General features: G+C 71.7%; 54 protein-coding genes, 12 tRNA genes and 1 riboswitch (1 of these 67 running past the window's edge). Of the genes, 49 read left to right on the top strand and 17 right to left on the bottom strand.

Annotation, left to right across the window (positions count from 1 at the left end):
- Window positions 1–590 carry the 5' portion of a CbtA family protein gene (locus tag ACGWYJ_RS24610; protein WP_395108686.1) on the bottom strand. It extends 205 nt beyond the left edge of the window, so only the first 590 of its 795 coding nucleotides appear in the window; it begins with the start codon at window positions 588–590; its stop codon lies beyond the left edge, outside the window.
- Window positions 590–811, bottom strand: coding sequence for a CbtB domain-containing protein (locus ACGWYJ_RS24605; protein WP_395108685.1), 222 nt, complete (start codon window positions 809–811; stop codon window positions 590–592). Before ACGWYJ_RS24605 ends, ACGWYJ_RS24610 begins: the two co-directional genes overlap by 1 nt.
- A gap of 30 nt (window positions 812–841) precedes the next feature.
- Window positions 842–1,033: riboswitch (cobalamin riboswitch) on the bottom strand.
- Window positions 1,034–1,662: 629 nt separating this feature from the next.
- Here ACGWYJ_RS24605 and ACGWYJ_RS24600 point away from each other — a divergent pair.
- Window positions 1,663–4,311, top strand: coding sequence for a LuxR C-terminal-related transcriptional regulator (locus ACGWYJ_RS24600; protein WP_395108684.1), 2,649 nt, complete (start codon window positions 1,663–1,665; stop codon window positions 4,309–4,311).
- On the opposite strand, the gene ACGWYJ_RS24595 is transcribed toward ACGWYJ_RS24600, so the two are convergent.
- Together ACGWYJ_RS24595 and ACGWYJ_RS24590 are read right to left on the bottom strand one after the other, a co-directional pair.
- Window positions 4,301–6,991: a LuxR C-terminal-related transcriptional regulator gene (locus tag ACGWYJ_RS24595; protein ID WP_395108683.1), complete on the bottom strand. Its 2,691-nt coding sequence runs from the start codon at window positions 6,989–6,991 to the stop codon at window positions 4,301–4,303. The two genes, ACGWYJ_RS24600 and ACGWYJ_RS24595, sit on opposite strands and share 11 nt — an antisense overlap.
- A 39-nt stretch (window positions 6,992–7,030) precedes the next feature.
- Window positions 7,031–7,651 (bottom strand): hypothetical protein, encoded by a 621-nt coding sequence (locus ACGWYJ_RS24590; protein WP_395108682.1) that lies wholly within the window; start codon window positions 7,649–7,651, stop codon window positions 7,031–7,033.
- Window positions 7,652–7,821: 170 nt separating this feature from the next.
- Between ACGWYJ_RS24590 and ACGWYJ_RS24585 the strand changes: the two genes are divergently transcribed.
- The 9 genes from ACGWYJ_RS24585 (at window position 7,822) to ACGWYJ_RS24545 (ending at window position 16,835) form a co-directional block, all read left to right on the top strand.
- Window positions 7,822–8,877: a 3-isopropylmalate dehydrogenase gene (locus tag ACGWYJ_RS24585; RefSeq protein ID WP_395108681.1), complete on the top strand. Its 1,056-nt coding sequence runs from the start codon at window positions 7,822–7,824 to the stop codon at window positions 8,875–8,877.
- Between the two features lie 167 nt (window positions 8,878–9,044).
- Complete coding sequence (locus ACGWYJ_RS24580) at window positions 9,045–10,160, top strand: branched-chain amino acid aminotransferase (RefSeq protein WP_395108680.1); 1,116 nt, start codon at window positions 9,045–9,047, stop codon at window positions 10,158–10,160.
- A 296-nt stretch (window positions 10,161–10,456) separates the two neighbouring features.
- Window positions 10,457–12,034 (top strand): citramalate synthase, encoded by a 1,578-nt coding sequence (gene cimA, locus ACGWYJ_RS24575; RefSeq protein ID WP_395108679.1) that lies wholly within the window; start codon window positions 10,457–10,459, stop codon window positions 12,032–12,034.
- Window positions 12,035–12,095: 61 nt separating this feature from the next.
- Window positions 12,096–12,377, top strand: coding sequence for a GNAT family N-acetyltransferase (locus ACGWYJ_RS24570; protein WP_395108678.1), 282 nt, complete (start codon window positions 12,096–12,098; stop codon window positions 12,375–12,377).
- Between the two features lie 168 nt (window positions 12,378–12,545).
- Window positions 12,546–12,917 carry a hypothetical protein gene (locus ACGWYJ_RS24565; protein WP_395108677.1) on the top strand — a complete coding sequence of 124 codons (372 nt, stop codon included), beginning with the start codon at window positions 12,546–12,548 and terminating at the stop codon, window positions 12,915–12,917.
- Between the two features lie 75 nt (window positions 12,918–12,992).
- Window positions 12,993–14,468, top strand: coding sequence for a cellulose binding domain-containing protein (locus tag ACGWYJ_RS24560; protein WP_395108676.1), 1,476 nt, complete (start codon window positions 12,993–12,995; stop codon window positions 14,466–14,468).
- A 93-nt stretch (window positions 14,469–14,561) separates the two neighbouring features.
- Window positions 14,562–15,326 carry a fumarylacetoacetate hydrolase family protein gene (locus ACGWYJ_RS24555; RefSeq protein ID WP_395108675.1) on the top strand — a complete coding sequence of 255 codons (765 nt, stop codon included), beginning with the start codon at window positions 14,562–14,564 and terminating at the stop codon, window positions 15,324–15,326.
- A gap of 149 nt (window positions 15,327–15,475) precedes the next feature.
- A tRNA-Gln gene (locus ACGWYJ_RS24550) sits at window positions 15,476–15,550 on the top strand.
- 355 nt (window positions 15,551–15,905) lie between these two features.
- Window positions 15,906–16,835, top strand: a complete 930-nt coding sequence (locus tag ACGWYJ_RS24545; protein WP_285696038.1) for a phosphotransferase enzyme family protein — start codon at window positions 15,906–15,908, stop codon at window positions 16,833–16,835.
- Window positions 16,836–16,838: 3 nt separating this feature from the next.
- On the opposite strand, the gene ACGWYJ_RS24540 is transcribed toward ACGWYJ_RS24545, so the two are convergent.
- Complete coding sequence (locus tag ACGWYJ_RS24540; protein ID WP_395108674.1) at window positions 16,839–18,053, bottom strand: hypothetical protein; 1,215 nt, start codon at window positions 18,051–18,053, stop codon at window positions 16,839–16,841.
- 319 nt (window positions 18,054–18,372) lie between these two features.
- Window positions 18,373–18,750, bottom strand: a complete 378-nt coding sequence (locus tag ACGWYJ_RS24535) for a GntR family transcriptional regulator (protein ID WP_285696036.1) — start codon at window positions 18,748–18,750, stop codon at window positions 18,373–18,375.
- Between the two features lie 114 nt (window positions 18,751–18,864).
- On the opposite strand from ACGWYJ_RS24535, the gene ACGWYJ_RS24530 reads away from it, so the two are divergent.
- The 20 genes from ACGWYJ_RS24530 (at window position 18,865) to ACGWYJ_RS24435 (ending at window position 31,707) form a co-directional block, all read left to right on the top strand.
- Entirely contained in the window at window positions 18,865–19,014 is a 150-nt protein-coding gene (locus tag ACGWYJ_RS24530) for a hypothetical protein (RefSeq protein ID WP_285696035.1), read from the top strand.
- Between the two features lie 105 nt (window positions 19,015–19,119).
- Window positions 19,120–19,431, top strand: a complete 312-nt coding sequence (locus tag ACGWYJ_RS24525; RefSeq protein ID WP_395108673.1) for a WhiB family transcriptional regulator — start codon at window positions 19,120–19,122, stop codon at window positions 19,429–19,431.
- 239 nt (window positions 19,432–19,670) lie between these two features.
- On the top strand, window positions 19,671–20,231 hold the full coding sequence (locus tag ACGWYJ_RS24520) for a hypothetical protein (RefSeq protein WP_395108672.1): 561 nt from the start codon (window positions 19,671–19,673) through the stop codon (window positions 20,229–20,231).
- Between the two features lie 7 nt (window positions 20,232–20,238).
- Window positions 20,239–20,376: a hypothetical protein gene (locus ACGWYJ_RS24515; RefSeq protein WP_285696031.1), complete on the top strand. Its 138-nt coding sequence runs from the start codon at window positions 20,239–20,241 to the stop codon at window positions 20,374–20,376.
- Entirely contained in the window at window positions 20,376–20,774 is a 399-nt protein-coding gene (locus ACGWYJ_RS24510; RefSeq protein ID WP_395108671.1) for an RRQRL motif-containing zinc-binding protein, read from the top strand. The genes ACGWYJ_RS24515 and ACGWYJ_RS24510 overlap by 1 nt, the downstream gene beginning before the upstream one ends.
- On the top strand, window positions 20,771–22,021 hold the full coding sequence (locus tag ACGWYJ_RS24505; RefSeq protein ID WP_395108670.1) for a hypothetical protein: 1,251 nt from the start codon (window positions 20,771–20,773) through the stop codon (window positions 22,019–22,021). The genes ACGWYJ_RS24510 and ACGWYJ_RS24505 overlap by 4 nt, the downstream gene beginning before the upstream one ends.
- On the top strand, window positions 22,018–22,302 hold the full coding sequence (locus tag ACGWYJ_RS24500; protein ID WP_285696028.1) for a hypothetical protein: 285 nt from the start codon (window positions 22,018–22,020) through the stop codon (window positions 22,300–22,302). Before ACGWYJ_RS24505 ends, ACGWYJ_RS24500 begins: the two co-directional genes overlap by 4 nt.
- The gene (locus ACGWYJ_RS24495; protein ID WP_285696026.1) at window positions 22,302–22,610 is read left to right on the top strand and encodes a hypothetical protein; all 309 of its coding nucleotides are present in this window, start codon (window positions 22,302–22,304) and stop codon (window positions 22,608–22,610) included. The genes ACGWYJ_RS24500 and ACGWYJ_RS24495 overlap by 1 nt, the downstream gene beginning before the upstream one ends.
- Entirely contained in the window at window positions 22,607–22,969 is a 363-nt protein-coding gene (locus tag ACGWYJ_RS24490; RefSeq protein WP_285696025.1) for a hypothetical protein, read from the top strand. Before ACGWYJ_RS24495 ends, ACGWYJ_RS24490 begins: the two co-directional genes overlap by 4 nt.
- Window positions 22,970–22,981: 12 nt before the next feature.
- Window positions 22,982–24,964 (top strand): hypothetical protein, encoded by a 1,983-nt coding sequence (locus tag ACGWYJ_RS24485; RefSeq protein ID WP_395108669.1) that lies wholly within the window; start codon window positions 22,982–22,984, stop codon window positions 24,962–24,964.
- Between the two features lie 441 nt (window positions 24,965–25,405).
- A complete protein-coding gene (locus ACGWYJ_RS24480; RefSeq protein ID WP_395108668.1) occupies window positions 25,406–25,762 on the top strand; it encodes a hypothetical protein in 357 nt (118 codons plus the stop codon).
- Complete coding sequence (locus ACGWYJ_RS24475; RefSeq protein ID WP_395108667.1) at window positions 25,759–25,884, top strand: hypothetical protein; 126 nt, start codon at window positions 25,759–25,761, stop codon at window positions 25,882–25,884. The genes ACGWYJ_RS24480 and ACGWYJ_RS24475 overlap by 4 nt, the downstream gene beginning before the upstream one ends.
- A gap of 92 nt (window positions 25,885–25,976) precedes the next feature.
- A complete protein-coding gene (locus ACGWYJ_RS24470; protein ID WP_395108666.1) occupies window positions 25,977–26,690 on the top strand; it encodes a hypothetical protein in 714 nt (237 codons plus the stop codon).
- Window positions 26,687–26,905 carry a hypothetical protein gene (locus ACGWYJ_RS24465; protein WP_395108665.1) on the top strand — a complete coding sequence of 73 codons (219 nt, stop codon included), beginning with the start codon at window positions 26,687–26,689 and terminating at the stop codon, window positions 26,903–26,905. The genes ACGWYJ_RS24470 and ACGWYJ_RS24465 overlap by 4 nt, the downstream gene beginning before the upstream one ends.
- Entirely contained in the window at window positions 26,902–28,071 is a 1,170-nt protein-coding gene (locus ACGWYJ_RS24460; protein ID WP_395108664.1) for a bifunctional DNA primase/polymerase, read from the top strand. The genes ACGWYJ_RS24465 and ACGWYJ_RS24460 overlap by 4 nt, the downstream gene beginning before the upstream one ends.
- A complete protein-coding gene (locus ACGWYJ_RS24455) occupies window positions 28,068–29,276 on the top strand; it encodes a DUF3631 domain-containing protein (protein WP_395108663.1) in 1,209 nt (402 codons plus the stop codon). Before ACGWYJ_RS24460 ends, ACGWYJ_RS24455 begins: the two co-directional genes overlap by 4 nt.
- Window positions 29,277–29,484: 208 nt before the next feature.
- Window positions 29,485–29,685, top strand: a complete 201-nt coding sequence (locus ACGWYJ_RS24450; RefSeq protein ID WP_285696016.1) for an AlpA family transcriptional regulator — start codon at window positions 29,485–29,487, stop codon at window positions 29,683–29,685.
- Window positions 29,685–31,106, top strand: coding sequence for a tyrosine-type recombinase/integrase (locus ACGWYJ_RS24445; RefSeq protein ID WP_395108662.1), 1,422 nt, complete (start codon window positions 29,685–29,687; stop codon window positions 31,104–31,106). Before ACGWYJ_RS24450 ends, ACGWYJ_RS24445 begins: the two co-directional genes overlap by 1 nt.
- A 268-nt stretch (window positions 31,107–31,374) precedes the next feature.
- Window positions 31,375–31,447, top strand: a tRNA-Glu gene (locus tag ACGWYJ_RS24440).
- Between the two features lie 187 nt (window positions 31,448–31,634).
- Window positions 31,635–31,707, top strand: a tRNA-Glu gene (locus ACGWYJ_RS24435).
- A 20-nt stretch (window positions 31,708–31,727) separates the two neighbouring features.
- Here ACGWYJ_RS24435 and ACGWYJ_RS24430 read toward each other — a convergent pair.
- From ACGWYJ_RS24430 to ACGWYJ_RS24405, 6 genes are all read right to left on the bottom strand, one after another.
- Entirely contained in the window at window positions 31,728–32,135 is a 408-nt protein-coding gene (locus tag ACGWYJ_RS24430; RefSeq protein ID WP_395108661.1) for an NUDIX domain-containing protein, read from the bottom strand.
- The gene (locus ACGWYJ_RS24425; protein WP_395108660.1) at window positions 32,132–32,920 is read right to left on the bottom strand and encodes an S-adenosyl-l-methionine hydroxide adenosyltransferase family protein; all 789 of its coding nucleotides are present in this window, start codon (window positions 32,918–32,920) and stop codon (window positions 32,132–32,134) included. Before ACGWYJ_RS24425 ends, ACGWYJ_RS24430 begins: the two co-directional genes overlap by 4 nt.
- A gap of 17 nt (window positions 32,921–32,937) precedes the next feature.
- Complete coding sequence (locus ACGWYJ_RS24420; protein WP_395108659.1) at window positions 32,938–33,237, bottom strand: DUF202 domain-containing protein; 300 nt, start codon at window positions 33,235–33,237, stop codon at window positions 32,938–32,940.
- Window positions 33,234–33,593: a YidH family protein gene (locus tag ACGWYJ_RS24415; protein ID WP_395108658.1), complete on the bottom strand. Its 360-nt coding sequence runs from the start codon at window positions 33,591–33,593 to the stop codon at window positions 33,234–33,236. Before ACGWYJ_RS24415 ends, ACGWYJ_RS24420 begins: the two co-directional genes overlap by 4 nt.
- Window positions 33,594–33,598: 5 nt before the next feature.
- Window positions 33,599–36,004, bottom strand: coding sequence for a glycoside hydrolase family 3 C-terminal domain-containing protein (locus tag ACGWYJ_RS24410; RefSeq protein ID WP_395108657.1), 2,406 nt, complete (start codon window positions 36,002–36,004; stop codon window positions 33,599–33,601).
- Between the two features lie 74 nt (window positions 36,005–36,078).
- Window positions 36,079–36,798, bottom strand: a complete 720-nt coding sequence (locus ACGWYJ_RS24405; RefSeq protein ID WP_395108656.1) for an IclR family transcriptional regulator — start codon at window positions 36,796–36,798, stop codon at window positions 36,079–36,081.
- A gap of 86 nt (window positions 36,799–36,884) precedes the next feature.
- Between ACGWYJ_RS24405 and leuC the strand changes: the two genes are divergently transcribed.
- The 4 genes from leuC to ACGWYJ_RS24385 all read left to right on the top strand — a co-directional run bounded on the left by leuC (window position 36,885) and on the right by ACGWYJ_RS24385 (window position 39,816).
- Complete coding sequence (leuC, locus tag ACGWYJ_RS24400) at window positions 36,885–38,360, top strand: 3-isopropylmalate dehydratase large subunit (RefSeq protein ID WP_395108655.1); 1,476 nt, start codon at window positions 36,885–36,887, stop codon at window positions 38,358–38,360.
- A gap of 17 nt (window positions 38,361–38,377) precedes the next feature.
- On the top strand, window positions 38,378–38,965 hold the full coding sequence (gene leuD, locus ACGWYJ_RS24395; protein ID WP_395108654.1) for a 3-isopropylmalate dehydratase small subunit: 588 nt from the start codon (window positions 38,378–38,380) through the stop codon (window positions 38,963–38,965).
- Between the two features lie 169 nt (window positions 38,966–39,134).
- Window positions 39,135–39,380 carry a hypothetical protein gene (locus ACGWYJ_RS24390; RefSeq protein WP_395108653.1) on the top strand — a complete coding sequence of 82 codons (246 nt, stop codon included), beginning with the start codon at window positions 39,135–39,137 and terminating at the stop codon, window positions 39,378–39,380.
- Between the two features lie 157 nt (window positions 39,381–39,537).
- The gene (locus tag ACGWYJ_RS24385; protein ID WP_026403810.1) at window positions 39,538–39,816 is read left to right on the top strand and encodes an HU family DNA-binding protein; all 279 of its coding nucleotides are present in this window, start codon (window positions 39,538–39,540) and stop codon (window positions 39,814–39,816) included.
- A 63-nt stretch (window positions 39,817–39,879) separates the two neighbouring features.
- Here ACGWYJ_RS24385 and ACGWYJ_RS24380 read toward each other — a convergent pair whose 3' ends face one another.
- Both ACGWYJ_RS24380 and cofC read right to left on the bottom strand, forming a co-directional pair.
- Window positions 39,880–40,089 carry a cold-shock protein gene (locus tag ACGWYJ_RS24380; protein WP_395108652.1) on the bottom strand — a complete coding sequence of 70 codons (210 nt, stop codon included), beginning with the start codon at window positions 40,087–40,089 and terminating at the stop codon, window positions 39,880–39,882.
- Window positions 40,090–40,115: 26 nt separating this feature from the next.
- A complete protein-coding gene (gene cofC / locus ACGWYJ_RS24375; protein WP_395108651.1) occupies window positions 40,116–40,781 on the bottom strand; it encodes a 2-phospho-L-lactate guanylyltransferase in 666 nt (221 codons plus the stop codon).
- A 104-nt stretch (window positions 40,782–40,885) separates the two neighbouring features.
- On the opposite strand from cofC, the gene ACGWYJ_RS24370 reads away from it, so the two are divergent.
- From ACGWYJ_RS24370 to ACGWYJ_RS24360, 3 genes are all read left to right on the top strand, one after another.
- Window positions 40,886–41,665: a lysophospholipid acyltransferase family protein gene (locus tag ACGWYJ_RS24370; protein WP_395108650.1), complete on the top strand. Its 780-nt coding sequence runs from the start codon at window positions 40,886–40,888 to the stop codon at window positions 41,663–41,665.
- 79 nt (window positions 41,666–41,744) lie between these two features.
- Window positions 41,745–42,770 (top strand): NAD(P)H-dependent glycerol-3-phosphate dehydrogenase, encoded by a 1,026-nt coding sequence (locus ACGWYJ_RS24365; RefSeq protein ID WP_395108695.1) that lies wholly within the window; start codon window positions 41,745–41,747, stop codon window positions 42,768–42,770.
- A 102-nt stretch (window positions 42,771–42,872) separates the two neighbouring features.
- On the top strand, window positions 42,873–43,988 hold the full coding sequence (locus ACGWYJ_RS24360; RefSeq protein WP_395108649.1) for a D-alanine--D-alanine ligase family protein: 1,116 nt from the start codon (window positions 42,873–42,875) through the stop codon (window positions 43,986–43,988).
- Window positions 43,989–43,999: 11 nt separating this feature from the next.
- Here the strand turns inward: ACGWYJ_RS24360 and ACGWYJ_RS24355 are convergent, their stop codons facing one another.
- Window positions 44,000–45,922, bottom strand: coding sequence for a beta-propeller domain-containing protein (locus tag ACGWYJ_RS24355; protein WP_395108648.1), 1,923 nt, complete (start codon window positions 45,920–45,922; stop codon window positions 44,000–44,002).
- A 255-nt stretch (window positions 45,923–46,177) separates the two neighbouring features.
- Here ACGWYJ_RS24355 and ACGWYJ_RS24350 point away from each other — a divergent pair, with 255 nt between their 5' ends.
- Together ACGWYJ_RS24350 and ACGWYJ_RS24345 are read left to right on the top strand one after the other, a co-directional pair.
- Window positions 46,178–46,867, top strand: coding sequence for an acetamidase/formamidase family protein (locus tag ACGWYJ_RS24350; RefSeq protein WP_395108647.1), 690 nt, complete (start codon window positions 46,178–46,180; stop codon window positions 46,865–46,867).
- A gap of 117 nt (window positions 46,868–46,984) precedes the next feature.
- Window positions 46,985–47,449, top strand: a complete 465-nt coding sequence (locus ACGWYJ_RS24345) for a GNAT family N-acetyltransferase (protein WP_395108646.1) — start codon at window positions 46,985–46,987, stop codon at window positions 47,447–47,449.
- 10 nt (window positions 47,450–47,459) lie between these two features.
- Here the strand turns inward: ACGWYJ_RS24345 and ACGWYJ_RS24340 are convergent, their stop codons facing one another.
- Complete coding sequence (locus tag ACGWYJ_RS24340) at window positions 47,460–49,259, bottom strand: sulfatase-like hydrolase/transferase (RefSeq protein ID WP_395108645.1); 1,800 nt, start codon at window positions 49,257–49,259, stop codon at window positions 47,460–47,462.
- A 92-nt stretch (window positions 49,260–49,351) separates the two neighbouring features.
- On the opposite strand from ACGWYJ_RS24340, the gene ACGWYJ_RS24335 reads away from it, so the two are divergent.
- From ACGWYJ_RS24335 to ACGWYJ_RS24290, 10 genes are all read left to right on the top strand, one after another.
- The gene (locus ACGWYJ_RS24335; RefSeq protein WP_395108644.1) at window positions 49,352–50,236 is read left to right on the top strand and encodes a formylglycine-generating enzyme family protein; all 885 of its coding nucleotides are present in this window, start codon (window positions 49,352–49,354) and stop codon (window positions 50,234–50,236) included.
- Window positions 50,237–50,446: 210 nt separating this feature from the next.
- Window positions 50,447–50,520: transfer RNA gene (locus ACGWYJ_RS24330), tRNA-Leu, on the top strand.
- An 11-nt stretch (window positions 50,521–50,531) separates the two neighbouring features.
- A tRNA-Leu gene (locus ACGWYJ_RS24325) sits at window positions 50,532–50,606 on the top strand.
- Window positions 50,607–50,615: 9 nt separating this feature from the next.
- A tRNA-Phe gene (locus tag ACGWYJ_RS24320) sits at window positions 50,616–50,687 on the top strand.
- 11 nt (window positions 50,688–50,698) lie between these two features.
- Window positions 50,699–50,774: transfer RNA gene (locus ACGWYJ_RS24315), tRNA-Arg, on the top strand.
- Window position 50,775: 1 nt separating this feature from the next.
- Window positions 50,776–50,848 (top strand) — tRNA-Gly (locus ACGWYJ_RS24310).
- 5 nt (window positions 50,849–50,853) lie between these two features.
- Window positions 50,854–50,926, top strand: a tRNA-Lys gene (locus ACGWYJ_RS24305).
- Between the two features lie 13 nt (window positions 50,927–50,939).
- Window positions 50,940–51,023, top strand: a tRNA-Leu gene (locus ACGWYJ_RS24300).
- 50 nt (window positions 51,024–51,073) lie between these two features.
- Window positions 51,074–51,164: transfer RNA gene (locus ACGWYJ_RS24295), tRNA-Ser, on the top strand.
- Window positions 51,165–51,191: 27 nt separating this feature from the next.
- Window positions 51,192–51,265, top strand: a tRNA-Val gene (locus ACGWYJ_RS24290).
- Window positions 51,266–51,449: 184 nt separating this feature from the next.
- On the opposite strand, the gene ACGWYJ_RS24285 is transcribed toward ACGWYJ_RS24290, so the two are convergent.
- Entirely contained in the window at window positions 51,450–53,894 is a 2,445-nt protein-coding gene (locus ACGWYJ_RS24285) for a WD40 repeat domain-containing serine/threonine protein kinase (RefSeq protein ID WP_395108643.1), read from the bottom strand.
- Window positions 53,895–54,020: the final 126 nt, after the last annotated feature.

Raw genomic sequence — 54,020 nt, 5'->3', positions numbered from 1 at the left:
TCGGGGATCGCGTCCGGACGTGGTGTCAGGCGGAACACGCCCGCGACCACGACCACGAACCCCACCGCCGCGACCGTGGCCGCGTTCCAGGTGCCCAGGCGCGGCAGCAGCCGCCCGTACACGATCACCGCGGCGACCGTGCCGAGCACGCCCAGCGCCACCATGCCGAAGTAGAGGGACGTACGCCCGCCGATGGTGCCGGGATCACCCACGGCCGGGGGAGTGGGCGGGTACTTCAAAGCCGGGACCAGCACCACCGCCACGAACCCCAGCGAAGCCACCAGCGCGGCGGTGGCGCGGGCGCCCAGCGGGCCCGAGACCGAAGCGAGCCGCCCCTGGGCGAACGCGAACACGACCGAGAACAGCCCGCCGATCGCCGCCCCGTACACCGCCATGGCCGTGACCAGCCCGGCCGTCCGCTGCACCGTCCGGCTCACCACCTCCTCGCCGTGCTCGTGGGCCCCGGCGTGCGACTCCTCGAACGCGATCGCGTGGGCGACCTGCGGCTCACCATAGATCCAGGCGACGAGCAGGCCGACGGCCGCGGCGACCAGCCCAGTGATCATGCCGCGGATCAGCAGCGCCCTCATCAGTGGCAGGGGAAGCCGAGCAGATGACGGCCGTCGTGCGTGAACTCGTGCACCCAAGTGCCACCGAACAGCGACGTGGCGCCCTGCTCGGCGCCCACGAAGTACAGCAACGCCGCCCCTACGACCAGCGCGAACACCGCCCACGGCAGAATCTCGCGAACGGGGATGCTCTGCGGCGCCGCGCTGGAACGCGCCTGCGGCGAAACGACGGGCTGGGCCATGAAGATCTCCTCACGGGGTGCACTCGCCCCGGTGACGGGAGGACGACGGGTCAGTCTCCTGACTCCCAGATCAACGCCGCCCTCCGACCTTCCCGCCGGAACATCCGGCCGTGGTCGCTTGCGGGGGAGGCTCCCTGGTCACAGTGGCGGGACCGTCCTGGAATCGCACCAGAGTTCCTGCGCACCGTCGCCTCGGTGTGAACTTGTCGCCCCGAGCGTCCCCTTTGACCACGCCGCCCGTCAAGAGCCCGAGCACGGGCGGAACCGAGGCGAAGATCACTGGCGTCCCTTTCCGAGGGAACTTGAGTAAGGGCTACTCATGTGCCATCCCGGCCCCATCGGCCACCCTCTATACCCAGGGAGCCTCTCCGGTAGCCAGCCAGCCCACCGGACAGGCCAACGGCACCGGCGCCGGACGGCCGAATCGCCGACGCCGGAACGGGAGGGGGCACCGTCCGTATCTCCAGCGGGGGGAGATACGAACGGTGTCCCCTCTCTGTGTTTATTGGCAGGTGCGAGCTGCGCTCCTCGCCTGGGGGCTCGTCGCTTGTCGCACCTGCGGCGATCGCTGGCATCGCTTCGACTCGCCTGGGGGCTCGCTTCGCGATCAGATTCTTGCTTCGCTCGAATCTGCCTTCGGGCGCGATCGCAGCGCTTGGGCGTCGTTCGGGGCTGGGGTGACGGGCTGTGTTTGTTGGCGGGTGCGAGCCGCGCTCCTCGCCTGGCGGCTCGCTTCGCGATCAGGTTCCTCGCAGGCTCGGAACCTGCCTTCGGGCGTGATCGCGGCGCTTGGGCGTTGTCCGGGGTTGCGGGCATCCGTGGGCTGGGGGTGGCTCCTGGGTGGTTCCGCTATGCGGGACGATCTGGCGTCGTACGATCCTGGTGTGCGTACCTCTTGGCCTTTTACCGGGCGTACGTCGACGCTGGACGAGGTGGATTCGCTGCTGCGCACGGGGGGCGCGCAGGGTGTCGTGGTGGCGGGGGCCGCCGGGGTGGGGAAGACGCGGCTGGTTCGGGAGGCGCTGGACCGGTTGGAGCCGGGGCTCTTCACGGTTCTGCAGGTCGGGGGGACCGCTGCGGACGCGGGGATACCGTTCGGGGCGTTCGGGCACGTGCTGCCGGTCGAGGGCGCGGTGGGTTCGGTGGTGAATCCGTTGCGGTGGGCCAGTGAGGCGTTGCGGTCGGTTTCCGGGGACGGGCTGTTGGTGGCGGTGGACGACGCGCACCTGCTCGACCCGAACTCGGCCGCGCTGGTGCACCATCTGGTGCTGCACCGGGAGGCGCAGGTGCTGGCGACGGTGCGTACCGGGGCGGCGGCGCCCGATCCGGTGACGGCGTTGTGGAAGGACGACCTGGCCCGCCGGGTCGACCTCGTGCCGTTGACGAAGGCGGAGAGCCAGGCGGTGGTGGAGGCGGCCTTGGGCGGGCAGCTCGCCGAGGCGACGGCGCGGCGGCTGTACCACAGCACTCAGGGCAACCTGCTGTTCCTGCGTGAGCTGGTCCTGGCGGGGCTGGCCGAGGGGCGGCTGTCGCAGGTCCGCGGTGTGTGGCAGTGGGACGGGGACCTGCCGCTCAGTCCCCGGATGATGGAGCTGATCGAGGCGCGGCTGGGGACGGTCGGGCCCGCTGAGAGGGAGGTTCTGGAGTACGTGGCGCTCGGTGAGCCGCTGGGCGCCGCGCAGCTGGTGGACCTGACCTCGGAGGAGGCGGTGGAGCGCGCGGAGGCGCGGAACCTGATCGCCTCGGCCGCCACGGGACGCCGCATCCAGGTCCGGCCCGCGCACCCGTTGTACGGGGAGGCGGCCCGGGTCCGGGCGGGGGCGGACCGTGTCAAAGGGCGCCTCGCGGATCTGGCCGCCGCGATGGAGAAGACCGGGATGCGCCGCCACGGCGATCTGCTGCGGGTCGCCACTTGGCATCTGGACAGCGGTACGGCGGCCTCTCCAGAGCTGTTGCTGGCGGCGTGCCGGCAGGCGTGGACGCTGCACGACATGGACCTTGCGCTGCGGTGCGGGCGGGCCGCGCTGGGCGCGGGCGTGGATGTCGCGGCGACGACCTGGCTGGCGTCCGTCCTGCTTCTGGCGGGGCATCCGCGTGAGGCCGAGGAGCATCTGGCGCGGATCGCGGACGAGCCGATGGACGAGCCGACCCGGGTGAGCCATGCCACGGTGCGGGCGTTCACGCTGGGGCTCGGCATGGGACGTGCCGAGCAGGCGGAGCGGCTGCTCGACGGGACGTTGGAACGGACGACCGATCCGGCGCTGCGCCGCGAGGTCGTGGCGCATCAGGCCATCGGGGAGGTGTACGCGGGGCGGCTCGGCGAGGCGGTGGAGAAGGTCGCCATGGTGCGCGCGCCGGGCTTGGCGACGCCGCGTGCGTCGGTGCTCGCGGACGCGGTGGACTCGCTGGCGGCCATGCTGACCGGTGAGTTCAACCGTGCCGTGCCTCTCGCGTCCAAGGCGCTGGACGAGCAGGACGGCTGGATCCAGGACCTCCCCACCCTCGTCGCGACGTTCAACGACGTCCGCGCGGCCTCCGCGTTGTTCGCGGGGGACCTGGACACAGCCGACACCTACATCGCCTATGGCGAGAAGCGGTTCGCCGAGGAGCACCTGTCGCATATGCCTGCGGCGACGTCCCGTTACCTGCGCGTGCACCACTGCATGCTGCGCGGGGAGGTCCGGCTCGCGATGCGCTGGGCGCACGAGGCCGCCGCGCACGGGGCCAAGGCGATCAGCGCGCTGTCCGGCCACGGGTACGAGATGCTCGCCTACGCCGCTGCCGCCGCCGGGGACGCCGACACCGCGTCCGCCGCGCTCGGCCAGGCCGAGCGGCGCCGCGTCCCCACCGGGCGGATCTTCCATTTCCCCGGGGACGTGGCCCGCGCCTGGATCAGGGCCTCGACCGGCGACCTCGACGGCGCCGCGCGCATCGCGCTGGAGGCCGCCGGCCGCTACGCCGAACACTCGATGCGCCCGTACGTCATGGTCGCTCTGCACGACGCGGTGCGCCTGGGCGCCGCCGAGCCCGCCCGTGCCGGGCTGGCACGCCTGGCGGAGGAGATGGACGGCGCGCTGGCCGGGATCTGCGCCCGCCACGCCGCCGCTGCCGCCGACCGCGACGCGGAGGGCCTCGACGAGGTGTCACGGGCGTTCGCCGACCGTGGCATGGCGCTGTTCGCCGCGGAGGCGGCGGCGCAGGCGTCCAGCGTGTACGGGACGTCCGGCCGGACCCGCGAGGCGAACGCCGCCGCCACCCACGCCCGCCTGCTGGCGGCACGCTGCCCGGACGCCCGCACTCCGGCGCTGACCCGGCTGGACGCGCCCGAACTGACCGCGCGTCAGGCCGAGATCGCCCGGCTCGCCGCGGACGGCCTGAGCAACCGGGAGATCGCGGACCGGCTGGTGTTGTCGGTGCGCACCGTCGCCAACCACCTCCAGGCCGTCTACGACAGGCTCGGCGTCCGCGACCGCGACGGTCTGCGCGACGTCATCGGCTAGCCGGAGGGGCGCCCGCGAGCAGCTCGGCCAGTTCGCCGCGCCCGCTGACGCCCAGCCGCTCGTAGACGGTGGCCAGGTGGTTGCCGACCGTGCGCACGGAGATCTCCAGCCGGTCCGCGATCTCCCGGTCGGTCAGGTCCTGCGCGGCGAGCTGCGCGATCTGCCGCTGGCGGTCGGTGAGCCTCGGGACGGACAGGTGCGCGAGCGCCGGGGTCCGCGGGCCGTCGCAGCGCGCGGCGAGCGCGCGGGCCCGGGCCGTCGCCGCGGACGCGCGCCTGCCGTCCCCCGCGGCCTCGTGGACCCCGGCGGCCTGGGCGGCGGACTCCGCCGCGTAGAGGATCAGCCCACGGCCCTCGAACTCCTCCGCCACCCGCATCAGGCCGTCCGCGTCGGCGTTCACGGCGGCACGGGCATGCCGTGCGCACAAGGGGGCCAGCGCGCCCTCCATCCGCCGCGCCACGGCCTCCAGCCGTTCCGCCGCGACGGAGAGCGACGCGTCCCCCGCCTCCCGCAGGCGCACCGCGTCGTGCAGCGCGAACATCGCGTACCCCAGCAGGCCGTGCTCCTCGGCGTCGTCGGCCGCGACCAGCGCGACGTCCACGCCCGTGGACGTGTCGCCGCGCGCCGCCAGCACCCAGGGACGGGCCAGCAGGATGGAGAACTCGACCCCGTGCCAGGCGGGCCGGGACAGGTCGGCCGCCCGGTCCAGCGCCCACTCGGCCTCGTCCACCCGTCCGAGCTGCGCCGCGGCGCACGCCAGCTCGCCGTAGCACAGCCCCGCGTACATGGCCGAGCGGTCACCGAGCCGGGCCGTGCCGTTCCGGGACCAGCGCATCGCCTCGCCCAGCTCGCCGCGCAGCCGGTGCAGTTGGGCGCGCCAGCCGCTGAACGAGGCGGCGACCCGGTCCCACTCGCCGAACTCGCGGACCAGCCCCAGCCCGCGCGCGGCGCCGTCCAGGCCCTTCGCGGTCTCCCCGGCGAACAGGTGCGCCACGGTACGCGCCTGCGTGAAGTAGGCCATCGCTATGGGGACCTCGTCCCGCCACTTCGCGATGTCGTCCATCGCCGCTTCGGCCACCGCTATCGCGCGGTACGAGCGGCCGCCGTAGGCGTGCAGGAGCGCGTCGGCGGCCTCGGTCGCGGCGACGACCGGCGGGCCCGCCGGGACGAGGGCACGGGACCGCTCCACCGCTCCGGCGGCCTCGGTGAGCCTGCCCGCCGTGACGTGGATCCAGGCGGACAGGGACAGCAGGTGCCGCCGCGACTCCGGCTTGGTGACGGTCGTGGCCGCCTCGTCCAGCACCCTCTGCCCGGCGCGGTCGTCGGCCAGCCCCAGGGCCAGCACCAGCGCGCGGGCACCGGCGTGCAGCGCGCGTTCCCGGTCGCCGCGGAGCCGCCCCGCGACCTCGCTCAGCGCGACCTCCGCCTCCTCGTCGCGGTCCGCGAAGTGCAGCACGGTCGCCAGCAGCGCCGCGGCCATGCCCGCGCCGCCGGGACGCCTCGCGGGCCGCGCCAGGTAGCCGTTCAGCGCCGCCGACGCGAGCCGCGCCGCCAGCTCCAGGTCGAACCCCGACCAGGCGATCCGGGCCGCGCGCAGCAGCAGGCGGGGATCGGCGTCGCCGCCGGAGTCCAGCCGCCAGGTCGCCAGCCGCAGCACGTCCTCGCGCCGGTGCGTGCCGGTGTCCTCCACCGCCTCCGCCAGGCGGCGCAGCCGGGCACGCGCCGCCAGCGGGCCCATCCCGGCACGGACCGCCTCCGCGTACAGGGCGTGGGAGAGCCGGAGCAGCCGCCCGCCCGCCTCGTCCGGGATGGCCGTGACGAGCTGGCGAGCGGTCACGCGGCCGACCGCGTCCGCGCCCGCGAGCCGCCGCAGCAGCGCCTCGTCCAGCGGCTCGCCCAGGGCCAGGTACTCCAGCGCGCGGCGCTCCTCGTCGTCGATCGCGCCGATGCGGGCCTCGATCAGCTCGCGCAGCCTCGGGGTGAGGGTCGGACCGGCGGCGCACCGCCACACCCCGCCGCTCTCGGTCAGCATCCCGGCCAGCACCAGCTCGCGCAGGAACAGCGGGTTGCCCCCGGCGATCCGCCACATCCGGCGGGCGCCCGCGTCGTCCACCTGGCCGCCGACCACCGTCTCCAGCAGCAGGGCGGTCTGCGCGTGCGACAGCGGTCCCAGCTCCAGCCGGTGCAGCGCGCCGTCGCGGTACAGCTCGTCCAGCGGCGCGGGGATCTGCGCCCCGGTACGGGCCGCCGCCAGCAGCCGGGCGCCGCCGTGGCCGAGCACGTCCACGATCAGCGCCGTGGACGCCGGATCGAGGTTGTGCACGTCGTCCACCGCCAGCACGAGCCGGCGTCCCGGGCCCGCCACCGCCTCCGGATCCAGCCGCGGCCCCTCCCCGGGCGCCGGATCCGCGGGCAGCAGGTGCGCGAGCGCCCCGTACGGGATCCGCGCCGCCGCCTCCGTCGCCTTGGCCCGCACCACCAGGTTGCGGCGCGGGTCCAGATGGGCGGCCACCTTGCCCGCCAGCCAGGTCTTGCCGACCCCCGCGTCCCCCACCACGATCACGCCGGACGCCCGCGCGTCCAGCAGCGCCGAGCGTACCGCCGCGAGCTCCGTGGTCCGGCCGACGAACGGCCAGGAACCCTCGGCGGACGGGGGGTGGGCGGGACGCCATGCGGCCACGCGCCGAGTCTATGGAGCGACGGGCCGCTCCACACCCTCTCAGACGGGGGCGCCTACATAACCCGATACCCGATGGACCACGGCGCGGTCGGGGCCGGTCAGCAGCGCCGGGTTCTCGCCTGGAAGCAGCTCCGTGGAGTTGACCGCCTTCTCCGCCCGCGCCAGCGCCTCCAGCGACACCGCCAGGGTGAACACCGCGCCGTCCCGCTGGTCGGGCGACCACAGCGCGAAGCCGCCGATCATGCCCGGGACCCGCCGCATCACGGGGACGATCCGCTTGTCGTGGGCGTACCGGGCCGAGGCGATCCAGTCGTCGTCGTGCGCGCCGTCGAAGTAGACGATCACGGCGGCGCCGGGCGGCCGTGCCGCGTCCGGCCCCTCGAACCGCCCCTCGACCTCGTAGATCCGGTCGTTGAAGAGGGAGACCGGCCGGGGGCCGGGCCGCTTCTCCTCGGTGCGGGCGGAGGCCAGCCTGGCGTCCTCCTCCGTGCGCCACAGCGTCAGGAGCGCGCCGCCCGCGGTGTCCTCGACCGCCTCCATCAGCCACAGCCCGGCGAAGCCCGGATGGCCGGGGACGATCTTCATCAGCCCGCGCTCCGCGATCTCCCCCTCGTCGCGGTCCTGGATCACGCTGACCGTCTGCAGCCTGGCGTACAACATGATCGGCTTCCCTCCAACGGAAGCCGTGTCGCCTCCGTGTACGAGAATGCTCCTGCGCGGCCGCCCTCCGCCTGAGTAAGCCCTACTCAACCACGGGCACGCCCGGGATGCCCGTCTCGGGTGGTGAGAAGAATGCCCAATCACTGAGACGTTTGCAGTAGAGTGCGCCCATGGCTTCGCGCAGCATTCACCTGGCCGTCATCCCCGGTGACGGGATCGGCCCCGAGGTGGTCGCCGAGGGGCTGAAGGTCCTCGACGCCGTCGCGCCCTCCACCGGGCTGACGTTCGAACGCACCTCCTACGACCTCGGCGCCGCCCGCTGGCACCGTACCGGAGAGACCCTGCCCGACTCCGTCCTGGACGAGCTGCGCGGCCAGGACGCCATCCTGCTCGGCGCGGTCGGCGACCCCACCGTCCCGAGCGGCGTGCTGGAGCGGGGGCTGCTGCTGCGGGCGAGGTTCGAGCTCGACCAGTACGTGAACCTGCGCCCGGTGAAGCTGTTCCCCGGCGTGGCCACGCCGCTGGCCGGGGCGACCACCGACGACATCGACATGGTCGTCGTCCGCGAGGGCACCGAGGGCCCGTACGCGGGCGTCGGCGGCGTCATGCGCAAGGGCACCCCGCACGAGATCGCCACGCAGGAGAGCGTCAACACCGCCCACGGGGTGGAGCGGGTCGTCCGCTACGCGTTCGAGCAGGCCGCGAACCGGCCCCGGCGCAAGCTGACCCTCGTCCACAAGGACAACGTGCTGACCTTCGCCGGCGACCTCTACCAGCGCGTCCTCAAGCGCGTCGGCGAGGAGTACCCGCAGGTCACCACCGACTACTGCCATGTCGACGCGGCCACCATGTTTTTCGTGAACGACCCCGGCCGGTTCGACGTGATCGTCACCGACAACCTGTTCGGCGACATCATCACCGACATCGGCGCCGCCATCGCCGGGGGCATCGGCCTGGCCGCCTCCGGCAACGTCAACCCCGAGCGCACCGCCCCGTCCATGTTCGAGCCGGTGCACGGCTCCGCCCCCGACATCGCCGGGCAGGGCAAGGCGGACCCGACCGCCACCATCCTGTCGGTGGTCATGCTGCTGGACCACCTCGGCGCCGCCGACGCCGCCCGCCGGGTCGAGCGCGCCGTCGCCGAGGACCTGGCCGAGCGCGCGGGCCAGGGCGCGCGTTCCACCGCCCAGGTCGGTGACGCCATCGCGAAGCGAGTATCCGGCTAGCGGCGCGTCCGCTCATGACCGGGCGCGCCTCCTACGGGCGCGTCCGGTTTTTCGCGTGTACGCGCCGCGATAGGAGGAGTGAGCTGGATGAAGCACGACAATATGGACTAGTAAGGAGTGCCGTGCGGCGACGGGGCCGCGGCCGGCGATCCGGGAGAGGACCCACGATGACCACCCAGGACTTCCAGATCACGCTCAACGAGCGACCCGTGACGGCCGAAGAGCGCGAACGCGTCCTCGCCGATCCGGGCTGGGGCCTGCACTTCACCGACCACATGGTCACCATCCGGTACAAGGAGGGCAAGGGCTGGTACGACGCCCGGCTCGAACCCTACGGCCCGATCCCCATGGACCCGGCCAGCCAGGTCTTCCACTACTCCCAGGAGCTGTTCGAGGGCCTGAAGGCGTACCGGCAGGCCGACGGCACCATCGTGACGTTCCGGCCGTACGCCAACGCCGCCCGGATGAACCGCTCGGCCCGCCGGATGGCCATGCCCGAGATCCCCGAGCAACTGTTCGTGGACTCCCTGGAGGTGCTGGTCCGCGCCGACCGGGAGTGGGTCCCCACCCGTGAGGGCCAGAGCCTCTACCTGCGTCCCTTCATGTTCGCCACCACCCGGGCCCTGGGCGTCAACCAGCCCGCCGACGAGTACATGTTCGTGGTGATCGCGTCCCCCTCCGGGAACTACTACGCCCGCGGCATCAAGCCCGTCTCGGTGTGGCTGTCGCGCGACTACACCCGCGCCGCCCCCGGCGGCACCGGCGAGGCCAAGACCGGCGGCAACTACGCCGCCTCGTTCGCCGGGCAGGCCCAGGCCGTGGAGCACGGCTGCGACCAGGTGGTCTGGCTCGACGCGGTGGAGCGCCGCTGGGTCGAGGAGGTCGGCTCGATGAACCTGTTCTTCGTGTACGGGACCGACGCCGAGCACGGCGGCCAGGGCGCGCGCCTGCGCACGCCCGCGCTCACCGGCACGCTGCTGCCCGGCATCACCCGCGACTCGATGCTCAAGCTGGCCCCTGACCTGGGCATCCCCGTCGAGGAGGGCAGGATCAGCGTCCAGGAGTGGCGGGAGGGCTGCGAGTCCGGCGAGATCACCGAGGTGTTCGGCTGCGGCACCGCCGCCGTGATCAGCCCGGTCGGCCATGTCAAGGCCCCGGACATGGAGTTCACGATCCGCGACGGCGAGACCGGCCCCATCGCGATGCGCCTGCGCGAGGAGCTGATCGGCATCCAGTACGGCACCCGTCCCGACCCCTACGGCTGGGTCCACAAGATCGTCTGAACCGGCGCCGCCCGGTGGGCGGGCCTCCGCTCACCCGGCGTACCGGGACGGACACGCCGCGGACGAGGCCGACGTCTCGCATTCTGAGACACGTGTCCCAGGTACGGCGGCGCATGTGGCAGACTGTGCTCATCATGCGCCGCAGCCTCGTGATTATCGGCTGGCGCGCCGGCTGACTACGGGACAACCGCCGGCGCGCAGACCTCTCACGTCCGTGAGGGGTCTTTTTGCTTTCCAGGTTCCGGGACGGACCGGTGAAGGGCGCGACGGCCAGAACCCTGAGGGGGACCGACGACATGCAGGGTGACGCCTTCCACGTCTACGACACCACGCTGCGGGACGGCTCGCAGCAGGAGGGGCTCAACCTCTCCGTGGCCGACAAGCTCGCCGTCGCGCGGCACCTGGACGACCTGGGCGTCGGATTCATCGAGGGCGGCTGGCCCGGCGCCAATCCCAAGGACACCGAGTTCTTCAGGCGGGCCCGTACCGAGCTCGACCTGAGGCACGCGCGGCTTACCGCGTTCGGCGCGACCCGCCGGGCCGGGATGAAGGCCGCCGACGACCCCCTGGTGGCCGCCCTGCGCGAATCCGGCGCGCCGGTCGTGACGCTCGTCGCCAAGAGCCACGACCGGCAGGTCGAGCTGGCCCTCCGCACGACCCTGGAGGAGAACCTCGCGATGATCCGCGACACGGTCTCCCACCTGCGCGCGGAGGGTCAACGCGTCTTCCTGGACGCCGAGCACTTCTTCGACGGCTACAAGGCCAACCCCGCCTACGCGCTGGAGGTCGTCCGCACGGCCGCCGAGGCGGGCGCGGACGTGGTCGCGCTGTGCGACACCAATGGCGGGATGCTGCCCGACGAGCTCGCCGACATCGTCCACGAGGTGGTCTCGGCGGGCGCCCGCGTCGGCATCCACTGCCACGACGACTCCGGCTGCGCGGTCGCCAACACCCTGGCCGCGGTGAAGGCCGGCGCCACCCACGTCCAGGGCTGCGCCAACGGGTACGGCGAGCGCAGCGGCAACGCCAACCTGTTCACCGTCATCGGGAACCTCCAGCTCAAGCGGGGCATGCGGCTGGTCGGCGACGACCAGCTCGCCGAGATGACCCGGATCGCCCACGCGATCTCCGAGGTCACCAACCTCACCCCCAGCTCCCAGCAGCCGTACGTCGGGCTGTCGGCGTTCGCGCACAAGGCGGGCCTGCACGCCTCGGCGGTCAAGGTCGATCCCAACCTCTACCAGCACATCGACCCGGCGGCGGTCGGCAACGACATGCGGATGCTGGTCTCCAGCATGGCCGGGCGCGCCTCCGTCGAGCTCAAGGGACGCGAGCTGGGCTACGACCTGTCCGGGGACAAGGCCAAGGTCGTCGTCGACCGGGTCAAGGAGCTGGAGTCCACCGGCTACACCTTCGAGGCCGCCGACGCCTCCTTCGAGCTGCTGCTGCGCGAGGAGCTGACCGGCGTACGGCAGCGGCACTTCGAGGTCGAGTCGTGGCGCGCCATCGTCGAGCGCCGCCCGGACGGGTCGATGGTCAGCGAGGCCACCGTCAAGCTGCACGCCAAGGGCGAGCGGATCATCGCGACGGGGGAGGGCAACGGGCCGGTCAACGCCCTCGACAACGCCCTGCGCGTCGCCCTCGGCCGCCTCTACCCCGAGCTGGCCCGGCTGGAGCTGGTCGACTACAAGGTGCGGATCCTGGAGGGGACGCACGGCACCGGCGCCCGTACCCGCGTCCTCATCGAGTCCAGCGACGGCGAGCGCGAATGGGGCACGGTCGGCGTCGAGGACAACGTCATCGCCGCGTCCTGGCAGGCCCTGGAGGAGGCCGTCACCTACTGCCTGCTGCACGCGGGCTACGAGGCGAGCTGAGGTCGGCTTGGGGTTTCGCGGGTCTGCGGAATTCCCCGGGGGCGCCGAGCATTACCCCGGCATGAGCGAAAACGTGATCGACAACCCCCAGGCGAGCCGCTACGAGATCCATGTGGACGGCAGGCTGGCGGGGTTCGTCGAGTACAGGAACCGTCCCGGAAGAATCGTTTTCACCCACACCGAAGTGGACGCCGAGTACGAGGGCAAGGGTGTCGGCAGCGCGCTGGCCAGGGGCGCGCTGGACGACGTCCGGGCGCGCGGCCTGGCGGTCGTGCCCGGGTGCCCGTTCATCAAGGGATGGATCTCCCGGCACCCCGGCTACGAAGATCTCGTCGCGAGCTGACCGGACAACCGGCAGGAATTCGACGAATACCGGGGAAACCGGTGGCGAGCGGGCGGGGTCACCGCCATGATGGTGTGCGCTCGCGGACGCGGCAGTCCCCGGTGCCATGTCGTCCCCTCTGTACCGAGTTCTCTGATCTTGTTCCCGATGCCGTACCGGAGTGATCGAATGCCCGTCCGTCCCTGGCAGTCCGAGCCCGCGGGGTGCTCCGCCGACGAAGGGTCCTGGGCCGACGTCTCCTACGGGCTCGGGCTGCTCTACGAGCAGGAGGACGACCTGGAGAGCGCCGCCCGGTGGTTCCGGCAGGCCGCCGAATGCGGCCGCCCCGGCGCCGCGATCCGGCTCAGCGCCGTGCTGGGACGGCTCGCCGACGAACGGGCCGCCGGACCGGCCAGGCCGCTGCTGGCCGAGGCCACCCGCTGGCTCAGCGAGGGCATGGACACCACCCGCCCCGACGCCATCGGCATGATCACCGACATGCTGGACCGGCACCAGCGGGCCGCCGCGCGCAGCGCGCTGGAACCGGCGGGGGCACGCTGAGCCGAACCTGACCGGCGCCCCGGTCGTCGGAGTTCATGAGCCGACGCAGGGTCGACGCATGGGAAGGTGACCGAGTTGAGCGGCGAGGAGCCCGGGTACGTCCCCCCGGACCACAAGGACACCACCGAGTTCAAGATCCCGAAGCTTCAGGGCGCGTACGCCGGTCCCGTCCAGGACGGCGACGCGACCGGCCCCGGGACCGTCGCCGACGACACCCTGATGGATGGCACGGCCGGTTCCGGCCTCGCGGACACGACCATGCAGGACTTCCCGGCCGACGATCCTCCGGAGGAGGCGGGCCCGGCCGGCGCCACGCTGGTGGACGACCCCGGGGCCGAGGCGCCCTCAACGGTGACCGACTTCCAGGCCGACGCCGTCCCGGCGTCCGATGACGATGACCCCACGCCGCCCGTCCAGGGCGCCGTCCCCCTGCCCCCGTACGCGCTGGCGCAGGACGAGGCGGGGACCACCATGGTGGATGAGCCGGAGCCGACCCTGACCGACGCCGTCCAGCCCAAGCCCGAGGAGACCCCGGCCGAGGCGGCATCCATCGAGACGACCCCGGAGGCCGCCCCCGACTCCGTGCGGGTGGCGCCCATCCCGCCCGCCACCCCCGAGGTTCCGGCGGGGCCGTGGACGGAGCAGTTCGGCGCCGAGGAGGCCACCGGGCGGCAGCAGGCCGCCTTCGAGCAGGGAGCACCGGCGGCGCCCGAGGCGCCCGCCGGTCCCACTGAGCCGCACCAGGCGGCGTCCCCGATGCCGTCGCCTCCTCTCGCCGCTCCCGTCCCGCCTTCTGCCGGTCCCGCCGGTCCCACCGCGCCCGACGCGGCGTTCTCGCAGGCGCCTCCTCCGCCTCAGCAGGCACCGCTCGTCCCGGGGATGTCCCCGTCCGGCGGCCTGCCGCCCACCGGACCCATCGCGGGGACCGAGAACGGACGCTCGGGGCGCAGGCCCCTCCTCCTCATCGGGGCCGTCGTGGTCCTGCTGGCCCTGGGCGGCGCCGCCATCGCCTTCCTCATGGCCGGTGGCGACGACCCGCGGGGACCCGTCTCGCAGTCGTCCCCGCCCGCGGCACAGACGTCCCCTGCGGCGCCCGCACCGGCGCCCGGCGGCGGCGCCGGGCCGACCGGAAGCCCGGCACCCGGCGGCGCTCCGGACGGCGGTCCCGGCGGAGCCCCCGGCTCACAGGCTCCCGACGGCGGCGTCCCCGAGCCGACCGCGCCGCCCATCGGGCCGGTCGTCACCGGTGACGGGATCACCTACCAGCTCGTCCAGAGGGACCCCGGCTACTTCGAGGGCAAGCTGGTCATCACCAACCGGAGCCGCGAGCCGATGCGCGCCTGGCGGATCACCTTCACCGTGCCCGACGCCAACGTGAAGAACATCTGGGGCGGCCGGCTGGTCCGCAAGGGCGAGAAGGTGGAGATCAGCAACCTGGAGAACGCCCCGGCCATCCAGCCGGGCGCCACCTGGGAGATCCAGTACGGCGCGGAGGGCTCACCGGTCCAGCCGGAGAAGTGCCGGCTCAACGGCGAGCCCTGCGGGTCCTGACGGGCTCGGCCGCGGCCTGAAGGCGGCCCGCGCCTACCGGCCGGTTCTCACCTGCCGCCGGGCGCGGTCCGCGCCGGCGCTACCCTCGTGGCCATGCGTATCGCGAGGTTCACCACCGACGAAGGCGTGTCCTTCGGGGTGGTGGAGGAGAACACCGTCGCCGCCATCGCGGCCCACCCCTTCGGAGAGCTCACCTTCACCGGCCTGCGCTACCCCATGGCCGACGTCCGGCTGCTGGCGCCCATCCTGCCCAGCAAGGTGATCGCGATCGGCAGGAACTACGCCGAGCACGCCCGCGAGATGGGCGGCGAGGTGCCCGACGAGCCGGTGATCTTCGGCAAGCCGTCCACCGCGGTGATCGGCCCCGGAGAGGCCATCGCGTACCCGGGCAGGCTCAGCGAGCGCGTCGACTACGAGGGCGAGCTGGCCGTGGTCATCGGCCGGCTGTGCCGGGAGGTGCCCGCCGCCCGCGCCGGCGAGGTCATCCTCGGCTACACCTGCGCCAACGACGTCACCGCCCGCGACCTGCAACGCAAGGATGGGCAGTGGACCCGGGCCAAGGGCTTCGACACCTTCTGCCCCATCGGGCCCTGGATCGAGACCGAGGTCGACCCGTCCGACCTGGCCATCACGACCACCGTCAACGGCGTCACCAAGCAGGACGCCCGCACCTCCCTGCTGCTGCACGACGTGCCCGCCCTCGTCGAGTACGTCAGCCAGGTGATGACGCTGCTGCCCGGAGACGTCATCCTGACCGGCACGCCCGCGGGCGTCGGCCCCCTGGAGATCGGGGACGAGGTCACCGTGAGCGTCGAGGGCATCGGCGAGCTCACCAACCGGGTCATCGCCCGCGAATAGCCGCATTCCTGGCGGTGTGCCGCTGGGTGGCCCGCCCGGTCTCACGCGCTGAACGCCCGTGCGCCCGGGCCAATCGTTTTGGTCCAAGCCTCCGGGGTCCTGTATTCTCTTCGAGGCGCGAGCGGCCCCGACGGGGCCGTTTACCGCACTGGGGTATGGTGTAATCGGCAGCACGACTGATTCTGGTTCAGTTAGTCTAGGTTCGAGTCCTGGTACCCCAGCCAGCGAACTACCTGCGGCGGGAGCCTCACAGAGGCCCCGCCTGCATCGTCTCTGAGGTTCCTTGGGAACACATGGGGAACCATCGGGACTGAAGGCCCTCCCGCCCCCAGAGCGAGCAAGCGCCCCTCCTCCTCGCAGCGTCCTTGTTGAGGAGCGCTGCGGATCCTTTGGTCAGGGTCCCCGGTTCACCTGACGTGGACCCACCACAGGAGCCTGAAACCTCTGGTCAGTCCTGACCCGAGTTGCTGGCGCAGACCTCGCCCTCGACCTCCGTGCTGGCGAGGCGTGGGGGTGAGGACACTTGGTCCGGCCACCTCAGATCCAGCGGACGCCGGCGCAGCGGGTAGCGTGCCAAGCATGACGGGACACGGACCAGCTGCCGCCAAGCAGGGCGAGACGGAATCCTTCACCCGAGAGAACACCGCCCGCATACTTCGGCTGGCCTGTGAAGCGGCAGGGCAGGACCCACATGGCGCGTGGCTCCTGCGTCTGGGGTCGAACGCGGTCTACCGCCTCCAGGTGCCTGTGGTGGTCCGGATCGCTCGGAGCCCGGAAGACCTTCCTGAGGCAAGGCGTGGCGTCGAGGTTGCGCGCTGGCTTGAGTCGGTCGACTATCCGGCCGTGCGTGCCCTCGACGTCGAACAGCCGGTCATCGTCGAAGGGCTGCCGGTCACCTTCTGGGCGGCGGTATCCGATGATGGAGATGATTGGGCGTCTACCGCAGAAATCGCGCACGTAATTCGCAGGCTTCACCTGCTCGAATCTCCGTCTGGCCTCGACCTTCCCGCCCTCGACCCGTTCAGCCGCGCAGAAGATCGCATCCGTTCGGCTACCCGTCTGGTTGAGGATGATCGGAACTTTCTGACGGTGCGGCTCGCGAGGTTGAAAGCTCAATGGAAAGAATTGAAGCCAGTCCTGCCCCGTGGCGTGATCCATGGTGATGCCAGCGTGGGAAATGTGCTGCGTGATAGAGGCGGCATCCCAACCCTGATGGACCTGGACGGGTTTGCGATCGGACCTCGGGAGTGGGATCTGGTTTTGACTGCTCTCTACTATGAGCATTTTGGCTGGCATACGCAACAGGAGTATGCAACATTCGCGCGGGAGTACGGCTTTGACGTGATGGCGTGGGAGGGTTATCCCGTCATGCGAGACACCAGAGAACTTCTTATGGTGACGTGGCTGGCCCAGAAAGCAGGGGAGAACGCTCAAGTGGCATCGGAGGTCTGGAAGCGCATCGGCACTCTCCGAGATGGCGGGAGCCGCAAGGATTGGAAGCCTTGGTGAACTTCACCGCTGGCCGGACGAAGAGGCTATGCGCCAAAGACGCGACGCTCGGGCTTGCTCGTTGAAGGATGCGATTGCAGGGGACATGCCAATTGCCTGGAGGCGTTCACGGAACTCCCGAAGGTAACTCACGCAACGGGCCGACCTGAGTTGTTCACCTAGCTTCAACGCTTCGAGCGCCACCATGCATGCGCGCTCCGGCTCGCCCGCGTTGAGGTGAGAATCGGCAAGCACCATCGTTGCGAAGAAGTCGCTTCGCAGATAGACCCCATCATCGATCGTCCCAAGGCATTGGTCCGCGTACCTGGATGCATCTACCGGGCGGCCGAGGTCGCGGAAGCAATGCCCGAACTCCGCGGCAAGTTCAGCATCATCGAAGTAGCGGATCCACTCGGGATCGTCTTCGGGGTTCCTCCGCTCGAATTCTTTGACAGCCTCAGACAAGGCGAGATCGCAAGCTCGTGCGTCGCCGAGTCTCGCAAGGGCTCGCGCTTCCATGGCTGAGAAGTGGGCGGACAGGGTTGGTGTGGCAATCCCCTGGGTTCCGGCCTTGGCCGCGCGTGCGAGATTTGCCGCGTCTCGGAAGCGTCCTACGAACGTTGCCTGGTGGCTCATCGCGTCGAGGATGCTGGCTGCAAGTAGGCGGTCGTCGCCAGCCTGGGCCAAGCCCAGCGCCTGAATGAAGTATCGCTGTGCCAAGCTATGGAGACCGCTGTCATACGACATCCATGCGGCAAGAAGCGTTGCCTCAGCAACTGATGAAAAGACGTTGCGTCTTACTGAGTCCGTATAACGACCCCTAAGAAGACGCTCGCCATCGGTCGCAAGGTACTGGACGAGAGACTGACGGGCATGGCCGCCACCAAACCTGTTGTCCAACTGGGAGAACAGGCCAACTGTGGTCCGGAAGCGCATGACGTCGGATTCGCCGATGTTCGCCCCGTGAGTAGATAGATTTCCGGAGACGCTTGGATTAACCAGCCACCGTAGCGAGACGGACTCCCATGCACTGGGATCGACTTGTGGTCTCAGGACAAGTGAGGAATCGTCCAAGTCTGCGCGCCATAGTCGCGCCACGTTCTCGGCGCCATCGTTCAATGATTCGGGATACTCCAGGCCGAGGGTAAGCGGTGGGGCTTCGCCTGCGGTCGCCATTCCGATCTCTGAAAGAGCGACGCGCCTGCCGAGTCTTCGCCCCAGAGCCGCGGCAATGAACATGGGGGTTTTGCCGCGGGGACTCATGCCATCCAGCCATCGAGCCACGTATGTGTGATCGCACCGTCGAAGAGGCTCGCCCGCCCGTTGCGACTCGTCCAGGACGGCCCGGGCGAAAGCCTTGTGCGAGTCGAAGCCAGCATCGGCCATCAGCCGGGCGAGACGATCATTGGGGGTCCTGGCAGCCATGTCCTGCCCTGAGTGCACATCTGCGCCCCCCAGTGCGTCCTGTCGACCTCACTGGAGAGCGGCGAAGCTCTGGTCTGTGCCCAAGGCTAACGAGGTAGGCGAACCCCCGTCGATGATCCGCGCAAGGACTCACTCATTGAGCGGCGTCTTGCGGGGGAAGCCGGTCAAGGAGGTCCTGCACAGCTTGTTCGGCGCTGGCAAGTTCAGATCGTGCCTGGTCGATCCTCTCGCGAACCTTGACCAGCTCGACCCGAAGGTCTCGTTCGCTCGCTTTACGCACGGATGGATCCCGGACATAGGCGCCGCTGGCCTTCCGGACCTCGACGAGTCCTTCCTTCGCCAGCAGCTGAACGGCGGTGGCCGCGGTATTCAGGGCAACGCTGTGATCGGCCGCAAGCTGGCGAAGTCCGGGCAGCCGACTTCCTGCCGGATACCGGTCCCCGTGCTCGATCTCTGCCCGCAACAGGGCAGCCAGGCGCCGACTCGGCAACTGCTCATCCCGCTTCGCCACAGATCACACCCTAACTGAACCGTCTTGAGACGGAGGCTTGACAGCCCCTCCACTCGTCCCTACTGTTCCAATACAGAGCGACCGTACTAAGACGGTCGATCGGAGGTAGCAGACATGTTCCCCGAGCGTACGAGCAAGATTCCGCAGTACCTCGCGGTTGTCGCGATCGCGATTTACGCGGTCAACAACCCGCAGTCGGCCGCTGAGCTGGTCAACAAGATCGTTGGCGCGATCATCACGTTCTCCAACTCGCTGGGTGGCTGACCTGCGATGTTGCCGTCTCGCTCTCGTCCGGCACCGGCGCACAAGCCGCCAAGCGCGCCGCCGGTGCCGGGCTTCCAACCGATCACGGACCTCAAGGAGATCGCGATGGGCACTCGCCCTTCGGACCTGCCGTTGACCGTCCTGCTGTCGCAGGTGGCCGAGCGTGCGGAGTGCCGGCATGACCCGGACTTGCACACCGGCCCGGACAGCTTCGAGGTCGAGCCGCCCGCAGAGCGGCTGGCGCGGTTGGACGCGGCGCGTGAGGTGTGCCGCTCGTGCCCGGTGTGGGACCTGTGCCTGGACTACGCGGTGCGGGCGCGCCCGGCGCATGGGGTGTGGGCCGGTCTGCTGCCGCGTGAGCTGGCCGGGCTGCGCCGTGCGGTGCGGCGGCCGGAAGCGGGCGTGATGCCGCGCTGATTGTCCGATGCCCCGGGACGCCTCACCTACCACAGATCGACGTCCCGGGGTCCCTCTCAAAGGAAGGAACCTCCAACGATGGCCGATGACCCGACCAAGGGCAAGTCCTCTGACTGGCCGAACGGCGAGCCCAAGTCTGTGCGGGACGCCTACGACAAGCAGCAGTCCGGCAAGTCCGGCGGCAAGTAGCCGGCGCCAGACCTTGCCGGATCCCCGAGACCCTGTGAGAGGCCCTTGTGTTGTTCATCTTCGATGACGCCACCGATCGTGACCTGGCGTCCGATGGCGTGTCCCGGTACGGCGCCTACCTGCGGTTGCACCACTCCGAGTTCCGTTGCTGGGAGGACGACCCGATCACCGGTGATCCGGCCGAATTCGCGCGTGCCGCGTGGGAGGTGGCCCGGTCCCCGATCATGTCGCCGCCGTATGTCACGTGGACGTCCGAGCGGGTGCAGTCGGTGACCTTCGCCGTCAGCGGCTACGACGGCCGTTCGTTGATCGCCCGGGTGCAGATGGCCGTTCCGTGCCCCCAGGCGCTGGTCGAGGTGCGCGGGTTCGACGGGTGGACCCGGCCGCGGTGGAGCACCAGCTACGAGCCGCCCGAGGATGCCGCTCTGGCCGAGCGCCCGGCGATGCTGACCACCACGCACCTGCTGTGGAGTATCCCGCCCGAGCAGCTGCACACCCTGGCTGATGCGCCCGCAGAGCTGACCGTGGCCGACGCCAAGGCCGCCGTGAAACGGCTCGGCCGACTGCTGGACGAGCGACTGGCGCCGGTGCTGGCCGCGCTGGGGGAGTGAGGACGCGATGATCCCGAGCACCCCAGAGCAGCGCCCGCTGTCGCGATGCTGCCGGGCCCCAGTGCTGGCGACGCTGCGCGGCGTCCGCTGTTCCCAGTGCACCCGTTCGCTGCCCCCGCATCTGATCGTGGCGGAGGTGCTGTGATGGGCCGCCGTCGTAGCCCTGCCCGGTTCTTCGATCCGGCCGGCGCCCGGTACGGGTCGCCCACGTGGCCGTGGCGGATGGCGCCGCCGCACCTGCTGACCCGGCGGCAGTTGGCTGCTCAGGGTTTGCGTCCGGGCGGTCAGCCGGTCGCCGGTCAGGTGCTGTGGTACTCGCGCCGCTACCCCTCGCGTCATCGGTCGGGTGTGCGGGCGGCCTACCTGTACGACGCGTGGTTGGCGCTGCCCAAGCGCGCGTCGACCGATGCCCAGCGCGCGGCGCTGGCCAAGGCGCTCAAGGCGCGCCGCACCTGCCCCGAGTGCGGGACCGATGCCGGGTTCGTGCTGCCCGCGCACTGGGAGTCCTGCCCTTACTGCCCTGGATGGGAGGCCGCAGCATGAACGCCGTCCCGCTGACTCCGCTGGCTCTGGCCGAGGTCGAGCGTCGCGTTTTGCCGGAGTCACGCGACGCGTCGGCCCCAGCTGCTGGAGGCGATGCGTCGTCTGAGGCCCTGCACGACGCGTCGGGTCCGGCCGCGCTTGCAGAGCATGACACCTCCCGTCCGCAGGGCCGTCCCAAGCCCGAGGTCCGGTCGTCCAGGCGTCGCCGTCGGCAGATGACGCCCGCGGAGCAGGTGGCCGCGCTGAGGGAGCGGGTGGAGCGCAAGGAAGGCCGCGCTCGGGTCCGTGCGGAGGCGCGTACCCGCAAGGCCGAGCGGGTGTCCAGGCAGCGGCTGGCTGATCTGCGTCAGCGTTCGGTGCTGGCCGGGGAACGCGCTCGGGTGCGTCATCAGGTGGCGCAGTCGGCCGAGGCTCGCGCGTTGCGGGTGGAGCGCACCCGGACGCTGGCGCTGGCGGTCCTGCTGCCGGTGATGGCCGCGTTCGGTGCGTGGTCTGCGGCCGGTGTCCAGGCGGGCATGGTGACCCTGCTGGGCCTGGACACCGACGCGCCCGCCGCGGTGCTGGCCTGGCTGGTTGAGCCCGCGCTGCTGGGCGTGGTGGCCGGAGTGATCCTTATCCGGGCGCGGCTGCGCAGTGCGGGTGGTGATCTGGACGAGCGCGCCACCTGGATCGAATCGGGTGCGCTGCTGACCAGCGTCCTGCTGAACATGGCCGGCCACTGGCCCGAGCATCTTGACGGCGCAGGGCTGGCGACCCTGGCAGGACACACCCTGGGACCGGTCGGCGCAGCGAGCACCGCCTTTTTGATCAGCGTGGTGGAAGACGGTGTTTCGCGTGCCACCCCGTGGCTGCTGGCCAACGGGGAGCCCGCCCCCACCCTCAACGGTCCCGGCGATGAGGCGGCCCCGTCGCCGAGCCGTACCCGCGAGCCCGCCGAAGCGGCGGCGCCGCGTGTGCCTGCCCCGGCGCGCGTACCTGCCGCTGAGAACCCTGTACCCGACCGTGTACCCGTACCTGACCGGCCGCGCCAGCGACCTCACCTGGATGGTGAGCCGCTTCGGGTACGCGCTGCCGAGGTGTTCGCCACCGAGATGTCCGCCGGTGAGGTGCCCTCGATCCGCCGTATCAAGGCCGCGCTGCGCTGTGGCCAGGCCAAGGCCGCCGACATCCAGGCGTACCTGTCGGCCGAAGTTTCCGCCCGTGTACCTGCTTCGTCTGTCCCTGCCGTGAGGGAGGCCCGTTCATGAGTGCCCCGTCCCGTACCCGCCGCGCATCCCGTATTCGCCCGTCCCGCCGCCCGGCGCGCCGTACCCGGCGGGGACGGTTCCGGCTGGCGTTCATTGACCGGTTCATGCTGGCGGGGATCGCCGGTGGGTCGGTGTACCTGGTGTTGCTGCACCTGCTGGGGGTGGCCCCGAGGCCGGCCGCGGCCTTCGGGCTGGTGGTGTTCGGGTTCGCTCTGGGGGTGTTGGCCCGGATGCGGTACCTGCCCCGGCCGCGGCTGCGGATCACCTGGCGGAGCCGGTGATGGCCCTGGCGACGTCCCGCCCGCCGGTCGGCGACCGTAGCGGGCGCGGCCCCGGCGCGTGGGCGCTGGGGGTGCTGCGTGGCCTGCTGGCGGTGGGCTGCCTGCTGGCCCGCGCGGTTGCGGCGCTGCTGGGCGCGGCGCTGGCGGTCCCGCCCGACCTGTGGACGCGGATCGGGCACGCGATCGCCGATGAGTACCGCGCCGGCCGCGTGGGCGCGATAGACGCCGAAGTCCTGGACGATCCCGACCCTCAGCCCGGTGAAGGTTCGGCTGGTCATGACCCTTTCGACATGGAGGTGTGCAGGTGAGCGCACGCAAACGCATCCCGGAGCTGTCGAACATCCCGTTCACCGGCGCCAAGTCGATCACGCAGTACTCGCAGGCGTCCCGGGGCATCTGCCGGGACCTGGCGACCGAGTTCGACATGGCCGCCGACGAGGTGTACGGCGCGCTGATCGCCTCGCAGAAGGGCAACCCGCTGCTGTTGGGGGTGGATGTCAAGTTGCGCGCCCGCCGGGTGCGCAACCGGCTACGGCGCGCCTCTGAGCACGCCAAGGGCGCGGCGGTGGAGTCGGTGAAGTTCCACTCCCAGTTCCGCAAGGAGTTCGCCGACGTGCTCAACCCCCCCAAGCCGAAGAAGCCCAAGTTCGACTTCAAGGACGAGTAGCAGGGGAGCATCATGGCTGCTAGGAACACGCAGGTCGCGACCGTGGAGGAATCCTCCTGGGAGCGGGTCAAAGCCGCTCAGGCGTCCAAGCTGGCCACGCTGGCGCCGCCGTGGCTGATCTGGCCCATCGTCGCCGGGATGGGTCACACCGCGCACACTCTGTGGGGCCAGGCCGGTGGGCAGACCGCCGCGTGGTCGGCGATCGGACTGACGCTGGGCACCGGGGTGCTGTCCGGGGTGACATGGCTGGTCTCCCACACCCGCGGCATCCTGGGCCGCGGATCGGCGACCGTCACCACCTTCGCCACCGGCATGTGGGTCACCTCGTGCTCGGTGGCGGGCATCGGCCAGCCGGTGATCGGCTGGTTCCTGCTGGCCGGTGGCGTGGTGACCTGCGCGGGCTGGAACATCCGCACCGTCATCCGCAGCAAGCACGGTGTCTCCGGGGTGGTTGACCCGCTGGCGTTCCTGTTCGACCAGGGCAAGGGCAAGGCCGGTCTGGACGGCGCCCGGATGGCCACGATCAAGGCCGGTGAACGCAAGATCGAGGCCGCCATGGCGCTGCCCGCCGGTCAAAAGACCGTCGCGGACGTGCAGAAGAAGACCGAGCACATCGAGGGCGCCATGGGCCTGCCGCCCGGCACCCTCACCGTGTCCCCCGACACCGACCGCGCCGACCGCGCCAAGGCCACGCTGTCGGACCCGCGCATCATGCGCGAGCCGATCCCCTGGCCCGGCCCGTCCCGGCCCGGCGGCTCGATCGCCGAACCGCTGCGGCCCGGCGTCTGGCAGGACGGTGACGATGTCGAGTACGTCATCGTCGGACATCACCGCCAGGACATGGGCAAGACCGGCGCGGGCAAGTCCATCGGCGCCACCTGGAACATGCTGGCCGAGATCGTGACCCGCACCGATGTGGCGGTGTTCGCCGCCGACATCACCAAGGGAGAGCAGGCGCTCGGCCCGCTGCGCCCCGCGTTGCACCGCTTCGAGACCACCAAGCAAGGCGTCCGATCCCTGATCAACGACATCCACGCCCAGCTCAAGCCCCGAACCGACTGGCTGTCGGCCCGCGGCTACGTCAACTGGGAGCCCGGATGCGGCCTGACCTACTGGGTCCTGCACCTGGAGGAGTTCCCCGACATCGGCGAGGCCCTGGGCGATGCGGGCATGGAAACGTTGCTCAAGCTGCTCAAGGCCATCCGCTCGGCCGGCGGCAGCGTGGTCATGTCGTTGCAGCGCAGCGACTGGACGCAGATGCCCACCATCGCCCGCGGCCAGCTGGCCAACATGTGCTTCGGGGTCGCCAACTCCCACGACGCCGCATTCGGGCTGTCAGAGGCTCAGGAGGACGCTGGAGCGCGCCCAGAGCTGTGGGGGTCCAACCAGCCCGGCATGGCCTACCTGGACGCCCCAGGCATCGACCCGGCCCGCATCGCGATGCCGCTGCGCACCTTCGCCTGGCTCGACGAGCACGGCAAGCCCGACACCGCCGCGATCGCCGCGCACGCTGCCGCCTGGCCCGCCGAAGCCAAGACGGTGGACGAGTTCACCGCCGCCATCGCACGCAACACCACCCCCGCCCTGACCGCCGTCCACGACGCCCCCGGCAGCTCCTCTGCCGAGGACCAGGACAGCGAGGAGTGGAGCCCGGAGGACGACCTGAGCACGCCCGACCCGGACCCATCCCTGACCGCCGACATCGATGACCCGATCGAAGACGACCCGGACGACCAAGAATGGGAGTTCACCCCTCCCGACCCCACCATGACCGCCGCTGAGGCACGCCAGACGCTACGCGAGCGACTGGCCGAGTGGCTCGACGAAGGACGCCAAGACTTCACCACCGCCGACCTGTCAGACCTGTGGACCGCCGCCGGCCTGTCCCGCTCCTGGGCCCGCAAACAGATCGGCCAACTCCGGGAAGAGGGCGTCTTGGCCTACGACGACACGACCCAACGACACCTGCTGATCTCCCGACCGAAAGCCGCCTGAGCGCCCGCGCGTGTGCGCGCGCACGGCTGCGCGTGGGCTGCGCGCACACACATGTTGATCATGCTGGCACAGGTGGCACACGCAGGTGGCACCCCCGGGTGGCACGCCCTGGCACCCCCGGGTGGCACGCCCTGGCACCCCCGGGTGGCACGCCCTGGCACCCCCGGGTGGCACGCCGAGGTGGCACCCCCGCTCACCAGTAACCCAACCCCCAAACCCCCGCCAGGCCGCCACGCCGGGTGGCACCCCTGCCCGACCCGCACCCCTAGGGGGAGCGCGATGAACCGTTCGCCTCGCCGACTGCGCGGCGGCTGAGCGCAACGGGCGGTCCGACGCACAGCCACCAAGCGCGCCGCCGGACCGCCCTACCCCAAACCGATCACGGACCCCAACGGAGACCCGCAAGCCACCGCCGAGCCCTGGAAAGAGGCACCCACCATCATGACTCACAACCGGCCACCTGTCCCGCCCGCCGAGCAATGGCCCCTGCTGACCGGCCCGGACTGCCCGCGCTGCGACCGACCCACCGACGTGGAATGGATCGGCTCGGCCACCTCCTTGGACGGCACCGAGGTCAGCGTGTGGCACTGCCACGCCTGCCCCGCCGACTGGACCATCCGCACCACGCTGTGGTCCGTCCTGGACGGCCCCGACTGCCCCACCTGCGACCGCCCCGGCACCGTATGGGCCGCGCTCGACCCGGACGAGGGCGGGGACCTGCGGATCTGCCCGGACGGGCACGAGTTCACCCTCACCCCCGAGGGTCTGATCATCCTGCCTGGTGAGGGTGCGGCATGACCGGCCTGTCCCGCAACCAGCAACTACGCCTGATCGGCAACGGCGTCATACCCCGGCACGGCGCCGCCGCCCTGGCCCCGCTGCTGGCCGACCTGGCCGCCGCCCGCAGGGCCGCCGCATGAGGGGACTGGATGCGTCACCCGCAGGGCGCGACGCGTCGGCTGCCACCGGCGGGACGCGACGGGTGTGCGCCTGGTGCCAGGGACCGATCCCAGTGACCATGCGGCGGGACGCGGTGTGCTGCTCGACCCGATGCCGCCAAGCCCGGCACCGCTTCACCCGCACCATCGGCACTCACGAGGGGGGAGCCGTCGCGGGCGGCCGCCCGCTACGGCTGGCCTACGCCGACCCGCCCTACCCGGGCAACGCCCGGCTGTACCGCGGCCACCGCGACTACGCCGGGGAAGTCGACCACGCCACGCTCATCGCCCGGTTGACCACCTACGACGGGTGGGCGTTGTCGACCTCGGCCGCCGCACTGCCCGCTGTGCTGGCGCTGTGCCCGCCCGGGGTCCGCGTGGCCGCCTGGCACAAAGGCGAGCGACCCACCGCCAGCCGATGGCCGCTCAACGCCTGGGAACCGGTCATCTACTCAGGTGGCCGCCCATCGGATGTGTCGCGTCCACCGGCGGACGCGACACGCCGGGTGGACTCCCTCGTGCACGGCGTCGCGCCGATGACGACCCTGCCGGGCAGGGTGATCGGCGCCAAACCCGCCGCGTTCTGCCGCTGGGTCTTCGACCTGCTGGGCGCCGCCCCCGGCGACACCCTGGACGACCTGTTCCCCGGCTCGGGCGCCGTGACCCGCGCCTGGGCCATCTTCACCGGCCGCCCCGACCCGTCGCTCCCAGATGGAGACGACGCGTCGTCTGAGGCCGCGTACGACGCGTCGTGTTCCACCACGGCGAAACCCGAGGGGGTCGCGTGAGGACGACCTACCTGGAAGCCGGCCGCCCGGTCACCGTCCTGGCCCGCTGGCGGCCCCCGTCCAAGACCGACCCGGCATCGGCCTGCCCGCCCTGGCTGCACTGGCACGGCTCGTCCGGCACCGCGCCCCGCACCGCGCCCCGCAACGTCGCCATGCGCCGCGCGGACGGTTCGGTTGTCGTCCGTCCCTTCCGAGGACTGAGGAAGCCCACATGACCACCCCCACGCCCGCCAGTGGTCTGGACTGGCGTGATGCGCAGCACTTCGGCGGAGGGCACCGCCTGCCCTGCGTGCACTGCGGGCGCGGCGCGTTCTGCCTCGACGAGTCCGGCCGACCCTCCCACAAGACGTGCGCCGAGGCCGCCGCGCGCGCAGCGTCGGGCACCCGGCCAGGTGCCGACGCCCAGACGGCGCAACTCGTCGATGACCGCGCCGCGCCCGCGCAGGACCGTGATGGGGGCCTGTTGGCCGCCGCGCTGGCGTGCGCCGAGCGGGGATGGCGCGTCTTCCCCATCCGCCCCCGGGTCAAGAAGCCGCCGGCGGTGGCCGACTGGGAGGGCCGCGCCACCGCCGACCGCGCCCGCATCCAACGGTGCTGGCAGCACCGACCCTCCCTCAACGTCGGGATCGCGTGCGGCCCCTCCGGGCTGGTCGTGATCGACCTCGACCGGCCCAAACCCGGCCAGAGCCCGCCGCCCGAATGGGCCGGCGCCGCCGACGGCGCCCAGGTGCTCGCCGCGCTCGCCGACCGGCACGGCCAGCCCTACCCCGCCGACACCTTCACCGTTCGAACGGCCACGGGAGGCACCCACCTGTACTTCACCGCACCGCCCGGCGCCGAGCTGCGCAACACCACCGGACGGCACCGCACCGGCCTGGGCTGGCTGATCGACACCCGCGCCGCCGGCGGCTACGTCGTGGCACCCGGAAGCGTGGTGAACCTGCCCGACGGCACCGGCGCCTACCAGGTCGTCAACGACCGGCCGCCGGCGCCGCTACCGCCCTGGCTGGCCGACCTGCTGACCACCGCACGCACCCCGTCACCCCCTCCCTTGAGTGCCCCCACCGGCCGCGCGCAGGTGGCCGACCTGCCCGCCTACGTCCAAGCGGCACTCAAGGGGGAGGTGGCACGGGTGACCGGCGCCGTGACCGGTGGCCGCAACCACGCCCTCAACAAAGCCGCCTACAACCTCGGCCGCCTGGTCGGCGCCGGCGTGCTCCCCGAAGAGGCCGCCAACGACGCGCTATGGAACGCCGCCGCCGTCCACTTCTGCACCGGCCCCAACGCCTTCACACCCGCCGACGCACGCGCCACCATCCGGTCCGCGCTCGCCGCCGGCACCCGCACCCCGCGCACCATCACCAGGGGGAACGCAGCATGACCCACACTCACCCCGCCGACCGGCAGCCGATCGACGGTGCCGCCCTGCTGGACAAGCTCCGCGACGCCCTCACCCGGTACGTGATCCTGCCCAGCAGCTATGCCGCCGATGCGGTCACGCTGTGGATCGCCGCCACGCACGCACAACCGGCCTGGCCGCACGCCCCGCGGCTGGTGATCCGGGCACCGGAGAAGCGGTGCGGCAAGTCCCGCCTTCTGGACATGGTGGAGGCCACGTGTCACGAGCCGTTCATCACGGTCAACAGCAGTCCGGCCGCGGTCTACCGGTCCATCACCGATGACCCGCCCACCCTGCTGGTAGATGAGGCCGACACCATCTTTGGCGCCAAGGCCGAGGGCAACGAGGATCTGCGCGGGCTGCTCAACGCCGGACACCAGCGCAACCGCCCGGCCAAGCGCTACGACGCCAACCGCAACCGGGTGGAGTCCATCCCCACCTTCGCCATGGCCGCGCTCGCCGGCATCGGCGCCATGCCCGACACCATCGAAGACCGCGCCGTCGTCATCCGCATGCGCCGCCGCGCCCCCGGCGAGGCCGTCGCCCCCTTCCGGCACCGCCGCGACCGCCCACCGCTGCGCAACCTGGCCGACGAGCTTAACCGCTGGCTCCGCGGCAACCTGGCTGCCCTGGAGGTCGCCGAACCTCCCATGCCGGTCGAAGACCGCGCCGCCGACACGTGGGAACCCCTCGTGGCTGTTGCCGACCTCGCCGGCGGGCGCTGGCCCGAACGCGCCAGGGCCGCCGTCCTGGCCCTCACCGCCGAGGCCGACGACAACGGCCAACCCTCACCCCGGCTCCGCCTGCTGGCCGACTGCCGCGCCGCGTTCGGCGCCGACAACGCCCTTCCCACATCGGTGCTTCTGGAGCGGCTCAAGGCCGACCCGGAAGCGCCATGGGCCGACTACGGGCCTACCGGGCTGACCGCCATGCGGCTCGGCGCGCTGTTGCGCGAATACGACATCCGATCCGCCAACATCCGCTTCCCCGGTGGAGGCCAGGCCAAGGGCTACCAGCGCGCCGACTTCCTCGACGCATGGGCGCGCTACTGCCCCGCCGACGACCCCACAGACGACAACGCCGCACCGGCCACCGTGCTCACCCTCCCAGGGGTAGCCGTCCCACCCGTCCCAGCCGTCCCGCCCCAGGTCAGCCCCGGGACGGCTTCACCCCCTGGGACGGCTTGAGCCGTCCCACCGGACGTCCCTGGGACGGCTCAAGCCGTCCCACCCGAAAAGCCGTCCCAGGGATGACCAGCGAAAACGACCCTGGGACGGCTGGGACGGCTACCCCTGGCCCGACTCGACCCGCACCGGCGCACACGCCACCAAGCACGCCGTCGGCGACGGCAACCCCGCAGCAACTCCGACCGCCTCCTCAGAAGCGAGGACGCCCGTGAAGAAGACGGTAATTCGTTCCAACGAGAAACTCACACTGGCCGAGGTATGCGCAGAGATTAAGATCTCACGATCGACGTTCTACGAGTGGCGGGCTAAGGGCATCGCGCCGCCCTGCTACAAAATCGGCAACGGCGAGCTGCGCGTCAGCCGGGACGACCTTGACCGCTGGTGGGAAGAGCGCAAGGTGGACGCCTGATGGCCGACACGAGTTACAACGTCAGCGTTTACGCCATAGAGGCGCGTAAGAACGCCGCCGGTAAGGTCACCTCGTATCGCGTCGGCTGGAAGGTGGGAACGCAAACCTTTCGCGAGCCTTTCAAGAAGTCCGCTCAAGCGGATAGCTTCCGGTCTGACCTAGTGTCGGCTGCACGTAAAGGGGAGGCTTTTAGCCTCAGCACCGGCCGCCCTGTCTCCTGGCAGCGGGCAACGAACCGCATGAGTTGGTACGAGTTCGCCTGTGCGTTCGCGGACAGGAAGTGGAAGGACGCTTCCGCCAAGCATCGTGCGGACATCGCCCGTGTGCTCATGCTGGCGACGGTGGCTCTGCTCAAGGCCGACCGCGGGCGCCCGGACGACAAGGCGATACGTCACGCGCTCAGCAGATGGGCGTACAACACGAAACAGCGCCCGCACGCACCGGAACACGTCATTTCCGTTCTCAAGTGGGTTTCTCAGAACTTGCCCAACGTTGATGTCCTGGCCGACCCCGAGGTACTGGAGTCCGTTCTAGACGCCATCACCACACGGCAGGATGGCAAGCGGATGGCAGCCGTGACAGTGAAGAAGTATCGCGGCATCCTGCATAACGCGCTCGAATACGCGGTTCTGCGTAAAGCGCTGCTGGCGAACCCGTTGACAGGCCGGAAGTGGATTACCGTCAGAGCATCGAGCGAAGTGGACCGCCGTTCGGTCATCAACCCGGCGCAAGGACGCGCGTTCCTGGCCGCCGTCGAAAAGCAGGACCCGAGCGGTCGGCGACTCGTGGCGCTGTTCGGGGCAATGCTCTACTGCGGTCTGCGCCCCGAGGAAGCGGTGGAGATTGCGGAGCACAATCTCATCCTGCCGACGCGCGTCCTGAATCCGGCCACGGGGACGTACGAGGACCCCTCGGAAGAAGAGGACTGGGGAGAGCTGTACGTTGGCCCCGTCGCGCCGGAGGTGGCGCGTGATTGGACGGACAGCGGCGAACGGCGGGATAGCCGCGAGATGCCCAAGCACCGCGCCGAGGGGGAGACCCGCGGTCCCATCCCCGTGCCGCCGGTCCAGGTCCGGCTGTTCCGTCGCCACCTGGAGGAGTTCGGGACGGGCAAGGAGGGCCGGCTGTTCCGTGGGGTCCGGGCCGATGTCGTCCCCGGCGAGACCATCCGCAAGGTGTTCGGCCGTGCCCGGGAGAAGGTGCTCACGGCCAAAGAGCAGGACTCACCGCTCATGAAGCGGCCCTACGACCTGCGGCACACGTGCCTGTCGACGTGGCTCAACGCGGGCATCCCGCCCAAGCAGGTGGCCGAGTGGGCAGGCAACAGCGTAGACGTGCTGCTCAAGACGTACGCCAAGTGCATGGTTGGGCAAGATGCCGCCGCCCGCCGGCGGATCGCCGAAGCGCTAAAGGGTGGGTAGCGCGGTCCCACTGGGAACGGATGGGGAACGGTGGCGCGGTGACGCCCGTTGACCACCGGACATGGCCGGACACCGCGCTGAACCGCTTCCCGCCGGGTGACGCTGGTCGGAAGCGGTTTGGTGCGGTCACGATCACCCGCTAGAGTAGAGCCCGCTGGACGCCAGTTCGGATTCTGGTTCAGTTAGTCTAGGTTCGAGTCCTGGTACCCCAGCGTCTTCGGTCCAGGCTGTTCGTTGCATCGCCGGCCGCTGGCAATGGTTAGTTCCGGCCCCCGTCGTCTAGTGGCCTAGGACGCCGCCCTCTCAAGGCGGTAACGGCGGTTCGAATCCGCTCGGGGGTACGACCCAGGTCGTCGCGCTCGCCGCCTTCGGGCGGCGCACCGGTGACCTTGGTGTCGGCCCAGGTGATGTCTTTGGGAACCCCCCGGATGTTCGGGCTCCGCCCTCACGTCGCAAGATCGCCGTTGGACGGAATCGGGTTGTTCGGGTGGTGCTCTTCCGGGCATCATGGCTGTGGTCGTTGTTCTGGCCCCCGTCGTCTAGTGGCCTAGGACGCCGCCCTCTCAAGGCGGTAACGGCGGTTCGAATCCGCTCGGGGGTACCCAAGCGCGTCGGCTTCCTTCAGCCGAGCAGTCCCCGTTCGATGGCGAGGTCCAGGGCGGCCTGGGCGGCGGGTGCCAGAAGGTCCCGCTCCGACGGTGACACGTAGAGATACTCGTCGACCTCCGCGGTGGCCGTGATCTCGCCCCGGTAGGCGGCGGTGAAGCACGCCATCCTGACCTTGGTGTCGGCCGGCTGGTCGTGGGCGGTGGTGTAGACGACGCCCAGCTCGCGGAAGGTGGGACGGACCAGCGTCACCGACAGCTCCTCGCGCACCTCGCGGGAGAGGGCCGTCCAGTCGTCCTCGCCGGGTTCGCGCTTGCCGCCCGGAAGGTAGAGCAGGTCGCGGCCGCGAGCGCGCACCGCCAGCATCTTGCCCTGGGCGGCATGCACCCAGGCGACCACATCGAGATCGGGCACGCCGCTCATTGTGCCCTGCGCAGGGTCACGACATCCCCGCCGCCCAGCCCGAAACGCTTGGCGGCCGAACCCTGGTTCACCGCGACGCCCAGCAGCCCGGACGAGTCCTCCCAGACCAGCGGATGGTTCTTCGGCACCATTCCGTAGGTCGCCGCGTACGGGACGGGTGCCCCGTCGACGGACAGTTGTGTGCCGTGGGGCGTCGGGCCGAGGGCGGCCTCAAGGTCGGCGGTGGTGGCGTTGAGGATGAGGCTCCCGAAGCGGTCGACGTAGAGGATCGGGGCTCGCAGTTCCCCGTTGCCGATCGCGGGCTCGGGCAGGTCCAGCGGCAGCGGGTCGGTGATCTCGGGGCCCAGGTCGGCGAGGTCCGTGCCCTTGGCGATGTGCGCGGCCGCTGGGGCGAAGACGTCGCGGCCGTGGAAGGACGCCGACACGCCCGGCAGCCGGTAGGAGGGGTTCTCGATGGCGTGTGCCCGCACCGGCCCGCCCAGCTTCTCGGCGGCCGGGACCAGCAGCCCGTTGTCGGGGCCGACCAGCACGTCCCCGCGTCCGGTGACCATCGCGATCGGACGGCGGGCCGTGCCCACGCCCGGGTCGACGATGCCCACGTGGACGCCCTCGGGCAGGTACGGAAGCGCGTGCCGGAGGAGCATCGCGCCCTCGACGATCCCGTACGCGGGGACCTCGTCGGAGAGCGTGAGCACGGTCGCGCCCGGCGTGATCGTGTAGATGACGCCCGCGCAGGTCGCGGTGTAGGCGTGGCCGAAGTCGGTGGTCAGGCTGATGAACGGCACCTGACCGAGGGTAGCCGTCAGGCGCCGAGCGCGAAGAGCAGCCCCATGGCGGCGAACAGCATGGTGACGGCGGTCGCGAGCAGCACGGACACCGGATCGGCCAGGTGGTGGGGTGTGCGGCGCGGGTGGCGCTTGAGGGCGCGGCGAAGCTGGAGGGAGACCGCGCCGCAGACCGCGGCGGCGGCGAGGACGGCGCCGGGCGTGGACGGGGCCAGGCGTACGCAGAGCAGGCCCGCGGCGGCCAAGGCGAGGGTGGTGCGATACCAGGCGAGGGCGGTGCGTTCGGGCTGGGCTCCGCGGTCCCGCAGCACGCTCATCGGGTCACGAGGAGGGCGACGAGCAGGACCGTCGCGGCCAGGGCCAGGCCGTAGGACATGATCGGCGCCAGTGCCGGGGGAGGCAGGGTCTCGGAGCGGCGCAGGGCGCGCTCGGTGCGGAGCCAGCGGCGGAACGCCAGGCCGGCGATGAGCGCCCCGGTGAGGGAGAAGGCGATCGACAGGCCGTGCCGGAGGGGCGCCGTGAGCGTGTCGCCGGTCAGGGCCACGCCCACGCCGCCCGCGATCACGGCCAGGGCGGTGCGGATCCAGGCCAGGAAGGTGCGCTCGTTGGCGAGGGTGAAGCGGGGATCGGGATCGCTTCCCTCGGCGAGCAGCCGATCGGTCCAGCGGTCCATGCACGTCATCGTAGCGATCTTTCACCCGGTGCCCTCCGGCGGAGAAGGCCGCGCGTGCCCTGGCGGATCTCCGTGGCGAGCCGCAGGTCGGCGATGGAGCGACCGGCGTGCAGCCGGTACGGGCCGGTCAGGCGCTCGTCCAGGGGCACCGTCACGGTGACCGTCTCGCCCGGTGCCGCGTCCGCGACGGCGAAGCCCGCCAGGCGGAGGGGGAGGGACGGCGCCGAGGCGTAGCACTGGACGACCTCGCGGCCCGCCCGGTCGCCGGTGTTGCGCACGGTGACCTCGGCCGTGCCGCCCGGCCCGGACGCGGTCACCGACTCGTACTCCCAGGTGGTGTAGCCGAGGCCGTGGCCGAACGGGTACGCCACGTCCTCCGGGGCGTAGTACCGGTAGCCGATCGCGGTGCCCTCGGCGTACTCAAGGGTGCCGTCGGGCCCCGGCACCGGGGACAGGACGCCCGTCTCCGTGACCGGGAAGGTGGTGGGGAGCCGCCCGCCCGGCTCGGCCAGCCCCGTGAGCACGCCGGCGATGGCGTCGCCGCCCTCCTGCCCCGGCAGCCAGGACCAGAGGATGGCGGCGACCTCGTTCCGCCACGGCATCAGGACGGGCGCGCCCGCGTTGACCACCACCACGGTACGGGGGTTGACGGCGGCGACGGCCGCGACCAGCTCGTCCTGGCGGCCGGGCAGGGCCAGGGTCGTACGGTCGTAGCCCTCGCTCTCGACCTCGTCGTTCGTCCCGACGACCACGATGGCGGCGCCGGCGAAGCGGGCGGCCTCGACGGCGGCGGCCAGCTCGGCGTCCTCGCTCAGGTGGGGCTCCCGGTAGCCGATGCCGAACGTCAGGACGAGCGGCGGGTACGCGAAGGTGTGCCGCAGCTCGACGGGGACGGGCGTCCCGGCGGGCAGCTCGGCGGTCACCCGGTGCTCGGGCGGCTTCATGAGGGACTCGACGGCGTCCTCGCCCTCGGGGACGAGGGTGAGCGACGTCACGTCCGTCCCGACGCGGAACTCGAAGTCGCCGATGCCGGTGGCGGCGAAGGAGTGGACGCCGTCGCGGTCGGGCGTGAACCGGGTGCGCAGCACGATCTGCCGGGTCGCCATGGGGGCGCCTTCGCCGAGGAAACGCAGCGTGGCGGCGCGGCGGTGCTCCGACAGCAGCAGGCCGCCGTCGGCGTCCAGGTAGTCGGCCCGCGCGCCCGGCTCGCCGGTCTCGGGGTCGGTCATGAGCGCGAGCGGCGGCGGTGCCAGCCGCCCGTGCGGGTGGACGCCCGCGTGGACGGTGATCTGCGCGTCCCCGCCCAGGGCGCGCCGCAGCCCTTCCGCCGGCGTCACCACGTGCGCGGGCTCGACGTGCGCGCTGCCGCCGCCCTGCGCGGCGAACCGCACCGCGTTCGGGCCGATCAGCGCGACTCTGGTGTCGGCGCGCAGTGGCAGCGTGCCGTCGTTGCGCAGCAGGACCATGCCCAGGGACGCCAGGTCGCGGAGCCGGCGCCGCGCGTCGGGCGGCGTGGTGACCGGCGGCGGGCCCGGCAGCCCGTCCAGCGCGCCGACGCGGGCGGCGAGCCGCAGCAGGCGCAGCACCTTGTCGTCGATCAGCTCCTCGGCGACCTCGCCTTCGCGGACGGCCCGCACCAGGTTGTCCCGCCAGGGGGACGTGGGGAGCCCCGGCATCTCCAGGTCCATCCCGGCCTCGGCGGCGGGCACGGTGGAACGCAGCGCCGTCCAGTCCGAGACGACCACGCCGTCGAACCCCCACTCGCCCTTCAGCAGGCCGGTGATCAGCTCCCGGTGCTCGGTCATCGTGACGCCGTTGACCTGGTTGTAGGCGGCCATCACCGCCCAGGCCCCGGCGTGGCGGACCGTCTCCTCGAACGGGCGCAGGTACAGCTCACGGAGGGTGCGGTCGTCGATGAGCGCGTCGTAGGACATCCGCGCCGTCTCGGAGTCGTTGCCGACGAAGTGCTTGACCGTCGCCGCCACCCCGGCGGACTGCACGCCCCGCACGAACCCGGCCGCGATCCGTGAGGTGAGCAGCGGGTCCTCGGAGTAGTTCTCGAAGTGGCGGCCGCCCAGCGGGGTGCGGTGCAGGTTGACCGTCGGGGCGAGCTGGACGTGGACGCCCTTGTCGCGGGCCTGCGCGCCGTTCAGCCGTCCCGCCTCGAAGGCGGCGTCCGGGTCCCAGGTGGCGGCGAGCGCGGTGGGGCAGGGGAACAGCAGGCTGTGGTCGCGCTCGTCCCAGGTGGTGCCGCGCACGCCGCTGGGGCCGTCCGACAGCACGAGCGGGGCCAGGCCGATCTTCTCGGCCGGGCGCAGCGTCCAGAAGCCCGCCCCGGTCAGCAGCCCGACCTTCTCCTTCAGGGACAGCCGTTCCAGGCGTCGCCGCAGCTCGGCCTCGTGATCGGTCATGCGCCCTCCCCAACCCGGATGGTAGGGCAGGACCGCGCCGCATCCTATGAGCCGCGTCCTGTGAGGCCCGCGTCCTACGAAGGCGTGCGGCGCATCGACGCGGAGATCTTCTCGGCGGCGGCCATGACGGGGCCGGCGTGCAGGCGGCCGGGGGAGCGGGTGAGGCGTTCCAGCGGTCCGGATACCGAGACGGCCGCGATGACCCGTCCGGCGGCGCCGCGGACGGGGGCGGAGACGGAGCCGACGCCCTGCTCGCGCTCGCCCACGCTCTGCGCCCAGCCGCGGCGGCGCACCGCGGCCAGCGTGGCGGCCTCGAACTTGGCGCCGCGCAGTCCCCGGTGCAGGCGGTCGGGCTCCTCCCAGGCCAGCAGGACCTGCGCCGCCGACCCCGCGGTCATCGGCAGCGCCGCGCCGACCGGGATGGTGTCGCGCAGGCCGCTGCTGCGCTCGGCCGCCGCCACGCAGATCCGGACGTCGCCCTGGCGCCGGAAAAGGGACGCGCTCTCTCCCGTGTGGTCCCGCAGTTGCGCCAGGATGGGCTGGGCGACGGCCAGCAGCCGGTCCTCCCCGGCCGCCACCGCCAGCTCGGCCAGCCGCGGGCCCAGGATGAACCGGCCCTGGGTGTCGCGGTGGACGAGACGGTGGTACTCCAGCGCGACGGCGAGCCGGTGGGCGGTCGGGCGGGCCAGCCCGGTGCTCTGCACCAGCTGCGCCAGCGAGGCGGGGCCGGCTTCGAGGGCGTTCAGGACGAGAACGGCTTTGTCAAGTACGCCGACTCCGCTAGAGTTGTCCATGTCTTGATATTGCCGTCTCGTAATATGAGATGCAAACCGGCGGGGGAGCCCGCGAGCAAGGTACCGATCAGGTGAGGTGGAATCGGATGGGCCGCACACTGGCCGAGAAGGTCTACGACGCGCACGTGGTGCGACGAGCCGAGGGCGAGCCGGACCTGCTCTACATCGACCTCCACCTCGTCCACGAGGTCACCAGCCCGCAGGCGTTCGACGGCCTGCGCATGGCCGGGCGCAAGGTGCGCCGCCCCGAGCTGACGATCGCCACCGAGGACCACAACGTCCCCACCAAGGACCTGCTGGCGCCCATCGCCGACCCGGTGTCGCGCACCCAGGTCGAGACGCTCCGCAAGAACTGCGCCGACTTCGGTATCCGGCTGCACCCCATGGGGGACGACGGCCAGGGCATCGTGCACGTCATCGGCCCCCAGCTCGGCCTGACCCAGCCCGGCATGACCGTGGTGTGCGGCGACTCCCACACCTCCACGCACGGCGCGTTCGGCGCCCTCGCGTTCGGCATCGGCACCAGCGAGGTCGAGCACGTCCTGGCGACCCAGACGCTGCCGCAGATCAAGCCCAGGACCATGGCCGTGACCGTGAACGGCGCGCTGCCCGAGGGCGTCACCGCCAAGGACCTGATCCTCGCGGTGATCTCCCGGATCGGCACCGGCGGCGGCCAGGGCCACATCATCGAGTACCGCGGCGAGGCGATCAGGTCGCTGTCGATGGAGGGCCGGATGACGGTCTGCAACATGTCCATCGAGGCCGGCGCCCGCGCCGGGATGATCGCCCCGGACGAGACCACCTTCGCCTACCTGAAGGGCCGCCCGCACGCGCCGGCCGGCGCCGACATCGCGAGCGGAGCGAGTGATGGCGGCGGAGCCGTTGCCGGGGGGTCTGGGGGGTCGTCCCCTCAGAATGAGAGCGACTGGGACCGGGCCGTCGAGTACTGGACGTCCCTGCGCACCGACGACGACGCGGCCTTCGACAAGGAGGTCGTGATCGACGCCTCCGAGCTGACCCCGTTCGTCACCTGGGGCACCAACCCCGGCCAGGGGCTGCCGCTGGCCGAGTCCGTGCCCGACCCGGCGTCCTTCGACGACCCGGTGCAGCGGCAGGCCGCCGAGCGGGCCCTGGAGTACATGGCGCTGACCCCGGGCACCCCGCTGCGCGAGATCGAGGTCGACACCGTCTTCGTCGGATCCTGCACCAACGGCCGCATCGAGGACCTGCGCGCCGTCGCCGGCGTCCTGGAGGGACGCAAGGTGGCCGACGGCGTCCGCATGCTGGTCGTCCCCGGCTCCATGCGGGTCAAGAAGCAGGCCGAGGAGGAGGGGCTCGACGCGGTCATCTCCGCCGCCGGGGCCGAATGGCGCGAGGCCGGCTGCTCGATGTGCCTGGGCATGAACCCCGACCAGCTCACGCCCGGCCAGCGCAGCGCGTCCACGTCCAACCGCAACTTCGAGGGCCGGCAGGGGCCCGGAGGCCGCACCCACCTGGTGTCGCCCGCCGTCGCGGCCGCGACGGCCGTCACCGGACGCCTCACCGCCCCCGCCGACCTCTAGACAAGGAAGCCCACGACATGGAAGCGTTCACCACCCACACCGGCCGGGGCGTGCCGCTGCGCCGCAGCAACGTCGACACCGACCAGATCATCCCGGCCGTCTGGCTCAAGCAGGTCAGCCGCACCGGCTTCGAGAAGGGCCTGTTCGCCGCCTGGCGCGAGGACCCGGAGTTCGTGCTCAACCAGCCCCGGTACGAGGGCGCCAGCATCCTGATCGCCGGGCCGGACTTCGGCACGGGCTCGTCCCGCGAGCACGCGGTCTGGGCCCTTCAGCAGTACGGGTTCCGGGTCGTCATCGCGCCCCGCTTCGGCGACATCTTCCGCAACAACTCCACCAAGATGGGTCTGCTGCCGGTGGTCCTGCCGGACGCGACCGTGGAGGCGCTGCAGGACCGGGTCGAGAACGATCCGTCCACCGAGATCACCGTCGATCTGGACGCCCGCGACGTGCGCGCCGGGGACCTCACGGCCTCGTTCGAGATCGACGACTACACCCGCTGGCGGCTGATGGAGGGCCTGGACGACATCGGCCTGACCCTGCGCCACGCCGATGACATCGCCGCCTTCGAGGAGCGGCGCGCCCCCTGGATGCCCGTCACGGCATAGGTCCCCTTCAGGGCATGGCCGGTCGGCCGTGCCCCCAGCGAGGCCACCGATGGGGACACCGGTCCGGACCCGGATGTACGGACCGGTCCTCACGGAGAGCACAATCTCAGGTGTGGCGCCCGCCATCCCGGCGGGCGCGGACCGCGAGGACTCGTTGGGGGCTTGCACAGTGACCGAACCGGAGACGCCGGTCCCGTGGACCGGTCCCGAGTGGGACGATCCGGCGCTGACGCGGCTCGCCGAGCGGCTGCGCGACGCGCACCGCCGGGTCGCGCCGCTGCCCGCCGAGACCCGGCGGCGGCTGATCCGGCATCTCCTGGTCATCACCGACCTGGCCAAACGCGACCCCGAGCTGGCCGCCAGAAAGCTGGAGGCGTTCCTCGCCGATTTCCATCGGGCGCCCGACGCCCGCTAGCGTGCGAGGTGGCCGGTAACGGTCCGGCGCCTGGCGAGACGGGGGCGAGACCGACAAAAACGCCTGCGACACGGGAACTCTTGCTTGCAGGTGATTGTGTCGATGCTATGCCTCCTTTAGTTTCGTTCGGGCAAGGGGGGAACTAGAGGAGTAACCCATGAACAAGCGTGAGCTGGTCGACGCCATCTCTGACCGGCTGGGCAGCAAGAAGGCCGCAGCCGAGGCCGTCGACGCGATCCTGGAGGCGATCCAGACCGCGGTCGCCAAGGGCGACAAGGTCGCGATCACTGGGTTCGGTTCGTTCGAGAAGGCCGACCGGCCTGCACGTACGGCCCGCAACCCCGCGACGGGCAAGACCATCGAGGTTCCCGCGACGTCCGTGCCCAAGTTCAAGGCGGGCGCCGACTTCAAGAACCTGGTGGCCGGGAAGAAGTAACCCATCGACAGCGCCCGGGGCCGCGTTCCGCGCGGCCCCGGGCGCTGTCGTATCCGCTCGCGGCTAGCGCGGGACGGGGAACGTGGAGAGGGTGACCAGGGTGATCCGGCCGTCCCGCCCGTCCACGGCCAGGTTGACCCGCTGGCCGAAGCGCAGGAGCCTGAGGCCGCCCGCGGCGAACGCCTCGGCGTCGAAGGGCAGTTCCGTTCCGTCGTCCAGCAGCACGCTGCCGGAACGCGTCTCGGCGTCGAAGGTCCGCACCGTCCCCTGCATGGGCCCAGACTAACGGGGCAGGGGCCTTAGGCGATGTTGCGAATGGCGGGCAGCCGGGCGGCGACACGGGCGGTCCGGGGTCCGGTTCCCAGGGTGAGGGCGGCTTGGAGGTCTTCGAGGGTGTCGACGTCCTGGCGGACGCTGGCGATGTCGTCCAGGAGCAGTTCCCGGGCGCCGCGGTCGCGGTGCGCGGCGCGGGAGAGCGGGCCGAAGGCGGGACGGAAGGGGACGGCGGGGCGTGCGGTGTAGAGGGTGGTCCCGGTGCCCGCGGCGTCCGGGACGAACGCCTCGGGGAAGCGCGCGGCGGCGTCCAGGACACGGGCGAGTTCGCCGGGGCGCAGCGCGGGCAGGTCCGCGGAGATGGCGCCGACCCCATACCCCGGCGCGGTCTCCCGGATCCGGGCGGCCCCGTGGATCAGGGCCGGGTTGAGCCCGGCGTCCGGCTCGTCCGGGACGATCATGGCGCCCAGGGCGGACAGCTCGGCGGCGGGCGCCGGGTCGTCCGTGACGACGATCACGTGCCGGACCCGCTCGCAGGCCAGCAGCGCCGCCACGGTGTCGGTGGCGACGGCCAGGGCCAGCGCCTGCCGGTGGGGGCCCGCCGCCTCGGCCATGCGGGTCTTGGCCCGCGCCAGCACCTTGACGGGCACGACGAGCGACCACTGGAGGAGGGGCACCTGGTTCTGAGTCATACCGCGATCTGCTGTAGACATGGCAACTCGACACTATGCGCAAGCAACCGCGACACTTGATGACACCCCACGTTCACCGTGGGCCTACCGAGGAGGGGACGGGCATGAGCCGTGGGTACTCGCCTGCCTGGCGCAAGCTCACCATCATCGTCCTGCGCCCGTTGCTGTACGGGCTGCTGAAGAGGGAGTGGCGAGGGCGGGACAACGTACCCAAGGAGGGCGGCGTCATCATCGCCGCCAACCACATCTCCGAGTCCGACCCCCTGGCCCTGGCCCACTTCGTGTACGAGGCGGGCCGCTATCCCGTGTACCTGGCCAAGTCGTCCCTGTTCGATGTGAAGTTCCTCAAGAACGTGCTGGTCGGCACCGGGCAGATCCCCGTCCACCGTGACCGGGCGGACGCGGCGCTGGCGCTCAAGGACGCCGAGGAGGCGCTGAAACGGGGCGAGTGCCTGATGTTCTACCCGGAGGGCAGCTGCACCCGCGATCCGGATCTGTGGCCGATGACCGGGCAGACCGGGGTGGCGCGGATGGCGCTGAAGACGGGCGCCAAGGTCGTTCCGGTGGCGAGCTGGGGCGCGCACGAGCTGCTTCCGTACAAGAAGGGCGAGCAGAGCGGGCTCGCCGCGTCGCTGAGGAAGGGCTTCCACCCGTTCCCGCGCAAGACGATGAAGGTGATCGCCGGCCCGCCCGTGGACCTGTCGCGGTACGAGGGCCGTCCCCTCACCAAGACCACGCTGCGCGAGGCGACCGACGAGATCATGCGGGAGATCGCTCGGCTGGTCGGCGAGCTGCGCGGCGAGGAGCCCCCCAAGGAGCTCTACGACCACCACAAGGTCCTGGAGGAGCGGCGCAGGGCGCAGAAGGGGGTCGAGGGGTCATGAGCGTGCGGAGCGAAGGAATGGTCGCCGTTCTCGCCGGGGGGCGCGGGGGGTCGCCCGCCCGCGAGGAGGCGTCCTCGTGATCCATCGTGCGGCCGTCATGGGCGCGGGCTCCTGGGGCACCACGTTCGCCAAGCTGCTGTGCGACGCGGGCGGTGAGGTCACGATCTGGGGGCGCCGCGCCTCGCTGGTGGAGGCCATCAACGAGCGGCACGAGAACCCCGACTACCTGCCGGGCGTGCCGCTGCCCGAGGAGGTCCGCGCGACCACGGACCCGGCCGAGGCGCTGGCGGGCGCCGACTTCGTGGCGCTGGCCGTTCCGGCGCAGACGCTGCGCGAGAACCTGGCGGGCTGGGCGCCGCTGCTGCCCCGCGACGCGATGCTGATCAGCCTGATCAAGGGGGTGGAGCTGGGCACCACCCGGCGGATGTCGGAGGTGATCACCGAGGTCGCCGACGTCCCCGAGGAGCGGGTCGCGGTGTTCAGCGGGCCCAATCTGGCGCGGGAGATCGCGGGCGGCGAGCCCGGCGCGGCGGTGGCCGCGTGCGTGGACGAGGCGGGGGCGCAGCGCCTTCAGGGCGCCACCATGACCCCGTACTTCCGCGTGTACACCTCCACCGACGTGATCGGCTGCGAGCTGGGCGGCGCGGTGAAGAACGTGGTGGCGCTGTGCGTGGGGATGGCGGTCGGGCTCGGCTTCGGCGCCAGCACGCAGGCGGTGCTGATGACCCGGGGCCTGGCGGAGATCGCCCGGCTGGGCGCCGCGCTGGGCGCCGACGAGCACACCTTCGCCGGTCTGGCCGGGATGGGCGATCTGGTCGGGACGTGCATCTCGCCGCTGTCGCGGAACCGCACGTTCGGGGAGAACCTGGGCCGCGGCATGACGCTCGACGAGGTGATCGCCGCGACCAGCCAGACCGCCGAGGGCGTGAAGTCGTCCGGGGCGGTGCTGGCGCTGGCCCGCAAGCACAACGTGGAGATGCCGATCACCGAGGCGGTGGTGTCGGTGCTGTACGAGGGCGTCCCGATCAAGGACGCGGCGATTGCGCTGATCTCCCGTTCGCCCAAGCCCGAGCGGTACGGCGTGGAGCAGCGGCACGGCGTCTGACCGGCGATGTCGCGACCGCGCGGCGGCGGGTACGGCGGGGATCCCGCCGCCGGCGCGGGCCTCATGGCCTAACGCGGTCGTTCGGCGGTAGGGTCGGGCATCATGTCGCAGGTATCACCCAAGATCCGCGTGGCCGTGGTGTTCGGCGGGCGCAGTTCGGAGCACGCCATCTCCTGCGTCACGGCCGGCGCGGTCATGGCGGCGATCGACCGTGACCGGTACGAGGTGGTGCCGGTCGGCATCGCCAGGGACGGCCGCTGGGTGCTGGCCCCCGAGGACCAGCGCCTGGTGATCGAGGGCGGCCGGCTGCCCGAGGTGACCGGGGAGTCCGGCCGGGCGCTGGCGCTGCCGTTCGACCCCGACAGCCGCGGCCTGATGGTGATCGAGCCGGGCCGGGTGCCCGCGACGCTCGGCGAGGTCGACGTGGTCCTGCCGCTGCTGCACGGCCCGTACGGCGAGGACGGCACCATCCAGGGCATGCTCGACCTGGCGGGCGTCCGCTACGTCGGCGCGGGCGTGCTGGCCAGCGCGGTCGGCATGGACAAGGGCTTCATGAAGCTGGTGTGGCAGGCCCGCGGACTGCCGGTCGGCAGGTACGTGCTGGTCGGCGACCGGGAGTGGCGCCGCGAGCGCAAGCGCAAGATCGACGAGATCAAGGATCTGGGCTGGCCGGTGTTCGTCAAGCCCGCGCGGGCCGGGTCCAGCATGGGCATCAGCCGGGTCACCGGTGAGGACGACCTGGAGGCGGCGGTCGAGGCCGCCCGCGAGCACGATCCGAAGGTGATCGTGGAGGCGGCGGTCGAGGGCCGCGAGATCGAGTGCGGCGTGCTGGAGGGCCTGGACGACGGCCCGCCCGAGGTCAGCCTGCCCGCCGAGGTCGTGATGGGCGGCGAGGCCGACTTCTACGACTTCGAGACCAAGTACCTCGACTCGTCCCTCCGGCTGGAGATCCCGCCGGACCTCGACCCGGCCGCGATCGAGCAGGCGCAGCGGCTGGCGGCGCAGGCGTTCGACGCCCTGGACTGCGAGGGCCTGGCCCGCGTCGACTTCTTCCACACCCCTGACGGGCGCTGGATCCTCAACGAGATCAACACCATGCCGGGCTTCACCCCCGCGTCCGCGTTCCCGCAGATGTGGGCGGCCTCGGGACTCGACTACCCGGCCCTGGTGGACCGCCTCATCCAGACCGCGCTGAGCCGTTCCGTCGGGCTGCGCTAGCCCGCGGGCGCTCAGAAGGCGAGCCAGCCCCGGTCGTCGAGGGCGGTGATGCCGGTGGCGCGCGCACCGTCGTCGGAGACGGTCCACAGCGTGTCGCCGACGACGAGGGAGCGCCGGATAGGGGAGGGGTACCCCTCCTCGCCCTTCGGGTGCTCGACGGTTCCCAGCTTCCGCACGGTGGTGCCGGTCACCTTGAGGACGAGCGCCTCGCTCTCACCGGTGTACCGCCCGTCGGTGTGCTTGGTGGCGATGGGAAGCACGGTCAGCCCCGTCCGCGGCCAGTACAGGAAGGCGTGCGGCTCGAACTCGGCGGTCGAGCTGGAGCCGGGCAGGTGGTACCCGCCGACGCGGCGCGGTGCGGCGCTGACGTCGAAGAGGGAGACCTGCGTGCCCTGCGTGCGGCCGGTGGTGTCCGCCTCCTGGCCGATGCCCAGCAGCCGCCCGTCCGCGGTGGGGTGCAGGTACGCGGAATAGCCGGTGATCTTGAGTTCGCCGGTGACGGCGGGCCGGGACGGGTCGCGCAGGTCGATCACGTACAGGGGGTCGATCTGGCGGAACGTCACCACGTAGCCGGTGGGGCCGATGAAGCGCACCGAGTAGATGCGCTCGCCCTTGCCGAGGCCGCCGACCTTGCCGATCTCGGTGAGCCGCCCGCCGCGTTCGGCGAGCACGTGGACCGCGCTCTCCGAACGCCATTCGCCGCCGGGCCCCCGGACGCCGGGGGACGGGGAGGTCGTGGTCGCCAGGCGGAGCCGCCCGTCGTGCTCGGACATCGAGTACTGGTCGAGCAGCCGCCCCGGCACCGAGCCGGACGCGACGTAGCGGGGGCGCCCGGCCCCTTCGAGACGGAACTTGTGGATCCGCGTGGTCTCGGAGCCGGGACGCGGGGCCCGTCCTCGCAGCGGTGGGAAGCGGCTGTCGGTGACGTAGAGGCTGCCGCCGTTGCCGTAGACCTCCTGGACCTCGGCGGCGATCGACACCGGTGCGGGGTCGCCGGCGTCCTTGGCCAGGTCGATCGTCAGGACGGACAGCATGCTGGTCCCGCTGCCGTCACGGGGGCGGCTGATGTTGCCGCAGGGAGTCCTGTACGTCGTCGTCCGGCCGTCGCGGCCCCGCACCTCGAAGGCGGGCCGCCAGGCGTCCAGCGGAGCGGACCGGACGATCCGCCGGTTGCGTTCGAGGGCGTCCCGCTCGGACCGCGGGGTCCGCGGCAGGTCGGGGAACTCGATCCGCGGCGCCGACCGCACCACCACCCGGGCGACCGAGCCGGTCTGCCGGGCGTCGACGTAGGCGGCGGAGGTCGTCAGCGAGCCGATCACCGTGGGCGCCCCGGACAGGTCGATCAAGGTCAGGGTGGTCCGGGGGGACGAGGGGAGGGGCGTGTCCCCCGGCACGATCGAGTCCGGCGCCGGCCGGCCGGGAATTCCTGGGCGGTAAAGCTGGGGCCGAGGGGTCATGACCAGGGCGCGGTCACCGCTGAGGAGAAGCCGCGCGTCGCCGGATCCGCCGGGTGCGGGTCTCCCGCCGAGGCCGAGGCGGTGGACGACCTTGCGGCTCGCCGGATCGATCACCAGCAGTTCCCCGCGGGCGAGCGCGACGATGCGGTGGCCGTCGGTCTTCACCAGGTCGGGCTCGTCGGCCCCGGCCTCGTGCGCGTTGGTGCGGGAATGCTCCTGCGGCCGCTGCGGGGAACCAGCGGCGAAGGCCCCGGGGACGGCCCCCTGGGCGCGGGCACCGTCCTCCGCGGCGCTGGGAGGCAGCGGACCGCCGCCCAGCCCGTACGGGCCGACCTGGCGCTCCGTGGCGGCGCGGAGGTCGGCCAGGACCTGGTCGCAGTCGTCGTAGGAGACCAGGGCGAAGCGGGGCGACGGCTCGGGCGCGGGGTCGCGGGCGTCCGACCCCGAACAGGCGGCCGCCAGCGTCAGGGGCGCCACGGCCGCCGCGAGGGCACGCCATCGGCCGGTGCTTCCCGTCCCCGTGTGACTCCTGTGAATCCTGTGACTCGTCCCACGCCGGCGCATGGGCCTTAGACGCTCGGATCGGCGGGGAAGTTCCGACGGGAATCGGGTAGATCCGCGGAGAACCGTGAACCGCGGCTCTTACTCAACTGTCAGAACGCCGAAACGGATCGGTAACAGCCGGGTCGGCAAGATCTTCCCAATCGAGCTCCCGCACGGAAGGACCCTGCCTTGGCGCCCACTCTCGCCGCTCCGCCGGTCGTCCGCTTCCCGGGGCCGCCGGTGGACGACGGATCCGCGGCCCGGCCGGTACCCGGGCACAACCGCTGGCATCCCGACATCCCCGCGGTCGCCGAAGTGATCACCGGTGGCTCGGTGCGGATGGAGTGCCAGGGACGCGAGCCCGGTGAGGACGCCGTCCTGTGCGGTCCGCTGGTCGTGGTCGGCGCCGAGCCCGGCGACGTGATCGTCGTGGACGTGCTGGGCGTGGGCCGCTCGGACGGCGTGTACGCGCCGCACGGCCATCCCGGGGTCATCGGCTGCGCGCCCGCCACGCTCTCACCGGCCGGCGAAGCCCCCGGCGATCCCGCCGCGGACGGCGGGATCCTGCTCGGGCGGCTCCGCGCCGGCCAGCCGGAATTCGCGCGGGCCGCGGCGGAGTCGGTGCGCAGCGAGGCGCGGGGACGCGAGATCGGCGGGTGCGGCATCGCCAGGCTCGGCACGTCCTCGCGGATCCTGCTTCCCGTCCACGTGCGGGGCGCCAAGCTGTCGGTCGGCGACCTGCACTTCCCGGCGGGCGCGGCCGACGACTGCCGGTTCGAGGGCCGTCCCGGCTGGATCGACCTGCGGGTCAACCTCACCCGGCGGGGCGTCGAGCGGTTCAACGTCACGGGGCCGCTGCTCATGGCCGGGCCGATGTGATCACTGCGGTGGGAGCGCGCCCATGACAGGACGGTCCGCGCTCGTCCGCGTGACGGGAGGCATCCGTCCTGGCGGGAGGAGAGGCGCCGAGGGGCGAGGGTCCCCTAGGGTGGCCTTGTGATCGTTCGCCCGGCAACTTCCGACGACGTTCCCGAGCTCACCCGGCTGCGGGAACTGCTGTTCCGCCGCGTGATCGACGCGGGCGACCCGGCCGCGGAGGGCAACTGGCGTGAGGAGTTCGCCCGCGACGTCAAGGAGCGCATGGGCGGCTCCCTGGGCGTGTTCGTCGTGGACGGCGACGAGGCGGGACGGCTGGCCGCCTGCGGGCTCGGCCTGATCGAGTACCGGCTGCCCGCCCCGTTCCAGGACGGCGCCCACTCCGGGTACGTGCTGGGGATGGTGACCGACCCGGCCTACCGGGGCCGGGGATACGCCCGCCTGATCATGCACGAGCTGCTGGCCTGGTTCCGCGCCAAGAACGTCACCCGCGTCGACCTGCACGCGCCACCGGAGGCCGCGGCCCTGTACCGGTCGATGGGCTTCCAGGAGCACCAGGTCGCCCTGACCTGGCACGCCCCCTGATCGGCCGTGGTCAGAGCCGTGCCGGGAGACCGAAGGTCCGCTCCGCGCTGAACCGCAGCGGAGCGCCGTCCAGGACGCACGAGGCGGTCACGACCGCGCGCCACCGCGCGAGGCCCGCCGCCGCGGGCACCCTGATCCGCCACTCGTACGTGGCCTGCTCGCCGGGAGCGAGCCGGTCCACCGCCTCGCGCCGGGGGGAGACCAGGCGTACCGGCCAGCCGCGCGGCGTCTCCACGCGAAGGCGCACGCGGCCCCATGGGCGCGCCGACCCGTTGCTGAGCGTCGCGGTGAGCGTGTGGTCGGTGCCCGGCAGCAGGACGTTCGGGTAGCCGACGGTGAGGCCGAACGGCTCGCGGTCGTAGGGCTCGGCCCAGGCGTCCCGCATGAACGCGACCATCCGTTCGGCGACCTCCGGATGCGTGTCGGCGACGTCGGCCGTCTCGCCCGGGTCGGACCGCAGGTCGTACAGCTCGACCTTCCACTCGTCGTCCGGTGCCGACCTGTCCCTGCCGGGGCTGAAGCGCACCGCCTTCCACCGGCCCTGCCGCGCCGCCTCGGCCAGGCGGCGCAGGCGGCCCTGCTCGGCGAGGTCGGCGCGGTGGGTGACGAAGTCGTCCAGCCTGTACCAGTACAGGTACGGGTGCGCGGGCGTGTCGGCGGGGCGCCCGTCCAGCAGCGCGGCGACCGACCGGCCGTCGATGTCGCGCGGCGCGGGGGCGCCCGCCAGCTCGGCCAGCGTCGGCAGCAGGTCGGTCTGCTGCGTCGGCCGGTCGCTGGTGCCGGGCCGGATCCGGCGCGGCGACCACGCGATGAGCGGGACCCGCACCCCGCCCTCGTACAGGTTGCGCTTGTAGCCGCGCAGGCCCCCGTTGGCGACGAACAGGTCCGGGTTGAAGCCGCGCTCCTCGTGCGGCCCGTTGTCGCTGGTCACCAGCACGATCGTGGACTCGGTCAGATCGTGCTCGCGCAGCTCGTCCAAAATCGCGCCCACGTAGTCGTCGAGCCGGGTGACCTGGGCGGCATGGCCCTTGTCGGGGGCGAGCCAGGGCCGGTCGTCGTACGGCTCGGTGCTCGGGACGTCGCTGGGCGCGTGGGGGAGGTTGGGGGTCAGGAAGAGCAGGAACGGCTCGTCCTTGTGCTCCCGGATGAAGCCGAGCGCGCGGTCGCGGAACAGGTCGGGCGCGTAGGAGGCCCTTCTGCCGCCCGCGTTCTCCGGCAGGTGCACCTTGTCGGCGTTGTGCCACAGGTAGGCCGGGTAGTAGTTGTGGGCGTGTCCGTGGGTGATGTAGCCGAAGAACTCCTCGAACCCACGGGAGTTGGGGTGGCTGGGCTGCCCGCCCTGCTCCGGCCCGAGCCCCCACTTGCCGATGCACGCCGTACGGTAGCCGCGTGCCCGCAGCACCTCGGCGAAGGTGGTGTCGCCGTCCCGCAGAGCGGTCGCGGACGGATCTCCCATCGGGTTGTTGCGGACCCGGGCGTGACCCGGGTGCAGGCCGGTCAGCAGCGAGCAGCGGGACGGAGCGCACACGGGCGCCGTCGAGTACGCCTGGGTGAACCGCAGGCCCTCCTGCGCCAGCCGGTCGAGGTGGGGCGTCCGCATCAGCCGCTGGCCGTAGGCGCCGATCTCGCCGAAACCGAGGTCGTCGGCGACGATCACCACGAAGTTGGGGCCTCGGCGGCCCGCGTCGTCCCCTCCCTCCGCCTCGGCGGGGTCGGCGACCGCGTCCTGGTGCGCGGTCCGGCTGAGCAGTGCCGCCGCGCCGACGGCCACGGCCGTGCCGGCGAGGAAGTGGCGTCGGCTGGGCGGCATCGCGGCGTCCCCTGCTGGTCCATTAATAATTCGGCCAGGACGATCCTGGCCCAACGACTTCTGTAAATCAACCAGGCCGATATGTTAAGCCCATGGCCACTCCTGGAAAGGTGCCCGGGATGCGCTGGGTGCCCGGCGGTGACTTCCTGATGGGATCGGAGGACTTCTATCCGGAAGAGGGCCCCGTGCACATGGCCTCCACGGGCGGTTTCTGGATGGACGAGCACCCGGTGACGGTCGCGCGGTTCCGTCGTTTCGTCGAGGAGACCGGCTATGTGACCGTGGCGGAGCGCCCCCTCGACCCGGCCTGCTTCCCCGGCGCCGACCCCGCCTCGCTGGTACCCGGCTCGCTGGTCTTCCACAAGACCGAGGGGCCGGTGGACCTGCGCGATTACCGTAACTGGTGGCGATATGCGCCGGGCGCCGCCTGGCACCGCCCGCAAGGTCCGGGCAGCCGCGCGGACGGGCTCGACGAGCACCCGGTGACGCATGTGGCCTACGAGGACGCCCTCGCGTACGCGCGCTGGGCCGGCAAGGATCTGCCGACCGAGGTCGAATGGGAATTCGCCGCCCGCGGCGGGCTGGACGGGGCCGTCTACCCATGGGGCGACCAATTCGCTCCGGAAGGGCGCATGATGGCCAACACCTGGCAGGGCGAATTTCCCTGGCAGAACCTCAGGACGGACGGTTACGAGGGCACTTCGCCGGTCGGGTCCTTTCCCGCCAACGGGTACGGGCTTTATGACATGGTGGGGAATGTATGGGAATGGACGGCCGACGTCTTCACCGACCGGCATCCCACCTGCTGCGCCCCGGCGGCCCGCAGTCAGGACGGCGCCGTCCGCCGGACCATCAAGGGCGGTTCGTACCTGTGCGCCCCGAACTACTGCCTTCGCTACCGCCCGGCGGCACGTCAGGGGCAGGAGCCCGACAGCTCCACGGGACATCTGGGCTTCCGCTGCGTGCTGCGGCCCTGACCGCCGCGAAAAATCGATTGCGCGGAATTCCGCACCGCTGGCACCGTAGAAGCCGTCACCCCGTCAGAGGGAATGGCACTCGAACTTCGGAAGGAGGTCCCGCCGTGAAGCGACTACTCGACCGACTGTCATGGTCGTCGCTCGGCAACCACGGCGGGGTCCGCTGATCCCTCGCCCACGAGCCGGCGACGACGCCACCGACCGGAACGCGCGGCTCTACTCCAAAGGGCAGAGAGGCCACTCTCAGGAAGTGGATGTTCAGGGTTCGAATCCCTGGAGCCGCACTGGACGTCCGGCCCCCGTCGCCCAACTGGCAGAGGCGCCTGCCCGAGGAGCAGGAATGGTGTGGGTTCGAATCCCGCCGGGGGTACGTGTGCGCGGTCCTTTAGCTCATGCAGTAGAGCACCGGTTTGAAAGGCCGGGGGACGAGGTGCGAGCCCTCGGGGGACCACTACGGGTCATACCTCTGTAGCTCAGAGGACAGAGCAGCGCGCTACGAACGCGAAGGTCCCAGGTTCGAATCCTGGCAGAGGTGCCATGCCGTACAAGCCGAAAGGGTTGAGGCGCCGGTCTTCCAAACCGGAGTACGGGGTTCGACTCCCCGGTACGGCTCGCAAGCCGCTCGCGCCCGACGGGACGGGCACCGGCCTCTTAAGCCGGAGTGAGGAGGTTCGAGCCCTTCGGGCGGCACGAGAAAGAGCATGCGGGAGTGGCGGAACGGTAAGACGCACCGGGCTCAAACCCCGGCGGGCGAACGCTCATGCAGGTTCGACTCCTGTCTCCCGTACCGGCGAGCGCACCACGCCCGCCGCCCCGTCCCGCTGTCAGCGGGACATTGGAGGGACCAGCCGAAGGTTGGCGACGGCCGCGGTCTCGAAAACCGTTGGGGGCCTCGAGTCCCGTGCGAGTTCGATCCTCGCTCCCTCCGCAAGCCCGACGCCCGGTTGGCTCAGTAGCCCGGTTAGCTCAATGGGAGAGCGGCGCCTCCACACGGCGCAGACGAAGGTTCGATCCCTTCACTGGGCACCACGACCGCCAGTTCGCCTCGTCGGCGGCTGGCGCCTAGCGAGGCTTGATCTTTGAGGTGGGGTTCAGCAGGTGGGGCGGTAGTCGATTCCTATGTAGCGCTTCCATTGTTGCGGGGTGAGTTGGCCGTTCTGGGCGCAGAGAGCCCTCTTCAGGGCGTCTGGGCCGACGATGTGGGTTTGGAGCTTCATGTCGCTGCTGCCCATGCTGTGGACGCGGGTGCTGTCGGCGCTGAACGCGAGGGACTCGATCGTCGTCTCGTGGCCGGCCGCGTTGCCGGTGAGCGCGAGCCCGAGGTGGCGTTGGGTGCGCACATCCCAGATGTCGATGTTGCCCTTGCTGTCGGCGGTGGCGGCGAGCCGGCCGTCGGGGGAGAGCGCCGTGATGCCCGTGTTGCCCGCCGGAAGCCGGATGGGGTTGCCCTTCTGCTGGAGCGTCGCGGCGTCCCAGAAGATGAGGGAGCGCTGGTCCCCCGAGCCCTCGACGGTGGCCAGGACGCCCTGTGGGTTGAGGGCCTGGACCTTGCCAGGGTGCGCTCGTCGGGGGACAGTCTCGGGGTGCCGGAGCCCGGCTTGACCTTCGCGCGGAAGAGCTCCTTGCCGGTCGCGGCCTCCAGCATGGTGACCCGGTCGTCGCCGATCCTGATCAGTTTGGTCCCGGTGGGGCTGAGCGTGAGGCCGTCGTCGGCGGTGTGCCGGTACGGGAGCCGGCGGGCGGTTCCGGTGGCGACGTCCCAGATCGTCATCGTCCCGTCGTCCTGGACGACGAGCAGCCGCCCGGCGTCGAGGCTCGGTGCCACGCCCCGCGGCGGCGCTCCGGCGACGTCGATCGCGCGCGGCACCCGGCGGGTCGCGGGGTCGGCGACGACGATCTTCTTCTGCTCGCGGCTCCAGAAGACGTACGGGCCGCCGGCCGAGGAGAGACGCTGGTACCACGAGCCGTCCACGCCGGGTGGCGCCCAGATGTCCCTCTCCGGCTGCGCCGACAGGGTGAGCAGCGCGTGGTGGGTTTCGGGGGTGTCACCGGCCAGGGAGGCGGAGGCGACGGCGAGACGGCTCGCGAGGATGGGGTCGATGCGCCGCAACTGGTGGGCCCGCACGGCGACCTGCCGTCCGATGGCCGAGTCGCGCTGCGCGGAGACGGTCGCGTTCGCCCGGCTGAGGTTCCAGCTCTGCACCCCGGCCGCGCCCCCGGCGATCGTGGCGACCAGCAGCAGCGAGGCCAGCGCGGCGATCACGACCGTCCTGGTGCGGGCGCGGCGGCGGGTCTGCTCGACCGAGGCGCCCAGGAAGTCCCGTTCGGCGAGGTTGAGCGTCAGGTGGCGGCGGCCGGTGGACGCCCAGCCGAGCACCTCGTCCAGGCCCGACCCCTGGAGCAGGTCGGCGGTCTTGCGGCCGTTGGCGTCCCAGCGGCGCGCGGCGTCGGCCAGGACGTGATGGCTGTTCAGGCCGCCGCGTTCCGCCTCGACCCACTCGCGCAGGCGCGGCCACGCCCGGAGCAGGGCGGGGGTGCCGATCGCGACGGTGCCGGAGTCGCCGTCGGGGTGGCGGAGCAGGCCCGCCTCGACGAAGGCGTTCAGCACGCCCAGCGCCGTCTCGCGGTCGATCTCGGTGTCGACGAACTCCTCCACACGTACCGTGCACAGGACGTCGTCGGCGTCGGGACGCGCGAGCACCATGCGCAGCAGAATCCGCGGAACGGCCTGCCTGGCGTGCGGGTCGAGCCCCTCGTACACCTGCTCGGCCAGCTCCGCCGGCGACGGCGGGAGCGTCATCGACGGCCGCGCGCCGTGGGACGCGGCCCGCGTGCCCTCCTCCAGCGGATCGCGGGTGCTCCCATCGCCGCCGATCAGCCCGGCCAGGATCTCCTCCGGGCCGGGCCGCTCGGCCGGATCCTGGCTGAGCGCCGCCTCGACCAGGCCGCGCAGCGGCTCGGTGAGCGCCCCGGTGTCCGGGCGGCTCGTGGTGATCTGGTGCATCAGGACGGGCAGGGACGGGCCGTCGAAAGGCGCCTTGCCCGTCGCGGCGTACAGCACGATGACGCCCCAGGCCCACACGTCGACGGCGGGCGTGGCGCGCTCGCCCCGGAACAGCTCGGGGGCCATCCAGCGCGGGGTGCCCTTCATGCCGGTGGCGCTGCGCGACATCTCGTCGGTCCTGGCGATGCCGAAGTCGATGACGCGCGGGCCGTCCGGGCCGAGCAGCACGTTCGCCGGTTTCAGGTCCCGGTGGACCACTCCGGCGCGGTGGATGGACGCCAGCGCGGTCGCGATGCCGATCGCGAGCCGGTACAGCTCGTCCGTGCCGTACGCGCCGTTGTGGTCGACCCAGCTCCTCAGGTCGGGACCGGGGACGTACTCGCTGACGACATAGGGCGGGAAGTGGTCCACGTCGGCCGCGATGACCGGGGCGGTGCAGTACGAGGCGACGCGCTGGAGGGTCGCGACCTCCCTGCGCAGCGCGTCGCGGACCGCCTCGGTGACCACGTCGCCGTGCAGCACCTTGACGGCGACCCGTTCGCCCCCCGCGCCATAGCCCTCGTAGACCACGCCTTGGCCGCCCGCTCCCAGGCGTGCCGCCAGCCAGTAACCGCCGAGCTGCCGAGGATCACTGTCGAGGAGGGGAGCAGACATGCGTTCGCTTTCTCACGGGGGGTGACGGGCCGCGCGCGTGCGGATCGTATCCGTCGCGGTTCGTGTCCGTACGACGGGAGTGGCGGGAGTGAAGTTCGGGGAGCGTCCCGAGTGGCGGTGTCAGGG

The sequence above is a fragment of the Actinomadura sp. SCN-SB genome (genome assembly GCF_043906805.1).
Classification (GTDB): Bacteria; Actinomycetota; Actinomycetes; order Streptosporangiales; family Streptosporangiaceae; genus Spirillospora.
This window is presented reverse-complemented; position numbering and strand designations above follow the sequence as displayed.

Bases quoted from the DNA above. Each gene is read 5' to 3' on its own strand.
- cofC (WP_395108651.1), bottom strand. From the start codon at position 40,781: ATGACTCAGAACCAGGTGCCCCTCCTCCAGTGGTCGCTCGTCGTGCCC.
- ACGWYJ_RS24510 (WP_395108671.1), top strand. From the start codon at position 20,376: ATGGGCCGCCGTCGTAGCCCTGCCCGGTTCTTCGATCCGGCCGGCGCC.
- ACGWYJ_RS24540 (WP_395108674.1), bottom strand. From the start codon at position 18,053: ATGTTCATTGCCGCGGCTCTGGGGCGAAGACTCGGCAGGCGCGTCGCT.
- ACGWYJ_RS24460 (WP_395108664.1), top strand. From the start codon at position 26,902: ATGACCACCCCCACGCCCGCCAGTGGTCTGGACTGGCGTGATGCGCAG.
- ACGWYJ_RS24565 (WP_395108677.1), top strand. From the start codon at position 12,546: ATGCCCGTCCGTCCCTGGCAGTCCGAGCCCGCGGGGTGCTCCGCCGAC.
- ACGWYJ_RS24545 (WP_285696038.1), top strand. From the start codon at position 15,906: ATGACGGGACACGGACCAGCTGCCGCCAAGCAGGGCGAGACGGAATCC.
- ACGWYJ_RS24340 (WP_395108645.1), bottom strand. From the start codon at position 49,259: ATGCCGCCCAGCCGACGCCACTTCCTCGCCGGCACGGCCGTGGCCGTC.
- ACGWYJ_RS24410 (WP_395108657.1), bottom strand. From the start codon at position 36,004: ATGACCGATCACGAGGCCGAGCTGCGGCGACGCCTGGAACGGCTGTCC.
- ACGWYJ_RS24335 (WP_395108644.1), top strand. From the start codon at position 49,352: ATGGCCACTCCTGGAAAGGTGCCCGGGATGCGCTGGGTGCCCGGCGGT.
- ACGWYJ_RS24605 (WP_395108685.1), bottom strand. From the start codon at position 811: ATGGCCCAGCCCGTCGTTTCGCCGCAGGCGCGTTCCAGCGCGGCGCCG.
- ACGWYJ_RS24285 (WP_395108643.1), bottom strand. From the start codon at position 53,894: ATGTCTGCTCCCCTCCTCGACAGTGATCCTCGGCAGCTCGGCGGTTAC.
- ACGWYJ_RS24480 (WP_395108668.1), top strand. From the start codon at position 25,406: ATGACTCACAACCGGCCACCTGTCCCGCCCGCCGAGCAATGGCCCCTG.
- ACGWYJ_RS24590 (WP_395108682.1), bottom strand. From the start codon at position 7,651: ATGTTGTACGCCAGGCTGCAGACGGTCAGCGTGATCCAGGACCGCGAC.
- ACGWYJ_RS24370 (WP_395108650.1), top strand. From the start codon at position 40,886: ATGAGCCGTGGGTACTCGCCTGCCTGGCGCAAGCTCACCATCATCGTC.
- ACGWYJ_RS24475 (WP_395108667.1), top strand. From the start codon at position 25,759: ATGACCGGCCTGTCCCGCAACCAGCAACTACGCCTGATCGGCAACGGC.
- ACGWYJ_RS24445 (WP_395108662.1), top strand. From the start codon at position 29,685: ATGGCCGACACGAGTTACAACGTCAGCGTTTACGCCATAGAGGCGCGT.
- ACGWYJ_RS24530 (WP_285696035.1), top strand. From the start codon at position 18,865: ATGTTCCCCGAGCGTACGAGCAAGATTCCGCAGTACCTCGCGGTTGTC.
- leuC (WP_395108655.1), top strand. From the start codon at position 36,885: ATGGGCCGCACACTGGCCGAGAAGGTCTACGACGCGCACGTGGTGCGA.
- ACGWYJ_RS24515 (WP_285696031.1), top strand. From the start codon at position 20,239: ATGATCCCGAGCACCCCAGAGCAGCGCCCGCTGTCGCGATGCTGCCGG.
- ACGWYJ_RS24455 (WP_395108663.1), top strand. From the start codon at position 28,068: ATGACCCACACTCACCCCGCCGACCGGCAGCCGATCGACGGTGCCGCC.
- ACGWYJ_RS24505 (WP_395108670.1), top strand. From the start codon at position 20,771: ATGAACGCCGTCCCGCTGACTCCGCTGGCTCTGGCCGAGGTCGAGCGT.
- cimA (WP_395108679.1), top strand. From the start codon at position 10,457: ATGCAGGGTGACGCCTTCCACGTCTACGACACCACGCTGCGGGACGGC.
- ACGWYJ_RS24580 (WP_395108680.1), top strand. From the start codon at position 9,045: ATGACCACCCAGGACTTCCAGATCACGCTCAACGAGCGACCCGTGACG.
- ACGWYJ_RS24360 (WP_395108649.1), top strand. From the start codon at position 42,873: ATGTCGCAGGTATCACCCAAGATCCGCGTGGCCGTGGTGTTCGGCGGG.
- ACGWYJ_RS24385 (WP_026403810.1), top strand. From the start codon at position 39,538: ATGAACAAGCGTGAGCTGGTCGACGCCATCTCTGACCGGCTGGGCAGC.
- ACGWYJ_RS24380 (WP_395108652.1), bottom strand. From the start codon at position 40,089: ATGCAGGGGACGGTGCGGACCTTCGACGCCGAGACGCGTTCCGGCAGC.
- ACGWYJ_RS24495 (WP_285696026.1), top strand. From the start codon at position 22,302: ATGGCCCTGGCGACGTCCCGCCCGCCGGTCGGCGACCGTAGCGGGCGC.
- leuD (WP_395108654.1), top strand. From the start codon at position 38,378: ATGGAAGCGTTCACCACCCACACCGGCCGGGGCGTGCCGCTGCGCCGC.
- ACGWYJ_RS24485 (WP_395108669.1), top strand. From the start codon at position 22,982: ATGGCTGCTAGGAACACGCAGGTCGCGACCGTGGAGGAATCCTCCTGG.
- ACGWYJ_RS24525 (WP_395108673.1), top strand. From the start codon at position 19,120: ATGGGCACTCGCCCTTCGGACCTGCCGTTGACCGTCCTGCTGTCGCAG.
- ACGWYJ_RS24570 (WP_395108678.1), top strand. From the start codon at position 12,096: ATGAGCGAAAACGTGATCGACAACCCCCAGGCGAGCCGCTACGAGATC.
- ACGWYJ_RS24555 (WP_395108675.1), top strand. From the start codon at position 14,562: ATGCGTATCGCGAGGTTCACCACCGACGAAGGCGTGTCCTTCGGGGTG.
- ACGWYJ_RS24420 (WP_395108659.1), bottom strand. From the start codon at position 33,237: ATGAGCGTGCTGCGGGACCGCGGAGCCCAGCCCGAACGCACCGCCCTC.
- ACGWYJ_RS24500 (WP_285696028.1), top strand. From the start codon at position 22,018: ATGAGTGCCCCGTCCCGTACCCGCCGCGCATCCCGTATTCGCCCGTCC.
- ACGWYJ_RS24430 (WP_395108661.1), bottom strand. From the start codon at position 32,135: ATGAGCGGCGTGCCCGATCTCGATGTGGTCGCCTGGGTGCATGCCGCC.
- ACGWYJ_RS24600 (WP_395108684.1), top strand. From the start codon at position 1,663: ATGCGGGACGATCTGGCGTCGTACGATCCTGGTGTGCGTACCTCTTGG.
- ACGWYJ_RS24405 (WP_395108656.1), bottom strand. From the start codon at position 36,798: ATGGACAACTCTAGCGGAGTCGGCGTACTTGACAAAGCCGTTCTCGTC.
- ACGWYJ_RS24415 (WP_395108658.1), bottom strand. From the start codon at position 33,593: ATGGACCGCTGGACCGATCGGCTGCTCGCCGAGGGAAGCGATCCCGAT.
- ACGWYJ_RS24585 (WP_395108681.1), top strand. From the start codon at position 7,822: ATGGCTTCGCGCAGCATTCACCTGGCCGTCATCCCCGGTGACGGGATC.